Source organism: Streptomyces sp. NPDC101234, assembly GCF_044767525.1.
Classification (GTDB): domain Bacteria; phylum Actinomycetota; class Actinomycetes; order Streptomycetales; family Streptomycetaceae; genus Streptomyces; species Streptomyces sasae.
On sequence record NZ_JBIWOA010000012.1, the window covers coordinates 171572 to 228396 of the forward strand.

The following is a 56825-nucleotide window of genomic DNA, read 5'->3' on the forward strand; positions in this document are numbered from 1 at the left end:
TCCATCAGCGGGTCGTAGGCCGGCAGGATCGCGCCGCCCGGGATACCGAATACCGTGTCGGCGCCGACCTCCTCAAGGGAGCGGATGAGGGACTTCGCACCTGTGACGTGCTCGACGGGCGCGGACTGCTGTCCTCCGGAACGGGGCCGCGGCTGCGGATGGTGGGCCCCCGGGGCCTGCTCGGTCATCGGCATTCTCTTCTCGATGCTGAGGGTTTTTGCGAGGTTCGTACGGATTTTTACGTCCGTACGTCTGGTGCTGGTGCAACAAAAAACCCCTCGTGCCAAAAGGCAAGCGAGGGGAGCGCGCCGGTGTGGTCGCTGGGCTTTCCGGATCCTTCTCCGGTGGGGCCCAACTCAGCCGACGCGCTGTCCAAGTACGAGAATTCGGGTGCGCATGGGACTGACCCTCCCTCTGACGCGCACCACGTGTCAAGTGGGTGGGACGGGAGTCTCATTATGTGAGCGAAGGGCACTTCCGCCTCCGAGCACCGCGGGCACACCACCGGTGTACACCCCGGAGCGGCCGCCCGCGAACGCCGGCTCGGCCGGTGCGTGCGGAACCGGATAGTGGCCGGATCCGAGCGCCCGGCGCAGCCGGTACTCGTCCACCGGACCGGAGAACGCCATGCCCATTCCGTGGGTGCAGCCCATCGCGCGCAACGCCGCGACCTGCTCGGGCAGGTCCACGCCCTCGGCCACCGACTGGAGCCCCAGGTCACCGGCGATCCGCAGCAGCCCGCTGGTGATCTTGTGCAGCCGGGCCGACTCGACGATCCCCTCGACCAGACCGCGGTCGAGCTTGAGCACGTCGATGGGGAGCTTCCTGAGGGCCGTGATCGCCGCGTAGCCGCTGCCGAAGCCGTCCAGGGCGATCCGGACACCGTGCCGGTTGAGCACGGTCAGCCGGCGCTCCAGCTCGTCCAGCGGGATCCTCGGGTCGGTGTCGGACAGCTCCAGGACCAGTGCCCCGGAGGGCAGTCCATGCCGGGTGAGCAGGGACTCCACGGAGCCGAGCGGCGAGGACCGGTCGAGCAGCCGCCGGGCGCTCATCCGCACGGCAACCGGCACCACCAGCCCGTTGGCGGCCCGCTCGGCGGCCTGTTCGACCGCCTCCTGGAAGATCCACCGGTCCAGTTCGGCGGTCTTGTCGCTGTCCTCGGCCACCCGCAGGAACTCGGCCGGGGTGAACAGCACCCCCTGGGACGAGCGCCAGCGCGCCTGCGCGGAGACCGATTCGATCCGGCCACTCTCCAGACACACCACGGGCTGGTGCAGCAGTGCGAACTCGCCGTCGTGCAGCGCGGCCCGCAGCCGGGTGGCCAGTTCCGCCTTGCGTACGACGTCCTGCTGCATCTGTGGCTTGTACAGCTCGACGCGGCCCTTTCCGGCCGACTTGGCCCGGTACATCGCCAGGTCGGCGTTGCGCAGCAGCTCACCCGCGCCGAGGCCCGGTTCGGCGAAGGCGACGCCGATGGACGCGTTGACACGGACATCGTTGCCGTCAATGAGGTACGGCTGGGAGAGGGTCACCCTGAGGCGGTCGGCGAGCTCCAGGATGTGCCGCTCTCTGGCACTGCGGTCACGGGTGCCGTCGCCGACGATCAGCGCCGCGAACTCGTCGCCGCCCAGCCGGGAGGCGGTGTCGCCGTGGCGGACCGCGTCCTGGAGTCTGCGCGCGGCCTGCACGAGCAGTTCGTCGCCGGCCTGGTGCCCGATGGTGTCGTTGACGGCCTTGAACCCGTCCAGGTCGATGAAGAGCACCGCCGTGTTCCTGAGGGCGGGGCCCCGGTCGGAGGAGCGGCGGCCGGACAGGGCCTGCTGTACCCGCCGGGTGAACAGGGCGCGGTTGGGCAGGTCGGTGAGCGGGTCGTGCTCGGCGTTGTGCTGGAGCTGAGCCTGCAGCCGCACCCTTTCGGTGACGTCCCGGCTGTTGAAGATGAGGCCGCCGTGGTGCCGGTTGACGGTGGACTCGACATTGAGCCAGCCGCCCCCGCCGGACCGGAAGCGGCACTCGATACGGGTGGTGGGTTCCTCCTGGGGCCGGGCGGCGAGGAAGCGGCGCACCTCGTGCACCACGCAGCCCAGGTCCTCAGGGTGGATGAGGTTGGCCAGTTCCGAGCCCACCAGGTCCTCGGCGGGCCGTCCGTAGACCCCGGCGGCGGCCGGGGAGACGTACCGGAGGATGCCGTTGGGCGCGGCGATCATGATGACGTCGCTGGAGCCCTGCACCAGGGAGCGGAAGTGGTTCTCCTGCTGCGCCAGTTCCTGGGTGAGGGTGATGTTGTCGAGCAGCATGATGCCCTGGCGCACGACGAGCGCGAGGACCACACAGCCGGCGGTGATCAGGACGACATGGTCCGGACTGCGGCCGTTGAGGACGTTGTAGAGGATGCCCAGGGTGCACACGGTGGCGGCCAGATACGGGGTGAGTGCGGCCAGGGAACCGGTCAGCGGGCGACCCGCCGGGTACCGGCTGTGATCACCTCCCGGGACGGGCGCGGACGGCTGCTTGGACACCGCGGTCCGCAGTCCGGGCACGTGCTCGTGGACCACGCGCGTGTGCCCGTCGGGCTCCGGGGTGCCCTGCTGCCGGGGCGCGGCCCAGGGGGCGTACGCGAGGAGCAGCGAGCCAGCGAACCAGCCCGCGTCCAGCAGCTGACCGGAGCGGTAACTGCTGTGCAGCAGCGGCGAGGTGAACAGGGCGTCGCACATCACGGTCAGGGCGAGCGCGCCGATCGCGGTGTTCACCGCGGTGCGGTTGCCCGGCGAGCGCCGGAAGTGCAGTGCGAGCACCATGCTGACCAGGGCGATGTCCAGCAGCGGGTAGGCCAGCGAGAGCGCGGTGTGCGCGACGCTGGGCCCGTCGAACCGGGCGGCCTGGGCGAGCGCGAGGCTCCACGACAGGGTGAGCAGCGAGCCGCCGATCAGCCAGGCGTCCAGGCCCAGGCAGATCCAGCCCGCCTTCGTCACCGGCCGCTTGGCCAGCACCAGCAGGCCGACGATGGCGGGCGGCGCGAAACACAGGAAGAACAGGTCGGCGTAGCTGGGGCTGGGCACCGGCCTCTGGAGCACGACCTCGTACCACCCCCAGACCGCGTTGCCCAGAGCCGCCATCGCCGAGGAGAGCGCGAACAGCAGCCAGGCAGGTCGAAAGCGGACCCGCGGGGAGCGGGCGTAGAGGAAGCACGACACGGCGGCGGTGCCGGCGGCCGCGGTCAGACCGAAGTCACCCATGAACAGGGCGATTTGGTTCGAGCCCCAGTCGAACGCGGAACCGACGGCGTATCCCGCGCAGATCAGGGCCAGGACGAGTTGGCGGACCACGCCGGTCCCGCCGCCGACGGCCGGCGGACGGGGGTGCGGCTTCCCTGCCGGAGACTGTGCCCGCAGCGCTCCGGGGAGGGTGGTCGTCACAGAGGTCGGCGCAGTCACCGGACCCTCCCGGTCCGCGTCGCTCCCGGGTCCCAGTGCGCTGGATGAGGGTGTCGGCCGCGCCCGCTGTTCCTGCGGTGGTGGTGGTGATGGCTGGTGTGATGGCCGCGTCTGCGCGCAGCTGTGCGCCAGGGTCGCCGCCGGCGGCTCCGCCGCGTCGGATCGTTCGTCCATAGGCCGTGCATCGCCCGTCGCCCCCCTCACAAATCTGAAATGTCCATCCCCGGCGCCGAACGGTGCGCGGCGCAGCCCCTGTCGGGACGATACACCAGTCTCGTCACTCAGGGACATAGCTTCTCTACGCTCCGTGACGACCAGCGGCGATGCGTGCACGCACCGCGCCCGGAAGGTTGCGGACCGTACCGGAAGCGGATTACACGCGTGTTGCGGTGATGGTCAGTTGTCGGTGGATCCCGTCGTAAGGATCACGTTCCGCAGCGGCTCCCGGTTCATGTAGCGGTTCAACTGCTCGACGACGAGACGCTTGGCGCGCGGCAGGAAGGCCGAGGTGGGGCCGCCGACGTGGGGGCTGATCAGCACGCCGGGCGCCTGCCACAGGGGATGTCCGGCCGGCAGCGGCTCGGGGTCGGTGACGTCCAGGGCGGCGGTGAGACGGCCGCTCTCCAGTTCGGCGAGCAGCGCCTTGGTGTCCACGACGGGCCCGCGCGCGACGTTCACGAGCAGTGCGCCGTCCTTCATCCGTGCGAGGAACTCCGCGTTGACCAGGCCACGCGTGATGTCCGTGAGGGGCGTGGAGAGGATGACGACATCGGCTTCCGGAAGCAGATTCGGCAGTTCGGTGAGCGGATGCACGGGACCGCGCGCCGAGGCGCGCCCGGAGCGCGCAACGCGCGCCACCCGCGCGCACTCAAAGGGCACGAGCCGGTCCTCGACGGCCGCGCCGATGGCGCCGTAGCCGACGATGAGGACGGACTTGTCGGCGAGGGCCTGGTGGAAGCCGCTCTGCCAGTGCTCCTGCTGCTGGGCCCGGACGAACCCCGGGATACCGCGCAGGGACGCCAGGGTCAGGGCGAGCGCGAGTTCGGCGGTGCTCGCCTCGTGCACCCCGCGTGCGTTGCACAGCGGTACGCCGGGGGCGATGCGGTCGAGGGCCGCGATCATGTCGTCGACGCCGGCGGTGAGGGTCTGGATGAGTCGCACGTTCCGCATCCCCAGCAGCGGCCGCACCTTCACGTCCTGCCGCTTCATGTAGGGGACGACGTAGACGGCACAGTCCGCGGGGTCACCGGGAAACTCCTGGTCACCGTCCCAGAAGTGGTAATTGAGCCCTTCGGGCAGATCCGTGAACTCGTCGAGCGGGATGGGGAGCCAGGCGTCTTGGGTCATGGTCAGGAGGCTATGTCAGACCAATGGCGGCGAGCGGGTTAGGTTGGGGGCCGGAGAAGGAGGTTCACGGGCTGGTGGAGCGCAGGACGATCGGCGCGGGGGCGCTGGCGGTAGGGGCCGTCGGACTCGGGTGCATGCCGATGAGCTGGGCGTACAACGGGTCGCGGCAGCGGGGTGACGAGTCCGTGAGAGCGGTGCACCGGGCGCTGGACCTGGGCGTGACGCTGCTTGACACGGCGGACATGTACGGGCCGTTCACGAACGAGCTGCTGCTGGGGCGGGTGCTCAAGGAACGGCGTGCCGAGGCCTTCGTGTCCACGAAGGTGGGCCTGCTGGTGGGTGACCAGCACATCGTGGCGAACGGCCGGCCCGGGTATGTGAAGCGGGCGTGCGACGCGTCGCTGCGCCGGCTGCAGACCGATGTGATCGACCTCTACCAACTGCATCGCGCCGATCCCGAGATCCCCGTCGAGGAGACCTGGGGCGCGATGGCGGAACTGGTGCAGGCGGGGAAGGTGCGGGCGCTGGGGTTGTGCGCCGTGGGGGCGCGCGGGGGGCGCAGATCCGGCGCACGGCTCCATGACGCGACCCTCCGTCAGCTTCAGCGGGTGCAGCAGGTGTTTCCGGTGAGCGCGGTCGAGGCGGAGCTGTCGGTGTGGTCGCCGGAGGCGCTCGATGCGTTGCTGCCGTGGTGCGAGGCGCGGGGGGTGGGCTTTCTCGCGGCGATGCCGCTGGGGAACGGCTTCCTCACCGGGACGCTCACGCCGGGTGAGGGGTTCGAGCCGGACGATCTGCGGGCGCGGCATCCGCGCTTCACGGCGGAGATGATGGCGGCGAACCAGCCGATCGTGGCGGGGTTGCGGAGGGTCGCGCGCCGTCAGGGAGAGGGGGTCACCGCCGCTCAGGTGGCGCTGGCGTGGGTGCTGGCGCGGGGGCGGCATGTGGTGCCGGTGCCGGGGACCAAGCAGTGCCGGTGGGTGGCGGAGAACGCGGGCGCGGCGGACGTGCGGCTGACCGCGGAGGATCTGGCGGAACTGGGACGGCTGCCTGCGGCCCAGGGGTCGTGGGATTGAGTGGCTGAGAGAGTGCCGCGATCTGTGGTTGGTTCGGCGCGGCGCCGTCGGGGCTGGTCGCGCCCACGCGGCGGAGCCGTAAATCGATACAGCCCCGCGCCCCTTTGGGGCGCGCTGTACTACCGTCGGCAGGGAGGAGCTGTCGAAGGGACTGTGATCGTGCAACGTCGTGCGGGGACCGCCGTGTTGGCGGCGGCCGGGCTCCTGCTGGTGGTGGGGTGTTCCTCCGGTGGTGGTGGGGCGCCGCCGCTCTGGGCCGCGAGTGCGTCCGCCGGTGCCTCTTCCTCTGCTGCCGCATCCGCCGGAGCGGGCGACTCCGCCGCGCCCGCCAAGGGGTCGGTCAAGGTGTTGCGTACGGTTGCCGAGGGGCTGAAGTCGCCTTGGGGGCTTGCGCCGTTGCCGGGCGGGGCCGGGCTGCTGGTGTCCGACCGGGACGACGGGACGATCAGCAAGGTCGACGAGAAGACCGGGAAGACCACCGAGCTGGGCGTCGTCTCCGGGGTGTCCGCGGCCGGTGAGGGCGGGCTGCTGGGGATCGCCCTCTCCCCCGGCTTCGCCTCGGACCACATGATCTACGCGTACTTCACATCGGCCTCCGACAACCGCATCGTGCGCATGCTCTGGGACGAGAGCAAACCGGCCAAGGAGCAGCTGGGCGCCCCCGACACGATCTTCAAGGGCATCCCCAAGGGGCTCATCCACAACGGCGGCCGGATCGCCTTCGGCCCGGACGGCATGCTCTACGCCGGCACCGGTGAGAGCGGGCAGCGCGGTCTGGCCCAGGACAAGAACTCGCTCGGCGGGAAGATCCTGCGGCTCACGCCGGAGGGTGCACCGGCCCCGGGCAACCCGTTCCCGGACTCACCGGTCTACTCGTACGGCCACCGGAATGTGCAGGGCCTCGCCTGGGACGACAGACAGCGGCTGTTCGCCTCGGAGTTCGGGCAGGACACCTGGGACGAGCTGAACGCCATCAAGCCCGGCGGCAATTACGGCTGGCCGAACGCGGAAGGCAGGTCCGACGACCCCAAGTACGTGAACCCGATCGCCGAGTGGCACACCGACGACGCCTCCCCCAGCGGTATCGCCTATGTCGGCGGTGTGATCTGGATGGCGGCCCTCAAGGGCCAGCGGCTGTGGCGCGTCCCCCTGGACGGCACGACCGCCGCGGCCGAACCGCAGGCCTTCCTCACGGGCGAGTACGGCCGCCTCCGTACGGTCGTGGCGGCCGGCGGCGACAAGGTGTGGCTGGTGACCAGCAACACGGACGGGCGGGGGAAGCCCAAGGCGGGCGACGACAGGATCCTGGAGCTGGAGGTCGAATAGCTCCGTCGGTCCCGCCCTCGGCGCCCGGTCTCACCTCCCTGCGGCCGCGCTGCGGTCGGGCGGGAACAGCTCCAGGCGGTGCGCCACCGCCGCCGCCTCTCCCCGCCCCGAGACGCCGAGCTTGCCGAGGATGTTGGAGACGTGGACGCTCGCGGTCTTCGGGGAGATGAAGAGCTCCTCGGCTATCTGGCGGTTGGTGCGGCCGGCCGAGACCAGGCGGAGCACGTCCCGTTCCCGGCTGGTGAGGCCGAGGCTCTCCGCGGGGTCCAGGGCCCGGCGTGGGGTGGCGGCGGTGAGGGTGAGGCGGGCGCGCTGGGCGAGCAGGGCGACGGCCTCGGCGAGCGGGCGGGCGCCCAGGTGGTCGGCGACCGCCCCGGCGAGGCGGAGGAGTTCCGTCGCACGGTCGCGTTCGTCGTCGCCGGCCGCCTCTTCCAGCAGGGCCTGGGCGAGGCGGCGGCGGACCCGGGCGAGGTCGTAGGGGCGGTCCAGACACTCGAAGTCGGTGACCACTTCTGACCAGATGGCGGCCGTGTCGGTACCCCGAGCGCGGTGCAGTTCGGCACGGGCCCAGCGCTCGTACGCCTGCCAGACGGGCGCGCCGGTGGTGAGCTTGCGGACGGCTGCGCCGAGCCGGTCGAGGGCCTCGGCACGGCCCTCGACCGCCGCGGGCAGGTCGCGGGCGTCGGCCTCGGCGGTGGCGGCGGCCAGCAGCAGATGCCAGCCGTAGCGGTGGGTGCCGGGCGGGAAGCCGGTCTCCAGGGCGCGGTGCAGTTCGGTGCGGGCGTCGAGGAGGCGGCCTTCCCCGGCGGCGACGCCGATGGCGACGCGGGCCACGGGCAGCGACTGCTGGGGCATGGGGTCATGGGTGCCGAGATGGGCGCAGGCGACGGACAGCCGGCGGCCGGCCTCGGCGATGTCGCCCCGGGCGAGGGCGAGATGGGCAAGGTGCAGGGCGCCGGAGCCGCGGGGTTTGGCGCTGGCCGTGGAGCCGAGGGCCCCCGCCGCAGCCTCGGCGGCCTCGTCCCACCGGCCCATCGCGTACAGCGAGTCGGCGAGGTTGCCCCAGATCCATGCCTCCTGGTCCAGCTGCCCGAACCTGCGGGTGAAGGCCAGGCCTTCGCGCAGGAGCTCCGCGGATTCCCGGGAGCGGCCGACCGCCTCCAGTTCCGAGGGCAGGTTCACATAGGCACGGCCCGCGACATGCGCCACGCCTTCCTTGAGCGCGGCCTCCTTGACCCGGTTCATCTCCGCCAGTCCGGCCTCGACGTCGCCCGCGTCGACCATGAGTCCGCCGAGGGTGAGGCGCGCGCTGAGCTCTATCTCGCGGGCGCCCACCATCCGGGCGTACTCCACGGCCCGTTCCGCCGCGGCGAAGGCCTCGGGGCCGGGTTCGTGGAGCATGGACCAGTTGGCGGCGGTGGCCAGCACCTCGGCGTGCACCTCGGACGGCGGCAGGCCGCGCACCAGGTTCTGGGCGGTGCCGAGTTCCTGCCAGCCGTCGCCGCGGCCCAGAGCCTGGACCAGCCGGGAGCGCTGCACCCAGAACCAGGCGGCGCGCAGCAGGTCGCCCTCCTCCTCGACCAGCCGCAGCGCCTTCTTGGTGATCTTCAGGGCGCGTTCGCGTTCCCCGCAGAAGCGGCCGGCGACCGCCGCCTCCGCCATCAGGTCGAGATAGCGCAGCGGGGTGGTGGCGGGATCGCAGCCGCAGGGAGGGTAGACGTCGGTGTAGTCGACGGGGCGCAGGGCGGCGCGGATCTCCTCGGGGGCGGTGTCCCACAGCTCCATCGCCCGCTCCAGGAGCCCCAGTTGCTCGCTGTAGGCGTGCCGGCGGCGGGCCACGACGGAGGCGTCGAGGACGGCGGGCAGGGCCTTGGCGGGGTCGTGGGCCTGGTACCAGTAGCTGGCCAGGCGGGTGACGCGGGCGTCGGCCGGCACCAGGGTCGGGTCGCTCTCCAGGGCTTCGGCGTAGCGCCGGTTGAGCCGGGAGCGTTCGCCGGGGAGCAGGTCGTCGGCGACGGCCTCGCGGACCAGGGAGTGCCGGAAGCGGTAGCCGTCGCCGGCCGGAGTGGCGGTGAGGATGTTGGCGCCGACGGCCGCCCGCAGTGCCTCGATGAGGTCGTCCTCGGCGAGCTGGGCGACGGCGGCGAGGAGCCGGTAGCCGACGGTGGAGCCGCCCTCGGCGACGATCCGGACGACCCGCTGGGCGCTCTCGGGCAGTGCTTCGACCCGGACCAGGAGCAGGTCGCGCAGCGAGTCGGTGAGCCCGGTGCAGCAGCCCTCGGTGGCGGCGACGGCGAGTTCCTCGACGAAGAAGGCGTTGCCGTCGGAGCGTTCGAAGATCTCGTCGACCTGGGTGGGGTCGGGTTCGGCGGCGAGGATGCCGGCGATCTGGCGGCCGACCTCCTCGCGGTTGAAGCGGGCGAGTTCGAGACGGCGGACGGTGCGCAGCCGGTCGAGTTCGGCGAGCAGGGGGCGCAGCGGGTGGCGGCGGTGGATGTCGTCGGAGCGGTAGGTGGCGAGGACGACGAGCCGGCCGGTGCGCAGGGTGCGCAGCAGGTAGGCGAGCAGGTGGCGGGTGGAGGCGTCGGCCCAGTGCAGGTCCTCCAGGGCGACGACCACCGTGCGCTCGGCGGCGACCCGTTCCAGCAGCCGCGCGGTGAGTTCGAAGAGGCGGGCCATGCCCTGTTCGTCGTGGCGGCTGGAGGTGGCCTCGCCGAGTTCGGGCAGCAGCCGGGCCAGTTCGTCGTCCTGCCCGGCGGCGGCCGCGGTCAGCTCGTCGGGCAGGGCCGCGCGGAGTGCGCGCAGCGCGGTGGAGAAGGGGGCGAACGGCAGCCCGTCGGCGCCGATCTCCACACAGCCGCCCAGCGCGACGACCGCGCCCCGGCGGCAGGCGAGCGTGGCGAACTCCTCGACCAGCCGGGTCTTGCCCACCCCGGCCTCGCCGCCGAGCAGCAGCGCCTGCGGCTCGGCGGTCTCGGCGCGGGCGAGCGCCTCGCGCAGTGTGTCCAACTCGTCGTTGCGGCCTACGAACACGGGACTCACGGACCTGGTTTCCACAGGCCAGAGCATCGCACGCGGCTCGGATCGGACGTCAGCGGTTTTCCACAGCACCGGTGCGCTTGTCGTACGAGCTGAGGGCAGCCGCGGAGGCCGGTGGCCGACAGCCCGGCCACCGGCCTCCGTTCGCTCGACCCCCGGGTGGCCGGTGCCGCCCGGCCCCCCGTTCACGCGGTGCGCGGGAGCCGGCGCCGGCCGCGGCGGCCGGTATGGGTTTCCTCCGCGGCGGCGGCCTTGCGGGCCGCCTCCTCCCGGCGGGCGGCGCGGCGGGTGCGGACGGCCTCGCGGACGAGGCGGGCGTCGGCGGCCTCGCGGCGCAGGTCGGCGGAGCGGATCTGGTGGAGCTCGTACTCGAACATGATGAATCCCTTGTGAGACTGGGTGGTTGGGCTTCGCTTTCCGCGATGCCTCCACTTTCGTCTCCCAGGGGGGTGCGCCACATCGGGAGAGTTCCGCATCTTCGGGCGGCCGCCGGGCCCCGGACACGCGTAAGGGGCCTTAGTCCGTCCGTAAGGTGCTTACGGACGCCCTAAGGCCCCTTGTGACCTGCGCTGTCTCAGCTGGTCGACGGCAGGCCGAGGAGCGCGTCGGAGTACTTGAGGACGGCCAGCAGCAGACCGATGACGCCGAGCGCGACACCTGCCCAGGCGACCGACTTGATCCACGGGGCCTGCGTCCTGCCGGGGGCGCCGAAGGCGGGCCGGGCGAGCACCACGACACCGGTGATCAGCGCGACCAGCGCGAAGAGGCCGGCCCAGAGCGCGGTGGTCTGCCACGCGTCGCCGTACACCGCCTTGACCTGCTTGGCGACGCTCGCCGACGACGAAGTCTGGAGCTGACCGATGAGGGTCTGGCGGGCGGCGGCGATCGTGCCGATCCAGCCACCGGTGAGGGAGACCAGGCCGAGCGCGACGGAGACGATCGCACCGGCGCCCTGGCCGACGCCGGTCGGGCCCTCCGGCTCCTCGGCAAGGTCTTCCAGCTCGTCGAACTCGTCGTCGGCCGGCTCGGCGGAGTCCTCCGTCTCCGGCTCACCGGCCTCGGCGGAGGCCTTGGTGTCATCCACCGCGGTCTCCTCGGCCGCCGTCTCTTCGGCCGCCGTCTCTTCGGCCGCCTTCTCGTCGTTCTTCGCCGCGGCTCCGGCCTCGGCTCCGTCCACTGTCTTCGTTCCCATAACCTCGCACCGTACGGACGCTGTCTGAGAGGTCTCTTAATGATCGTCGGGCGCGGTTCGCGCGCGTACTGCGCGCCACTCGGGGGCGAGCACCGACCAGACCTCGGTGTCCGTGCGCACACCCCGGTGGGGATGGTTCTCCCGCAGCACGCCGTCGCGGGTCATGCCCAGCCGCCGGGCCACATTGATGCTGGCCCCGTTGGCCGGCGACGCATGCCACTCCACACGGTGCATGCCACGCTCGTCAAACGCCCAGTCCAGAAGGACCCGCATGCCGCGCGTCACCAGGCCCCGCCCGGCGGCCGCGGGCTCCAGCCAGCAGCCGGCCTCGCAGACCCCGCTGGGTGTGTCCCAGACCCGGAACAGCAGCCCTCCGACGAGCCTGCCGTCCAGCCGCACGCCGTGCAGGCTCCCGCCGTCGGCGGCGCGCTTCTCGGCGTAGGAACGCAGGTAGGCGCGGGCCCCGGCCAGGTCCTCGATCACGTCCGGCAGCCCGACGTGGCGGCCGATGAACTCCCGGCCCCGGTCGATGTGCGCGAGCAGCTCCTCGGCGTGCCAGACCTCCAGGGGCCGCAGTTCCGCGCCGTCACCCAGGGATGTCGCGTACATCGTGCCGTTGCTCCTTCTCCAGTTCCTCCACGATCCCGTCGAGCCTCTCATGGGCGGCGCGGCACTCGGGCGGCTCGATGCTGATCCTGGGCAGCCGCAGGTCCAGCCAGCGGGGCAGCCACCAGTTGGCGGCGCCGAGCAGATGCATCAGGGCGGGCACCAGCAGGGTCCGCAGGACGAAGGCGTCGATGGCGACGGCGGAGGCGAGCGCGATACCGAACATGGCGATCACCCGGTCGCCGCTGAGCACGAAGGCGAGGAAGACGGAGATCATGATGACGGCGGCGGAGTTGATCACTCGGCTGGTCTCGGCGAGTCCGACGCGTACCGCCCGCCGGTTGTCCCCGGTCTCCAGCCATTCCTCGTACATCCGGCTGACCAGGAAGACCTGGTAGTCCATGGAGAGTCCGAAGAGGACGGAGACCATGATCACCGGGAGGAAGGGCTCGATCGGGCCCGCCCGCCCCAGACCGAGTGCCTCGCTCCCCCAGCCCCACTGGAAGACCGCGACGACGATCCCGAAGGCGGCGGCGACGGCGGCGACGTTCATCGCGGCGGCCTTCAGCGGGATGCCGACCGACCGGAAGGCGAGCAGCAGCAGGACGCAGCCGAGCCCGATCACCATCCCGACGAAGAGCGGGAGTTTGCCGACGATCACACTCGCGAAGTCGTCATAGCTCGCCGTCACCCCGCCGACGAGGATGTGCAGCGAGGTGCCGCGCTCCGCGCGCGGGAGGACCTCGAAGCGCAGCCGGTCCACGAGTTCGCTGGTGCGCAGCGACTGCGGGGCGGAGTCCGGTACGACGGTGAGGTACGCGGTGCCGCCGGTGCCGGAGTAGGTCACGGGGGTCACCGAGGCGACTCCCTCGGTGGCCCGGAGGGTGCTGTCCAGGCTGTCGAGGGCGAGTTTGTCGTCTGCGCCGTCCACACGTGTCACGAGCGTGAGCGGCCCGTCGACACCGGGTCCGAAGCCCTCGGCGAGCAGGTCGTAGGCCTGCCGGGTGGTGGCGGCCGCGGGGTCGTTGCCCTGGTCGGAGGTGCCGAGGCGGAGGGCGAGGGTGGGCAGCGCGAGCACCGTGACGACCGCGAGGGCGAGGACGCCGAGCAGCTTGGGGTGGCGCTCGACGAACACGGACCAGCGGGCGGCGAGCCCGGTGGGCAGCTCGGGCTGCGGCCCGTGCTCGGCGAGCCGGCGCCGCTCCCGGCGGCTGAGGGCGCGCATACCGATGTACGAGAGCAGGGCGGGCAGCAGCGTGACGCTCGCCGCGACGGTGAGCACGACCGTCAACGAGGCGGCGATCGCCACCCCGTTGAGGAAGCCCAGCCGCAGTATGAGCATGCCCAGCAGTGCGATGCAGACGGTGGCACCCGCGAACACCACCGCGCGCCCGGTCGTCGCCACGGCGTCGGCGGCGGCCTCGGTGACGGACAGACCGCGTTTCAGGCCGCGGCGGTGCCTGGTCGCTATGAAGAGCGCGTAGTCGATGCCCACGCCGAGCCCGATCAGCATGCCGAGCATGGGCGCGAAGTCGGCGACGGTCATGGCGTGTCCGAGCAGCACGATCCCGGAGTACGCGGTGCCCACGCCGACCAGTGCGGTGCCGATCGGCAGCAGGGAGGCGGCGAGCGAGCCGAAGGCGAGGAACAGCACCACGGCGGCCACGGCCACCCCGACGGCCTCGGCGAGATGCCCGCCGCCGGACTCGGTGAGCCCGACGGCGCTGCCGCCCAGTTCCACGCGCAGCCCGTCGCCCTCGGCGGCCTCCGCGACCCGGACGACGGCCTCGGCCTGTGCCTTCTTGATGTCCTCGGCCGGCCGGTCGAAGGTGATGACGGCATACGCGGTGTGCCCGTCACGGCTGATCTGTCCGGTGCCCCGGCCGCCGTAGGGACCGGTCACGGCGGCCACGCCGGGCAGGCCGGCGATCTCGTCCAGGACACCGGTCATGGTCTGTTCGACGGGGGCGGCGCGGACGGATCCGGAGCCGGTGTGCCAGACGACGGTGTCGCTGTCGCCGCCGAGGTGGGCGAAGCCCTCGCGCAGCAACTGGGTGGCGCGGCCCGATTCGGTACCGGGGACCTCGTAGTCGTCGGAGTAGGCCGAACCGGTCACGGCAGCGGCGGCGCCGGTCCCGCCGAGGGCGAGGAGCCACAGCAGGACGACGGCCAGACGGTGCCGGACACACCAACGCGCAAGGGCTGCCAAGAACGTGCTCCCGGAGATGATTTGTAGATCTTTGACCGGGAACAGTCGTCTGCTAACCGAACAACCCGCAAAGAACGTATGAGGATTCGAGGGACACTCTTGCAGGCGGAAGCGCTCGTTCAGCGTGGTTCACGGGTCCGCTCCCGCGACTGGGAGGTATGTCACAGGACAGTAACGGCAACTCTGTCGCCCCGGCGGGGACTTCAGTCGAACTGGTCTCCGAGAGCCATCACCATGGTCCCCAGGATCATCAGCCACAGGGCCCAGCGGGTCCGGCCCCGGGCCCCCAGCGCCGACGCGCCCACGCAGACGGCGGCCCCGGAGCCGTAGGCGACCGGCACCAGTGCGCGCACCCCGCTCAGTCTCATCAGCGAGGCGGTGAGCCCCATCAGGGCCAGCAGCGCCCCGGTCACGGTGGCGGTCCAGCGGGCCCGACGGGCGTCCTCGTAGAGGTCCTCGTCGTCGTCCGCGGCCTCCACGTCGGTTATCTCGGGGTCGGCGTCGGATTCGGCGTGTGCGGTCATGGCGGGCGAGCGTAGTACCCCCGCCTGAGGAAACCGCCTGCGGACCATGTCCACGACTGCTAGCTTCCGCTGGTCAGCCTTGATCGGCCCCTCGCCGACGACCGAAGCGGGTGCATTGTTCGACATCCCGAATGAGCTCCTCTGCATCGCCATTCACTACGAAGATCACAAGGAGCCCGTTCAACGATGTTCGACGCCGCCTCCCCCACATCGTCGAAGGACGACTCTCTCACCAGCCGTGTGACCCACCCCCGTTACCCGCTCAGCGGCACCTACGACGCCCGCTGGACCGTCGAGAACCAGATGGGCCCGCACGCCCTGTGGCTGCTCGAATGGCTGGCCCCCGCCCTCGGCCTGGACGCCCTGCGCCCCTGCGCGCGCGTGCTCGACCTGGGCTGCGGCCGGGCGATGACCTCCATCTTCCTGGCCAGGGAGTTCCATGCGCAGGTCACCGCCGCCGACCTGTGGGTCAGACCCGACGACAACGCCGGTCGCATCGCCGAGGCCGGGTTCGCCGACCGGGTGCAGCCCGTGCACGCCGAGGCGCACGACCTGCCCTTCGCCGAGGGCGGCTTCGACGCGATCGTGAGCATCGACGCGTACCAGTACTTCGGCACCGACGACCTGTATCTGCCCACGCTCACCCGGCTGTTGAAGCCCGGCGGACGGATCGGCGTCGTCGTACCGGCGCTGAAGCAGGAGATCACGGGCGCCGAGCCGCCGGAGCATCTGAAGCCCTGGTGGGAGCCCGACTTCTGGTGCTTCCACTCCGCCGAGTGGTGGCACCGCCACTGGACCCGCAGCGGGGCCGTCGAGGTCGAGGCGGCCGACTGGCAGCCGGACGGCTGGCGGGACTGGCTGCGGTGGTGCGAGGTGGTCGCCGAGGAGAGCACGGACGACTTCCACGTCCGGATGGCGAGCCGGTCCGCGGAGATGCTCCGCGCGGACCAGGGGCGCACGCTCGGCTTCGTACGGGTCGTCGGGCGCCGTAAGTAGCCGCCTGCGCAACGGTACGGCCCCGGAGGCAGCGCCTCCGGGGCCGTGACCGCGCATGCTGCCGCTCAGCCCTCGCTGACGCCCAGCTTCTCCAGGATCAGCTCCTTGACGCGGGCCGCGTCGGCCTGGCCGCGGGTCGCCTTCATGACCGCGCCGACCAGGGCGCCGGCCGCGGCGACCTTGCCGCCGCGGATCTTGTCGGCGATGCCCGGGTTGCCGGCGATGGCCTCCTCGACGGCCGTGGTCAGCGCGCCCTCGTCCGAGACGACCTTCAGACCGCGCTTGTCGACGACCTCGTCCGGGGTGCCCTCGCCCGCGAGGACGCCCTCGATGGCCTGGCGGGCCAGCTTGTCGTTGAGGTCACCCTTCGAGACCAGCTCGGTGACCCGCGCGACCTGCGCCGGGGTGATCGCCAGCTCGTCGAGCGAGGTGCCCGACTCGTTGGCGCTGCGGGCCAGTTCACCCATCCACCACTTGCGGGCGGAGGCCGCGTCGGCTCCGGCGTCGATGGTGGCGACGATCAGGTCCAGCGCACCGGCGTTCAGGATCGCCTGCATCTCGGTGGCAGAGATGCCCCACTCCGCGAGGAGGCGGGTACGGCGGGCCAGCGGCATCTCCGGCAGCGCGCCGCGGATCTCCTCGACCCACTCCCGGGACGGGGCGACCGGCACCAGGTCCGGCTCCGGGAAGTACCGGTAGTCCTCGGCCTCCTCCTTCACGCGGCCCGAGGTCGTGGACCCCGTGTCCTCGTGGAAGTGCCGGGTCTCCTGGATGATCGTCCCGCCGCCGTTCAGCACGGCCGCGTGCCGCATGATCTCGAAGCGGGCCGCACGCTCAACGGACCGCAGCGAGTTCACGTTCTTCGTCTCGGAACGTGTGCCGAACTTCTCGGTGCCGTTGGGGCGCAGCGACAGGTTCACGTCGCAGCGCATCTGGCCCATCTCCATCCGGGCTTCCGACACGCCGAGCGCCCTGATGACCTCGCGCAGCTCACGGACGTACGCCCGCGCGACCTCGGGAGCACGCTCGCCCGCACCCTCGATCGGCTTGGTGACGATCTCGATGAGCGGGATGCCCGCGCGGTTGTAGTCCAGCAGCGAGTGCGAGGCGCCGTGGATACGGCCGGTCGCACCACCCACGTGGGTGGACTTGCCGGTGTCCTCCTCCATGTGGGCGCGCTCGATCTCCACGCGGAAGGACTCCCCGTCCTCCAGCTGCACGTCGAGGTAGCCGTTGAAGGCGATCGGCTCGTCGTACTGGGAGGTCTGGAAGTTCTTCGGCATGTCCGGATAGAAGTAGTTCTTCCGGGCGAAGCGGCACCACTCGGCGATCTCGCAGTTCAGCGCGAGACCGATCTTGATCGCCGACTCGATGCCGATCGCGTTGACGACCGGGAGCGCGCCGGGCAGGCCGAGGCAGGTCGGGCAGGTCTGCGAGTTGGGCTCGGCGCCCAGCTCGGTCGAACAGCCGCAGAACATCTTGGTCTTGGTGCCGAGTTCGACATGGACCTCAAGGCCCATGACGGGGTCGTACGACGCCAGCGCGTCCTCGTACGACACCAGGTCGGTCGTGGTGGTCACGGTGAAACTTCCCTCTCAGCCCAGCAGGACGTCGTCGTCGCCCAGCCGCTTCAGCTCGCGGTAGAGGATCGCGAGGCCGGTCACGATCGCCACGGCGGAGACAGTGGCGTCGATCAGCCGGAGCGTGTCGTGCTCGGACCGGGCCTTCTTGATCTGCTTGGCGACACCGACCGCACCGAACGCGGTGGTGGCCATGGACAGGTACGTACCGGACTTCGACTTCTTGAAGCCCTTGGCCTTCGACAGTGCGTTGCTCACAGCGACGGTGCCTCCTCCAGGAGCGGGTGGCCCCACTTTTCCACGAAGGCGGCCTCGACGGCGGCGCCGACCTTGTAAAGACGGTCGTCCTTCAGCGCCGGGGCGATGATCTGCAGACCCACCGGGAGGTTGTCCTCCGGGGCGAGACCGCAGGGCAGCGACATCGCCGCGTTGCCCGCGAGGTTCGTCGGGATGGTGCACAGGTCGGCCAGGTACATCGCCATCGGGTCGTCGGCACGCTCGCCGATCGCGAAGGCGGTGGTGGGCGTCGTGGGCGACACGATCACGTCGACCTGCTCGAAGGCCATCTCGAAGTCGCGCGTGATGAGCGTGCGGACCTTCTGGGCGGAGCCGTAGTACGCGTCGTAGTAGCCGGAGCTCAGGGCGTACGTACCGAGCATGATGCGGCGCTTCACCTCGGGGCCGAAGCCCGCCTCACGGGTGAGGGAGGTGACCTCCTCGGCCGAGTGGGAGCCGTCGTCGCCCGTACGCAGGCCGTAGCGCAGGCCGTCGAAGCGGGCGAGGTTGGAGGAGCACTCGGACGGCGCGATCAGGTAGTACGCCGACAGCGCCAGGTCGAAGGACGGGCAGTCCAGCTCGACGATCTCCGCGCCCAGCTCCTTGAGGAGGGCCACGGACTCGTCGAAGCGCTGGATGACACCGGGCTGGTAGCCCTCGCCGCGGAACTGCTTGACGACGCCGACGCGCATGCCCTCGACGCTGCCGTTGCGGGCGGCCTCGACGACCGGCGGGACGGGCGCGTCGATGGAGGTGGAGTCCATCGGGTCGTGCCCGGCGATGACCTCGTGCAGCAGCGCCGCGTCCAGGACCGTACGGGCACAGGGCCCGCCCTGGTCCAGGGAGGACGAGAACGCGACCATGCCGTACCGGGAGACCGCGCCGTACGTCGGCTTCACGCCGACCGTGCCGGTGACGGCGGCCGGCTGGCGGATGGAGCCGCCGGTGTCGGTGCCGATGGCGAGCGGCGCCTGGAAGGAGGCGAGCGCGGCGGAGGAACCGCCGCCCGAGCCGCCGGGGATCTTGGTGAGGTCCCACGGGTTGCCGGTCGGTCCGTACGCGCTGTTCTCGGTGCTCGACCCCATGGCGAACTCGTCCATGTTGGTCTTGCCGAGGATGACGACGTCAGCGGCCTTGAGGCGCTTGGTGAGGGTGGCGTCGTACGGCGGGATCCAGCCTTCGAGGATCTTCGAACCGACAGTGGTCGGAATGCCCTCGGTGGTGAAGATGTCCTTGAGCGCGAGCGGGACGCCGGCGAGCGGCCCGAGCTTCTCGCCCCGGGCCTTCTTCTCGTCGACGGCGCGCGCCTGCGCCAGGGCGCCCTCGCGGTCGACGTGCAGGAAGGCGTGCACCTTCTCGTCGACGGCCTCGATCCGGGCGAGGTGGGCCTCGGTGACCTGGACCGCGGTGAGCTCGCCGGAGGCGATCTTCGCGGCGGTCTCGGCGGCGGTGAGCTTGATGATGTCCGTCATCGGGATCAGTCCTCCCCCAGGATCTGCGGCACCTTGAAACGCTGCTGCTCCTGGGCCGGGGCGCCGGAGAGCGCCTGCTCGGGGGTGAGCGAGGGACGGACCTCGTCCGCGCGCATGACGTTCGTCAGCGGGAGCGGGTGCGAGGTCGGCGGTACGTCTTGGTCGGCGACCTCGCTGACGCGGGCGACCGCGCCGATGATGTCGTCGAGCTGGCCTGCGAAGTGATCGAGTTCTTCGGGCTTCAGCTCCAGACGCGCCAGCCGGGCGAGGTGGGCGACCTCCTCGCGCGTGATGCCAGGCATGCAGCGATCCTCTGGGGTGAGTGTGTGTGCTTTGGAGCCAATCCTATGGGGCGGGGCCGGGTGACCGTGCAACGGTTTCCCCGGGGCCCGGAACGTCGGTGCGTCCGCGGCTCAGTGGCGGGTGTCCCAGACCTCGCTCCGCAGGAAGTGGTTGTCGTACAGGTCCTGCACCTCCAGAAGGCTCTCCGGGGTGGCCTCGCCCAGGCGCAGGCGCTGGATGTGGCGGAAGTACTCGAAGCGCTCCACGCCCGGTGTGATGACGATCAGGATGTCCGCGGTGCTGTCGGGAACGGCGGCGAAGGCGTGCGGTTTCCCGGGCGGGACGATGACCAGGTCGCCACGCTCGGCGGTGACGACGTCGTCGCCCGAGAGCAGCTCTGCGGCGCCGTCGAGCACGTAGAACATCTCTGCGGAGTTGCGGTGCAGATGCGGCACGGCGCCGTCGGCACCCTCGCCGAGGCTCACCCGCACGGTGGACAGCGCACCGCCGCTGGCGCTGCTGTCGGCGAGCAGCCTGATCCGGCTCGGGTCGGCGCCGACCACCTCGGCGTCGGCCTCGCGCACGACCACGGAGTCATCGAACTTCGGTACGAACAACGACATTTCCAAGCCCCCTGTCGATGGATTGTGTCGTTCAGACGAGGAAGAGCAGCACGGCGCTGATCAGTACAACGATCGCGGTGGCGAAGTGGATCCCGAACGCGACGGCGCGCGCACCGCCGTGCCGCAGCACTATCAGCGTGTCACCCAGCGGCACGAGCGCCACGCAGAGCATGAACCAGGCCTCGGCGTGTGCACCGGCGAAGGCCAGCAGCGCGAGGCCCAGGACGCCGAACGTACCGTCCTTGAGCCCCTTGACGGAGAGATAGGCACCCGCGTCGCCCTTCGGGTCGGCGGCAACGCCGTATCCGGCGGCGGCCGGGCCCGGCTGGAACAGGAACCGGTAGCCGAGGAACAGGCAGAACAGGTCCAGCATGACGGCGAGGGTGTAGGCGGTGACGGTCATGGAATGCCCCCTGTTTTCTAGCAGCGCTAGGTCTAGGAGCAAAGCTAACAGATCGCCGACAGATTGGCTAGCGTTGCTAGAACCCTGGCAGTGCGCCTTGTGCCCAGATAAGGGAAAGCGCCCCGTCAGGGGCGCGGGGAACTGCGCGGGCAACCTCGACGGGCCCGAAGCCGAAAACGGTGAACGCCCCCTACGGCGGCGCCATCAACCGAACCGCCGACAGCCGCCGACGGCGCAACACCCCCATGGGAGACGTTCACCTCTCGGGGAACGGTGAACGGGTGGGCCGACGGGCCTGTGGGGTCACTCCGCGGCCGGCAGCGCCGCCCGCGGCCGCTGCCACCCCCGCGACCCCCGCGCCAGCAGCCACGCCGTCGTCTCCTCCGGCGGCATCGCGGCCGCGACCAGCCACCCCTGCACCGCGTCACACCCGAGATCCCGCAACCGCTCCCACGTCTCGTCGTCCTCGACACCTTCCGCCACGACCAGCAGCCCCAGCGAATGCGCGAGATCGACCGTGCAGCGCACGATCTCCGCGTCCTCGTTGTCCACCGCCAGCCGCGCCACGAACGACCGGTCGATCTTCAGCTCGCTCACCGGCAGCCGCCGCAGATGCACCAGCGACGAGTACCCCGTACCGAAGTCGTCGAGCGACATCTTCACGCCGTGCCCGTGCAGCCCCGCGAGGGTGTCGGCGGCCCGCTGCGGGTCCTCCAGCAGCACATGCTCGGTTATCTCCAGCTGCAGCGCCCCCGCCGGAACCCCGTGCCGGGCCAGCCGTGCCGCCACCAGGCCCGCGAACCCCGGCGTGTGGACGTCCCGCGGCGAGACGTTCACCGCCACCGGCACCCGCAGCCCCTGCGCCCGCCACCGGGCGACCTGGCCGAGCGCGGTCTCCAGCACGTACTCCGTCAGATGGGGCATCAGCCCGGAGGACTCGGCGATCGCTATGAACTCGTCCGGCGGCACCTTGCCGCGCTCGGGGTGCACCCACCGCACCAGCGCCTCGAGACCGGCCACCTGGCCGTCGAAGCGGACCTTCGGCTGGTAGTGCAACTGCACCTCGTGCGCGTCCAGGGCGCGGCGCAGATCCCCCAGCAGGCCCAGCCGGTCCGGGGTGTTGGAGTCCCGCTTGGACTCGTACACCTCGACGCCCGTACGGTCCCGCTTCGCCTGGTACATCGCCACGTCCGCCCGGCGCAGCAGCCCCTCCGCGTCGAGCGCGTGGTCGGGGAAGACGGCGACGCCCGCACTGGCCTCCAGGACGAGCGTGAGTCCGTCGAGGTCGAGCGGGGAGGAGAGCACCGTGACCAGGTTCCGGGCCACCCGGGTCGCGGAGGTCGTGGAGTCGGCGACGGGCAGTAAGACCGCGAACTCGTCACCGCCGAGCCGGGCGGCCTCCGCACCGCGCGGCAGCGCGGCCCGCAGCCGGTCGGCTATCTGCAGCAGCAGCCGGTCACCGGCGAGATGACCGAGCGTGTCGTTGACCGAACGGAACCGGTCGAGGTCGATCAGCATCAGGGCCGAGCGGGCGCCGATGCGTTCGGCGTCGTCGAGGGCGGTCCAGATCCGCTCAAGGAGCCACTGCCGGTTGGGCAGCCCGGTCAGCGGGTCGCGCAGCTGCTCCTCCGCCCGGGCCCTGGCTATCCAGAGGGTGGAGTCGAGGGCGACCAGCGGGATGGAGAACAGCGGGAGCAGCAGCGGCTGGGCGACGGCGACCACGCAGATCAGCGGGGCGATACCGAGCAGGGCGACGGCGACCAGGCCCTGCCTCATCAGCGCGGTGCGGGCGACGGTGGGCACTCCGCCGCCGCGCGGTGCGTGCAGGTACCAGAGCAGGGCACGGGTGACGGCGAGGTAGGCCACCGCGACGAGCACGACCTCGGGGGCCGTGGCGATGGTCCAACCGGCGGGGTCCCAGGGGGACTCCACGGTCGGGACGCGTCCGAACGCGCCGAGCACCAGCGCGCCGGCGCCGATGCCGAGGATGTCCACCGCGCCGTGCAGGACGCCCTGCCGCCAGCGATGGCGTCTGGCTATGCCGACCAGGACGACGACGGTGAGGCTGACCATGCCGGCGGGCACCCAGCCGTAGAGCACGAGGACGGCGAGGGTGAGGGCGGCGCCGGAGCCGGTGCCGCCCCACCAGCGGGCGCGGCCGAGCAGCACGAGATGGCCGACGATGATGCCGGTCAGCATGGCCAGCGACCAGCCGACAGTCCCGGACGGGAAGAGGGCGTGGTTGTCGCTGAACGCGCGGTAGAAGCCCGCGCCGAGGGCGAACGCGGCGGCCCCGACGACCCCGGCGGGCAGTGCGGGCCAGGACAGGTGCCGGTCGTTGTCGGTGCCGGTCAGGTCGGGCGGCGGTTCGATGGCGGCCAGCGGCAGCGGGTCACGGGCGTCGGCCGCGCCGCTCGGTACGGGCAGGCCCGGGCGCCGATCGCCCAGTACCGTCCACCGGCTCCCCCGCCACGCGCCCGGCCGGCGGCGCAGCGGCAGCCGCGCGTCCGGGGCGGCGCTCTCGGTCGGTTCCATTCCCGTCCCTCTCACAGCCGGCGGTGCCCACGCCATGCGGTCCGTGCCCTCCTGGAGCACGGGAATGCCCCGACCGCAGCTGGGCACGGCAGGCGCACACCTCAACAGTAGGCCGCAGAAGGCTTTCACGGGCAGCGGTCGCCGACGGTTGCCCGTTTGCACCCCGGCCACCCGTATGCATCTGGTATGCGCCGAACGGGTGGCCTTCAACCGCTACTCCTCGGTCGGAAGGGCGACTTCGGCCGCCGCGTCCGGTCCCTGCTCCAGAAGGACGACAAATCCGTCCTCGTTCAGAACCGGCACCTTGAGCTGCATCGCCTTGTCGTACTTCGACCCCGGGTTGTCACCCACGACCACGAACGACGTCTTCTTGGACACCGAGCCGGTCACCTTGGCCCCCCGGCTCTGCAGCGCGTCCTTGGCGCCGTCCCGGGTGAACTGCTCCAGGGTTCCGGTCACGACGACGGTGAGACCCTCCAGCGGACGCGGTCCCTCGTCCTCGCCGGTGGACTCGTCCTCCAGCGGGACTCCAGCGATCTTCCACTTTCGGATGATCTCGCGGTGCCACTCCTCGGCGAACCACTCCTTGAGCGCCCTCGCGATGATGTCGCCGACGCCGTCGATGTGGGAGAGCTCCTCCTCGGTGGCCTGCTCGATGCGTTCGATGGAGCGGAACTCGCGGGCCAGCGCCTGGGCGGCGACCGGTCCGACGTGCCGGATGGACAGGCCGTTGAGGAAGCGGGCGAGCGGGCGGGTCTTCGCCTCCTCGATGTTCTGCAGGAGCGCGAGGGTGTTCTTCTTGGGCTCGCCCTTCTGGTTGGCGAAGACCGTGACGACCTTCTCCTCGCCGGTCTTGGGGTCGCGCTTGGGCAGCCCGCTGTCCGGGTCCAGGACGTACGCCTTGATGGGCAGCAGCTTCTCCACCGTGAGGTCGAAGAGGTCGCCCTCGTCGACCAGCGCCGGGTCGGCCGGCTCCAGCGGCCGGGTGAGCGCGGCCGCGGCCACCCCGCCGAAGTGCTCGATGTCCAGGCACTCCCGGCCCGCGAGATAGCCGACACGCTCTCTCAACTGGGCCGGGCAGGTGCGGGCGTTGGGGCAGCGGAGGTCGATGTCGCCCTCCTTCATGGCCCGCAGCGGCGTCCCGCACTCGGGGCACTCGGCCGGCATCACGAACTCCCGCTCGGTGCCGTCCCGCAGGTCGACGACCGGGCCGAGGATCTCCGGGATGACGTCACCGGCCTTGCGGATGACCACCGTGTCACCGATGAGCACGCCCTTGGCCTTGACGACCTCCTGGTTGTGCAGGGTGGCGAACTCCACCTCGCTGCCCGCCACCGTGACCGGCTCGACCTGCGCGTACGGCGTGACCCGGCCGGTGCGGCCGACGCCGACCTTGATGTCGATCAGCTTGGTGTTGACCTCTTCCGGCGCGTACTTGTAGGCGATCGCCCAGCGCGGCGCACGCGCGGTCGAGCCCAGCCGTCCCTGGAGACGGATCTCGTCGAGCTTGACGACGACACCGTCGATCTCGTGCTCCACGGAGTGCCGGTTCTCGCCGTAGTACGCGATGAACTCCCGTACGCCGTCGAGGTCGTCGACCACCCTGTTGTGCGAGGAGGTCGGCAGCCCCCAGGTCTTGAGCAGCTCGTACGCCTCGGAGAGCCGGCCCAGCGCCTCGAAGCCCTCCAGGGCGCCGATGCCGTGGACGACCATGTGCAGCGGGCGGGAGGCGGTGACCCGCGGGTCCTTCTGGCGCAGTGAACCGGCGGCCGCGTTGCGCGGGTTGGCGAACGGCTTGTCACCGGCCGCGACCAGCCGTTCGTTGAGCTCGGCGAACTTCTCCATCGGGAAGTAGACCTCGCCGCGGATCTCCACGAGGTCCGGCACGTGCTCGTCGTTCAGCCGGTCCGGGATCTCCGCGATCGTACGGACGTTGGGCGTGATCTCCTCGCCGGTACGGCCGTCGCCGCGGGTCGCCGCTCGGGTCAGACGCCCGTGCTCGTAGGTGAGGTTGACGGCGAGGCCGTCGACCTTCAGCTCGCACAGGTAGTGGTAGTCGGAGGTGCCGACGTCCTTGTGGACGCGCTCGCCCCAGGCCGCCAGTTCCAGGTCGTCGAAGGCGTTGTCGAGCGAGAGCATGCGCTCGCGGTGCTCGACCGAGGTGAACTCCGTCTGGTACGCCCCCGCGACCTTCTGGGTCGGCGAGTCGGGCGTGCGCAGCTCGGAGTACTCCTCCTCCAGCGCCTCCAGGGCACGCAGGAGCCTGTCGAACTCCGCGTCGCTGACGACCGGGGCGTCCTTCACGTAGTACCGGAAGCGGTGCTCCTCGATCTGCTCAGCGAGCTGCGCGTGCTTCTCCCGTGCCTCGGCGGGCACCGTCGTCTCCGCTTGCTTGTCGCCGGCCACCGTGTTGTCCTCCCGTTACTCTGGGTTGTCCGCGAGTGATCTCGCCGCCCGGACGCAGTGGGCGAGCGCCTGCCGGGCGTACGCGGGGGAAGCGCCCGCGAGCCCGCACGACGGGGTGACCGTGACCGCCTCCGCGAGCAGCCCCGGCCGCAGCCCCAGCCTGCGCCACAGCGTCCTGACACCCATGACGCTACCGGCAGGGTCCGACAATGCCGCGTCCGTGCCGGGCACGACACCGACGAACAGCCCGGTACCGCCCTCCACGGCCTCGCCGATCGCGTCTTCGTCACGTTCGGTGAGGAGCGAGAAATCGAAGGAGACGGCGGCGGCTCCGGCTCTTCGCAGGAGGGCGAAGGGCACGTCGGGAGCGCAGGAGTGGACGGCCACGGGCCCGTCGGCGTGGACCCCGATGACCTCCCGCAGGATCGCCTCGACGATCTGGCGGTCCACGGCCCGGTGGGTGCGGTAGCCGCTGGCGGTCTTCACCTGCCCGCGCAGTACGGCGGTGAGGGACGGCTCGTCGAGCTGGAGCACGACACGGGCGCCGGGGATACGGCGCCGCACCTCGGCCAGGTGCAGCCGGAGGCCCTCGCCGAGGGAGGCGGCCAGGTCACGGCAGGCGCCGGGGTCGGAGAGGGCCGACTCGCCGTTCCTCAGCTCCAGGGCGGCGGCGAGCGTCCAGGGACCGACCGCCTGCACCTTCAGCGGGCCCGTGTGGTCCTGGGTGAACTCCTCCAGCGCGTCCAGGTCCTCGCCCAGCCAGGACCGGGCCCGCCGGGTGTCGCGGCCCGGCCGGTCGCCGATCCGCCAGCCGCTGGGCTCCACGCGCGCGTACAGCTCGACGAGCAGGCCGGCGGTGCGGCCGATCATGTCGGCGCCGGGGCCGCGGGCGGGCAGTTCGGGGAGGAACGGAAAGTCCTCGAGGCTGCCGGTCGCGGTCTTGGCGGCCTCTCGGGCGTCGGTGCCGGGGAGCGAGCCGACGCCGGTGGCGGGGCCGAAGCGGGTTTCTGCGTTCACGTGAGGAGCCTAAGCGGGGTGACCGGTGCGGTGTGCGGCGGCGGGTGGCGGCGCGAGGCCGGCCGTCTCGTTGGCGCTGATCTTGGTACGCAGTGCCCGGGCCTCCGGCAGGCCCAGTTCGTCGAACAGGTCCAGGGCCCGCCGCCAGGCGTCCAGCGCGGGGCCGGGCGCGCCCGCCACCTCGTGGGTGTCGCCCAGGTAGGTGAGGCAGATGGCCTCGCTGCGGAGGTCGCCGGTCTTGCGGAAGAGCGGGAGGGCACGGTCGTAGCACTCCACGGCCGTGGTGTGGCGGCCCAGGCGCCGGTGGATGTAGCCGAGGCTGTCCCAGGTGTGTGCCTGGCCGCTCAGGTCGCCGGTCGCCTGGACGAGCGGCAGTGCCTGCCGGCAGTGCTCCAGGGCCTCTCCCAGCTCGCCGAGTTCGGCGAGGTACCAGCCGATGTCGTTGAGGGCGACCGCCTGGCCGCCGCGGTCGTGGGCGAGCCGGAAGTGCTCCAGGCAGCGGCGCGAGTAGTGCAGTGCCTCGCGGGTCATGCCGTGTGCCCAGGCCATCTTGGCCAGGTTCTGGCAGGTGCGCGCCTGACCGGCGTGGTTGTCCAGCCGCCGGAAGAGGCCGAGCGCCCGGGTGAAGTGGTAGCGGGCACCCTGCCGGTCCCGCAGCTGGAAGCGGGCGAGGCCCAGGCCGCGGTGGGCGGCCGCCTGTCCGGCCGGGTCCTCGTGGCACTCGGCCGCGCGCAGGGCGACGGTGTGGATGTCGGTGAGGGCCTGCCAGTTGCCCTGGCGTTCGAGGAACGTGGTCAGGGTCGCGGCCAGTTGCCAGGTGTGGGCGTCGAGGCCGGGCGACGGGCGCTCCACGGCCGACAGCAGTACGGACTGTTCGGCGATCAGCCAGGCCAGCGCCTCGTCGTAGTCGGCGAGTTGGCGGGGCAGGGCACCGGGCTCGGCCGGGGCGAGGGTCATCGGGTGGCGGCGCCGGGTCAGCAGGGCGTCGGCCGCGTACGCCGTGTGCAGATAGTGGTCCAGGACGCGGCGGGACGCGGCCCGGGTCGCGCGTGCGTCGTCGTGTTCGGCGACCAGTTCGACGGCGTAGGCCCGCAACAGGTCGTGACAGGTGTAGCGGTGGCGGGAGTGCTCGATCAGCAGATGGGCGGCGGTCAGTTCCGCCAGCGGCGCGCGGACCCGCCCCACGCCCACACCGGCGAGCGCGGCGAGGGACGTCAGGTCGGCGTCGGGGCCGGGATGCAGGCCGAGGAGCCGGAAGAGCCGTGCCGCCTCCGGGCTCAGGGTCCGGTACGACCAGTCGAAGACCGTCCGTACCGCGGTGACCGGGTCGCCGGTGTCCAGCGGGTCCAGGATCCGCTCGGCGGTGCGCAGTTCGTCGGCGAAGGCGGCCAGCGGTACGGCGGGGCGGGCGGCGGCGCGGGCGGCGACGACCGCGAGGGCGAGCGGCAGCCCTGCGCAGCGCACCACGACCTCGTCGACGGCGGCGGCCTCGGCCGCGACCCGGGCGGCGCCCAGGCGGGCGGCGAGCAGGTCGCGGCACTCCTCGGCGCCGAGCAGGTCGAGCGCGAGCAGCCGGGCGCCCTCCGCGGCGGCGAGCCCGGTCAGCGGAGCCCGGCTGGTCACCAGGGCCAGACAGCCCGGCGCACCGGGCAGCAACGGCCGCACCTGGTCCGCGTCGCGGGCGTTGTCGAGGACGACCAGGACCCGGCGGCCGGACAACAGGCTCCGGTACAGGCCGACTTGCGCGTCCGGCGACTCCGGCATCCGGACGGCGGGCACCCCGAGCGCCTCCAGGAACCCGCGTAGGGCCCGGTCCGGGGGAAGCGGTGCGCCGCCCGGGTCGAAGCCGCGCAGGTTCACGTACAACTGCCCGTCGGGGAAGGCCGGACGTGCCTGCCGTGCCCAGTGCACCGCCAGCGCAGTCTTGCCCACACCGCCCATGCCGGACAGCGCGACCGCCGCCGGGCACCGCCCGACGTCGTCGAGCAGCCCATCCAGCCGGGCGAGTTCGTCGACACGCCCGGTGAAACCCGCGGAGCCCGAGGGGAGTTGGGCGGGTGCGGTGTACAGGGCACCAATGGACGCGGGGACGACAGGAAAGGCGGGGGTGACGGGGGTGACGGGCGGATCCGACGCCCTGGGCTCTTCCGGGTGCGGGTCGACGGGGGCGGCCGACCGGTCCGACGCCCCGCGCCCCGCCGGAAACCGGTCGACGGGGGCGGACTGCGGTCCCGGCGCCCCGCGCCCGTCGCGGTGTCGGTCGGCGGGGGTGGCCGGGGGCTGTCGTACGGCCGGTTGCGCGGGGGGCGTCTCGCGGCCGCGGGCGGGTGCCGTTCCGGGTTCGCGGGCGGGGTCCAGGGGGCGGTCCCGGAGGATCTGCTGGTGCAACTCCCAGAGCCGGCGCCCGGGTTCGGTGCCAAGCTCCTCCACCAGACGCTCTCTGGTCCGGGCGTAGCAGCGCAGCGCCTCGCCGCTGTCGCCGGCCGCGTGCAGGGCCCGCATGAGGGCCTCCGCCAGGGGTTCCGTCAGCGGGTACTCGCCCAGCAGATCCGCCAACTGCCCCACCACGGCCGCCGGGTCGCCGCCGTGGATCTCCAGGTCCGCGAGGCGTACGGCAGCGTCCACGCGCTGCCGACGCCAGGTCTCGCGCATCCGGGCGGGCCAGATCCCGGGCAGAGCGGCGAAGGGCTCGCCGCGCCACAGACCGAGCGCCTCGCGCAGCCGCGCGGCACGTGTGCGGTCGGACAGCGCGTCGTCGCGGGCCGCCGCGGCCAGCCGCTGGAAGCGGTGCAGGTCGACGCTGTCGGGTTCGAGGTCCAGCTGGTAGCCGCCGGCGCGGCGCAGCACCGGTAATCGCCCCTCGCCGCTGTCGTCCAGCCGTTCCGCCACCCGCCGGATACGGGCGATGTGCGCGTACAGGGCGCGGCGGGCGCCCTCCGGTGGATCGGCGCCCCACACCCGGTCGACAAGCGCCTCGACCGGCACAGGCCGTCCGACGTCCACCGCCAACGCGGCCAGCACCGCCCGGCGTTGGGGTGGCCCCAGATCCACCGGCGTCCCGCGCACCAGCAGTTCCACCGGTCCCGACAGACACAACCTCAGCATTGCGCCCACCCCCGTCCGCCCCGCATTCACAGTCTCCTCACATCCATGGGCTGGGCGACAAGCTTTCGACAAGAAATCGGCTCATACCCGGCCACCACCCTGGTCCGGGCGGTTTCGCGCCGGAACATCGGCGTGTCGCGCTCGGGACCGCACCCCGTACCGGCACCGGACGGGGCTCACACGTGAAAACGGGGGTTGACACGTGCATCGACCGGAATGGGTGACCTCGACCGTCCCGGCACCGTCACGGATCGCACCGCCGGCCTCGGCCTCTTCGGCCGGCCTCGGCGGAGCGCTGTCGGCGGCGGCCGGACGGGGTGTCCTGGAAGGGGCCTTCGCTCTGCTGAACGCGCTGCAACGGGAGCAGGACGCCGGTGTGACCGCGCTCGCCGCCGCGTGCGGCCTGCCCAAGACGACCGCGTACCGGCTGCTCGACCAACTGGTGGAACTGGGAGCAGTCGAACGCAGTGCGGGCCGGTACCGCATCGGGCCGGGCATGTTCCGGCTGGGCCAGGGCTGGCAGCCGCACCCGGGCCTGCGGTCGGCCGCGCGGAAGCCGTTGCGGCGGCTGACGGCCGTCACCGGCATGACGGTCGCGCTCGCCGTACTGCACCGGGGCCAGACGCTGGTTCTGGACTGGACGGCGGCGGCGGACGCGCCGCGCCCGCTGCCCGACGACCGGCTGGTCTGGCCCTGGTACACGGCGGCCGGCAAGGTCCTCGCCGCCTGGACCCGCCCCGGCCCGGCGCCCGGCCCACTGCCCCGGGCGTGGCCGGAGGAGGCCGGGCGGATCCGGGAGCTCGGGGCCGCCTACGACCACGAGGAGGTACTGGAGGGGGTGTGCTGCGCCGCCGTACCCGTGTACGCGGCGGACGGTGCCCCGGTGGCGGCGCTGAGCGTGCTTACCGGCCCCGACCATCACCTGGACCGCCTCGCCGACACCGCCCGCCGTGCCGCGTCGGCCATCACGGCGGGGCTGGGCCGTCGCCGGTGACACCGGGACCGGTGCCCGCCCTGCACACACGGTCCCGTCCCGCCCCGCCGTTCCGCTCATCGGCACAACGGGCGACAGGGCGGCTCCCGCTCCCCAGTCTGGGTCCGTCGGCCGAGGCGCCCCACGCCGGAGACCGGCCGACGGCGGCCCACACAGCCCCCAGCCCCAGCCCCCACCACCGTTCAGGGAGGACACCCATGACGTCGTCGCCCGCACGCCCCGGGAACGGCGAGGCCGCCCGCCGAGGCGACGCGCTGGCCCTGCTGAAGGCGGAGTTCGACGGCGGGTCCGACGTATGGCGGTCGGCGCTCGGCGGCGCGGTGTGCGTGGCCGAGCCCGAGGCGGCCCGGGCGGTGATGGGCAACCGGCACGGCGCCGTCGCGGACACCTCCGACTTCTACCACCACCGGCACGGTGTCTTCGGGCCGCGTTCCGCGCAGCTCGCCATCGGCCGAGCCGCCCGCACCCTGATACAGCGACACCTCCAGGAGCGTCGAGACGACCTGCCCCGGCTGGTGGCCGAGCGGCTCGCACCGCGCAGCGAGTGGCCGGACGCCGGGAACCTGCTCGTCCTGGAGCATCTGCGCGATGTGCTGCTGCACCCGGACGCCCCGCCCCACCTGCACGCGACCGTGGAGGCGATCGTCGCCCGCTCGGTGCTGGCGGGTGCGCGGCGGCGCCACCCGGCGCCGTCCCGGCTGCTGTTCCGCCGCCGTGCGCTGCGCACCCTGTACCTGGAGATGCGCGCCCGGCAGCGGGCGGCACGGCCGCTCGACCACCCTTCGGGGCCGCGCGACCTCGTCGACGTCGTCGTCGGCGGGGGCGGCCCGGAGGCGGACCCGCGGGACCTCGTCGAGGTCTATCTGTCCTTCCTGTTCGCCACGGCCGGCTCGATCGGCTTCGCGCTGGGCTGGTCGGTCCGGCTGCTGGGCACGCACCCTGAGCACACCGCGGCGGAACCGAGCTGGACCGTGCGCGAGGCGCTGCGGCTGTGGCCGGTGGCGTGGCTGTTCGCCCGCACCCCCGACCGGGTGCAGGAGCTGGGCGGGGTGCGGGTCACGCCCCGGGACCGGCTCATGGTGTGCAGCTATCTGGTGCACCGGCACCCCGGGCACTGGGAGCGGCCCGAAGAGTTCGTCCCGCAGCGCTGGGCAGAGGGCACTCCGGACACGGCCGCCTACCTGCCGTTCGGCCTCGGCGCGCACACCTGTGCCGGCGCGACCGTCACCGTACGGCTGCTGGAGGACCTGGTCGGCCTCCTGACCCGTGACTGGCGTCTGTCGGTCACCCCTGACGGCGACGGGCCCCAGGTGGGTCCGGCGCTGGCTCCGCCGCGGTTCACCGCGACGCTGAGCCGTCCCGACCGCTGTCCCGAGAGGAGGTGAACCAGCATGCGCGCGCTGTACCTCAAGACGAAGTCGGTCCTCAACGTCCGCCGTTCGTACGGGCAGTTCTGGTACCTGTACCACCACATCTGACCGGCCCCGCGCGGGGAGGCGGCACCACCAGTCGGCTCCCCGCGCCCCCAGGAGGGGAACGCTCACGATGACCACCCCGCAGCACCCCGAGGACTTCCTGAGTTCCATGCGGCTGCGCAGCGCCCAGGAGGACGGCATCTTCTGGGTCGACGACCAGCGGCTCGGGGTCTTCGAGCCGGAGGCGGCGCGCCACGTCAGCGCCACGAACTGGCACCGGTTCGTCATGCAGGACCGCCTGGTCGACCTGGTGCGCCGGCGGCGCAGCCCCGAGATGCGGTGGAGCCGGATCCGTTCCACGTGGCTGACCCGGTTGCACGCCCTCGCCACGGCCGAGCAGCACGGTCTGCTGATCGAGCGCATGGAGCGGGTGCTGGACGCGAGCACCGGGCACGACACCGACCTGACCATGCTGATGCAGGACGTGGTGCTGCGTTCGCTGCTGCCCGTCGCGCTCGGCGGGCTCACCGCCGCCGAGGCCGATCTGGTGCGCCGGGACCTGGAGATGAAGCTGTCGCGGCTGGTGTCGCCCACGCCGGGCGGCGTCCTGCACCACCTCCGTCATGTCGCCGTGCAGATCCGCGCGGGGCTGGTGGTGCGCCGGGTCCTGCGGGAGCGCGCCCGTGGTCGGCGCGGGCGCGAACCCGACCTCGCCGACCCGTTCGTGGACCTGCTGCCGGAACTCGGCATGGACCGCGCCCTGGACGTGGTGACCACCGTCCTGACCGCCATCGGGGGCCCGCCCGGCACCGCCGCCGCGAGCCTGCTGTACGAGTTCGTCCGGCACCCCGAATGGCAGGACAGGCTGGAGGCCGAACTGAGCACGGTGGACCCGGTGGAGTTCCGCACGGCCCCCACCAGGGCGGCCCCGGTGACCCACCGGTTCGTGAAGGAGACGCTGCGGATGTGGAGTCCGCCGCTGCTGCTGGTACGCCGCTCGTCGTTCGCGTTCGACCTGGGGAAGACCCGGCTGGAGCCGGGGCAGTGGTATCTGCTGAGCCCGCATCTGATCCATCGCGACGAGCGGGTCTGGGAGCGGCCCGATGTCTTCGACCCGGACCGTTTCCTCCCCGGCGCCGGGCACGGTCCGGCGGACCGCGCCTGTTATGTGCCGTTCGGCTGGGCGCCGAAGAAATGCGTCGGCGCGAACCTCGCCGTCGTCCAGCTGATGGCCCTGTGCCATCTGATGTGCACCCGCTACCGGCTGACGGTGGAGCGGCCGGAGGCGGTCACGATGGCGCTCCGGTTCGCGCCGGTGCCGGAGGACTTCCGCGGCCGGCTGACGCTGCGCTGAGCAGCGCCCCGAAGGGGCGCTGGGGGTACCCCCGGCCGAAGGCTGGGGGAGGAACTGCGCGACCAGCCACGACGCACCCGCAGTCGACACACGGCTTGTCGCGGCGTTTCCAGGGGAGGAACTGCGCGACCAGCCACGACGCACCCGCAGTCGACACACGGCTTGTCGCGGCGTTTCCAGCGGAGCGCCTAGCCCCGCACCGGGCCGGGGCGCACGGTGACGTCGTTGATCTCCGCGTCCCTCGGGAGGTCCAGGGCCGTGAGGATCGTGGTGGCCACCGACTCCGGGTCGATCCACCTCGCCGGGTCGTACTCCTTGCCCTCCTGCTGGTGGACCTTGGCCTGCATCGGGCTCGCCGTGCGGCCCGGGTAGACCGAGGTGACCCTGATGCCGTTGCCGCCCTCCTCGTGACGGAGGGAGTCGGCGAGGGCCTTCAGGCCGTGCTTGGACGCCGCGTACGCCGACCAGCCCGCGTGGGCGTTGAGTCCCGCGCCCGAGTTCACGAACAGCACATGGCCTCGGGCGGCGCGGAGTTGGGGCAGGAAGTGCCGGGTCAGCTCGGCCGGTGCGACCAGGTTGACGTTGAGCTGGTGGCGCCAGGACTTCGGGGTCAGCTCGCCGACCTCGCCCAGGTCGACCACGCCCGCGATGTGCAGCAGCGAATCGATCCGCTCCGGGAGCGTCTGGTGGGAGAACGCCCAGGACAGCTTGTCCGGGTCCGCCAGGTCGCCGACCAGGGTGCGGGCGCCGGGGAATTCCGCCGCCAGTTCCTTCGCGCGGCCCGCGTCGCGCGCGTGCAGGACGAGTTCGTCCCCGCGCGCGTGCAGCCGGCGGGCCACGGCGGCGCCGATACCGGAACCGGCGCCGGTGATCACATGAGTTGCCATGAGGGCCATGCTCGCATCAGCCGGTGCTCCGGTTCGCCTCCAGGTGGGCGAGCGCGTCGGCGGGCTCGGCGGCGAAGTGCATCAGCTCCGACAGGGGGCGGGGCAGGAAGCCCTCCGCCTCCATGCGGCGGAACTGTTCCTCCAGGCCGTCGTAGAAGCCGGCGGTGTTCAGCAGGACGACCGGCTTGTCCGTGCGGCCGTGCTTCTTCAGTTCCAGGATCTCGGTGGCCTCGTCGAGGGTGCCGGTGCCGCCGACCATGATGACCACGGCGTCGGCCTTCTCCAGCAGGAGCCGCTTGCGCTCCGCGAGGTCGGCCGCGACGACCATCTCGTCGGCGCCGGGGCGGGCCTTGTTCGCGAGAAAGTCGACGGAGACGCCGATCAGCTTGCCGCCGGCTTCCTGGACTCCGTCCGCGACGACCTTCATGAGGCCGACGTTGGAGCCTCCCCAGACGAGGGCGTGGCCGGCTTTGCCGATCAGTTCCGCAAATTCCCGGGCGGGACGGGTGTAGCGGTCGTCGAGGTCGGCGGCGGAGAGGAAGACACAGATTCGCATGGGGTCAGGGTAAGCATTGCGCTTCGGCGGCTGCGGGTGCGTTGTGGCTGGTCGCGCCCACGCGGCGGAGCCGCAAATCGATACAGCCCCGCGCCCCTGTCGGGGCGCTCCACCGGGCGTCGGGAACAAGTGGGCCCCGATCCGCGTCACCTCTACATGGCCTCAGGACACACGATCACCATCGAAGACAGTGACCAGCACGTGCGTGTGACGCACGGCGATCTGGTTCTCGCCGAGAGCGACCGGGCCCTCGTCCTGCACGAGACCGGTTGTCCCCCGCGTTACTACATCCCCGCCGACGACGTGCGGCTCGATCTGCTCGCGCCCTCCGAGTCGCACACCGTCTGTCCCTTCAAGGGCACCGCCTCGTACTGGTCCCGGCCGGACGCGCCGGACCTGGTCTGGGCGTACCCGGAGCCCAAGGCCGACGTCGCCCGGATCAAGGACCACCTCTGCTTCTACGAGGTCGAGGTCACCGGCTGACGCCGTACCGTCGTCGCGATGGTCGCCGAGCCGACGACGCGCGTGCCGTCGTACAGGACGATCGCCTGGCCGGGGGCGACGCCGCGGACCGGCTCCGTGAACGTGACGTGCAGCTCGCCGTCGGCCGGCTCCGCGCTCACCTCGGTCTCGCCGCCGTGGGCGCGGAGCTGGGCGGTGTAGACCCCGGGGCCGGTGGGGGCGGCGCCGCACCAGCGGGGCTTGATCGCGGTGAGGCCGGTCACGTCGAGGGCGTCGGCCGGGCCGACCGTCACCGTGTTGTCCACCGGTGAGATGTCCAGGACGTAGCGCGGCTTGCCGTCGGCGGCCGGGGTGCCGATGCGCAGGCCCTTGCGCTGGCCGATGGTGAAGCCGTACGCGCCCTCGTGGGTGCCGAGCTTCTCCCCGGACTCGTCGACGATGTCGCCCTCGGCCTTGCCGAGCCGCTGGGCGAGGAAGCCCTGGGTGTCGCCGTCGGCGATGAAGCAGATGTCGTGCGAGTCGGGCTTCTTCGCGACCGCAAGCCCCCGGCGCTCGGCCTCGGCGCGGATCTCGTCCTTGGTGGTGACGGTGTCGCCGAGCGGGAAGAGCGCGTGGGCGAGCTGCTTCTCGTCGAGGACGCCGAGGACGTACGACTGGTCCTTGGCCATGTCGGAGGCGCGGTGCAGTTCGCGGGAGCCGTCGGGACCGGTCACGACCTGCGCGTAGTGGCCGGTGCAGACGGCGTCGAAGCCGAGCGCGAGGGCCTTGTCCAGCAGCGCGGCGAACTTGATCTTCTCGTTGCAGCGCAGGCACGGGTTGGGGGTGCGGCCGGCCTCGTACTCGGCGATGAAGTCCTCGACGACGTCCTCGCGGAAGCGGTCGGCGAGGTCCCAGACGTAGAACGGGATGCCGATGACGTCGGCGGCGCGGCGGGCGTCGCGGGAGTCCTCGATGGTGCAACAGCCCCGCGCGCCGGTGCGGAAGGATTGGGGGTTCGCGGAGAGCGCGAGATGGACGCCGGTGACGTCGTGGCCCGCTTCGGCCGCGCGGGCGGCGGCGACGGCGGAGTCCACGCCGCCCGACATGGCGGCGAGGACGCGGAGGGGGCGGGTGCGCTGCGGGGTGTCAGTCATAACCCCTCCAGGGTACGGGGGCGCGGGAACCGGGGCCCGCGAGTATCCGTTGGAGATCACACGGGGGTGCACATGGGGGTGGATCGGACAGTGGCGGGTGATCAGGACCGGCGGATCGGGCGGCGGGCGCTGCTGGTCGGCGGGGCGGCGGCCGCGGTGGGTACGGCGGCGCTGACCAGGGACGAGCTGGCGCGGCTGTACTGGCGGCTGCCGGGGGTGCGCAAGGCCCGGGTGGCGGGCGCGGTGGACTTCAGGGGTGCGCGCTGGGTGGCCGCCTCGCCCGCGAACTACCGGACGGCGAACCGGCCGGACGACTATCCGGTGGACCGGGTGGTCATCCATGTCACCCAGGGCGGTTACGCGAGCGCGGTGAAGGCCTTCCAGGACCCGGCGCACGAGGCGGCGGCGCACTACATCGTGCGCAAGGACGGACGGATCACGCAGCTGGTCCGCGAGCTGGACGTGGCGTTCCACGCGGGGAACCGGTCGTACAACGAGCGCAGTGTCGGGATCGAGCACGAGGGGTTCGTGGACCGGCCGCAGGACTTCACGGACGCGATGTACGCGGCGTCGGCCCGGCTGACGGCCGCGATATGCCGGCGGTACGGCATGACCGTGGACCGCGAGCATGTGATCGGGCATGTGGAGGTGCCGGGGACGGATCACACCGACCCGGGGAAGCACTGGGACTGGGATCGCTACATGGGGCTTGTGCGGCGGGTCGGACAGACCTGAACCCCAGTTCCACCTGTGACTTAATCGTTATCTTGTGCTTATCCTGCGCACTGCTTGTGTCCGTTGCGTCCCACACCCGGGGCGCTAGCTGCGCCTGATCAACTCGCCCTCCCCTCAAGGGAGTTAAGCATTATCAGCGTCCATGGCCGCTTCACAGTCCCTCGGGTTGCCTCCTAAGTTCGCCTCAGATTTCACACAGTCCCCAGGTCAAACATCCGGGGCCATGAGCCACACCACGGATCCCGCCTTCGGGGCGGACGGAAGCGAAGACCAGGAAACCCGCGGCCGGCGACGTCGTGCCAAGGGTGCGGAGCACTCCAAGCCGGAGCACTCCAAGGCGGAGCGCGTCACCGACGCCGAGCACACCAAGGACGCGACGGCCAAGCGCGGCAAGGGCGTTCACCGGCGGAAGTTCCTCGGCGGCATGGCCGGTGTCGGTCTGGGCGCCGTCGCCGCGGGCGGCGCGACCTTCGCCCTGCTGACCGACGCGAACGGCAACAAGGCCGGGGCGGCGACCAACACGGCCACCCTGTCCATCCCGGACCTCCTGGAGGGCACCACCTCCGACAGCACCACCACCTTCACGCTGGAGGCGGAGACCGGCACCACCGAGATCCTCAGCGGTGTCAGCAGCACCACCGCCGGCTACAACCAGTCGTTCCTCGGCCCGACCATGAAGTGGACCAAGGGCAACACCAACGTCCTCAACATCACCAACAGCCTGGGCGAGGACACCACGGTCCACTTCCACGGCGCGCACGTCCCGGCCAAGATGGACGGCGGTCCCCAGGTCGCCTTCTCCGACGGAGACACCTGGTCCCCGACCTTCACGGTCAAGGACGAGCCCATGACGCTCTGGTACCACCCGCACGCGCTGGGCACCACGGCGAAGCAGGCCGTGCACGGCCTGGCCGGCATGATCATCGTCGACGACAGCGACAACACCACCAGCTCCGCACTGCCCACCACCTACGGCACCGACGACATCCCGCTGATCTTCCAGTGCCTGGCCGTGGACTCCTCCGGCGACATCAAGTACGACCTGAGCGGTTACCTCACCAGCGGCCTCACCTTCCCGCTGCTGGTCAACGGCACCAACGTCGACGACACCACCCTCACCTTCACCGCCACCAAGACCCGGACCCGGTTCCGGCTGCTCAACGCCTCGCCGTCGGACATCATCACCATCCAGCGCAGCGACGGCGGCACGATGACCCAGATCGCCACCGACCAGGGCTACCTGGCCTCCTCGGCCGATGTGACGGAGATCCGGCTGGTGGCCGGTGCCCGCGCCGAGATGGTCATGGACCTCTCGGCCGACGTCACCCTCCAGGCGGTCGTCACCACCGGCTGGGTGCGCGGCGGCAGCGGCACGTACGACTTCCTCGCCGTCACCGCGAGCGGTTCCGACACCGTGTCCGACCTGCCCAGCTCGCTCCGGACGATCGACCGGTACGACACCAGCGACTTCACCGCCCGCACCATCACCCTCGGCCAGTCCGGCACGAAGATGATGATCAACGGCTCGGTCGGCACCAGCATGAGCTCGATGGCCATGATCAGCACGACCGTCGGGTCGAAGGAGATCTGGACGATCAAGAACTCCACGCAGCTGGAGCACTCGTTCCATCTGCACGACGTGCCGTATCAGCTGATCTCCATCAACGGCGACGATCCCACCGGCGTCGAACTCGGCTGGTACGACACGTACGAGGTGGTCGGCGGCGGCTCGATCGAGATCGCCATGGAGTTCACGGACTTCTCCGACTCCACGTACATGTACATGCTGCATTGTCATCTTCTGCAGCACGAGGACGAGGGAATGATGGCGTCCCTCATGGTCACGGACAGCTAGGTCAGGGACATCCAGTCGTCTCTGGGGCCTCTTGCGGAGGCTGCCGCCGGCAGTGGAAGTGCCGGCGGCAGCCGCTCTTGAGGTTCCGGTCACCGGCAGGTCCCCCGGAACACATCGACCTGGCCGCCCGTGCTGTCCGCCACCACGAGGTCGCGGACGCCGTCGCCGTCCAGGTCGGCCGCCGTCGCGTCGTAGGCGCCGGTGGCCGGTACGTCGGTCAGCTGGGTGAGGGTGCCGTTGGTGGCGCCCTCGTACGGCGTGACCGAGTTGCCGCGCAGGGAGGAGACCAGCAGATCCGTGGTGCCGTCCCCGTCGAGGTCGGCGGCGCCCACGGCGACCGGCAGCGCGGGCGTGCTGTAGGTGGTGGCCGCACCGAAGGTGCCGTCCCCGTTGCCCAGCAGCACGTCCAGGGTGTCGGCGCCGTTGCTCACCGTGGCCAGGTCGGGGCTGCCGTCTCCGTTGAAGTCGCCCTCGGCGAGGGAGTAGAGGCGGGAGGTGGTGGCGTAGCCGGTGGCGGCGCCCAGGGCTCCGGTGCCGTCGCCGAGCAGCACGCTCACCCCGGCGCTGCCGACGCTCGCCGTGGCCACGTCGGCATGGCCGTCGCCGTCGAAGTCCCCGACGACGACACCGTGCGGCTGGCTTCCGGTGGCGGTCTGGCCGGCGTCGGTGAAGGTGCCGTCCCCGTTGCCGAGCAGCACCCGTACGGTGCTGGTCTGCTGCTCGGCGACCACCAGATCGGCCAGGCCGTCGCCGTTGAGGTCGCCCGTGGCGAGCGCCCGTGGCGACCCGGAGACGTCGATCGCCGTGGCCGTGCCGAAGGTGCCGTCGCCGGAGTTGAGCTCCACGCTCACCTGGGCGCCGCCGAAGTCGGCGGTCGCGAGGTCCGGATGCCCGTCGCCGTCGAAGTCGGCGACCACGGTCTGGTACGGCCGGGTCCCCACCGCGTAGGTGCTGCCCGCCGCGAACGTCCAGTCCTCCTCGCCCAGCAGCACGGTCACCGAGTCGGCGTCGAGATTGGCCGCGACCACGTCCGCCACTCCGTCGCCGTTCAGGTCGGCGGTGACGACATGGCGGGTGTTGGTGCCGGCGGCGGCGGAGCCGGTCAGGGTGTACGACGGGGCGCAGCCGCCGTCGGCGGCCACCGCGGGGAGCGCGGGGAGCGTGCCGGCGAGGAGCAGCCCGCCGGTCACGGCGATCCGCAGACAGATGTGCCGGGTCATGCCGTACTGCCTCTCATCTCAAGGGACTTGACTGATTTCAGGGGCCGCATCGCTCAGCTCTGACCGACGGCGACGCGCGAGCCCACCGCCGGGTGGCCACCGCTGCCGTCCCGGCCCTCGCCCCGGTGGTGGGCGGTGCGGCCGCGACGGGCCGCGTACCGGGCGTCGGTGACCTCGTGAGCCCCCGGCCTGCCGGGCGGGCCGACCGGCGAGGCCTCGCCCGCAGTGCCGGACGGGTCGGCCGTGCGAACGAAGTCCGGGCCCGCGGGGGCGGACACCAGGGCCCGTCCGGTGACGGAGGCCGCATCCGCGACGGCGCCGGAGGCCGAGTCCACCGAGACGACGGCCGAAGCCGCGCCGAGCGGTGCCGCCGTGACTCCCGCGCCGGCGATCCGGATCGGCATCCTCAGCGTGCTGCCCGGCAGCTCTTGGTGCGTTGGTACGACGGTCATGGGGCGGCCCTCCGTCGACTCGATGGCTGGGGAGGCCGGTCACGCGGTATCCAGGGGGGCAGCGCACCGCGTGACCGGCCGTTCAACGGAACGTAAAGTGCGCGCCTTTGCTGTGGCCCTTGTCGGGCTGTGACTTTTCTGGACGCCCACACACAGGTTCCGCACCGGCTGCGCGGCCTTCCCGCTGAACCCGCAGTGTGCCCTAAGAACCGGCACAGTGTCGACACATCGCACTGTGAAAGACTCAGGACCCCTTGACCAAGCCTTACTGTCGACACTAGACACTTAGCGGAGGACCTTTCCACACGACGAGGAGAACGTCATGACCGATCCCCGGCTCGGACAACGCCTGTTGGGCAAGGTCGCCCTCGTCACCGGCGCGGGCGCGGGCATCGGCCAGGGCTGCGCGCTGCTCTTCGCCGAGCAGGGCGCCACCGTGGTCGGCTGCGACATCGACGCGGCCGCGGCCGACCGCACCCGTGAACTCGCCGCCGAGCGGGGGGTGAAGGTGGACGTCATGGCTCCGCTGGACATGACGGTCCCGGCGGACGCCCGGTGTTACGCGGACTCGGCGTACGAGCGGTACGGCCGGATCGACGTGCTGGTGACGGCGGGCGCGATCGCCCCGCACATGGCGAGCGCGGCGGAGATGGACTTCGAGGCGCAGTGGACGCCGACCATGCGCGGTGAGGTCGACGTGGTCTTCCTGCCGGTGCAGGCGGCCTGGCCGCACCTGGTGGCCTCCGGCGGCGGCTCGATCGTCAACTTCGCCTCGGTGAACGCCTTCCGGGGCAGCGGCACCTTCGGCATGGTCGCGCACTGCGCCGGCAAGTCGGCGGTGCTCGGCCTGACCCGCCAGCTCGCCGTGGAGGGCGGCCCGGCGGGGATCCGGGCCAACACCATCTCCCCCGGCATGGTCCGCACGCCGGCCACCGAGTCGGCCGGCGCACACGAGGGCGCCGCCCAGGCGGCCCTGCTGGCCCGTATCCCGCTGGGCCGGGTCGGCAGGCCGGAGGACATCGCCTGGTGCGCCGTCTATCTGGCGTCCGACGAGTCCACGTGGGTCACCGGCGGCAACTTCCCGGTGGACGGCGGGGTGCTGGCGAAGTGAACGGGCGGGCTCTGCGGCCCGCCCCGGGAAACTCGCGGGCCGTCACGTCGACGGGGTGCGCCGTCGACGTGACGGCTTGCGGCCGGTCTCCTGCTCCTGGATCTGCTCCTCCACCGAACGCAGCGCCCGCACCGTCGCCCCCGCGATCAGCGCGGACGCCAGCTCGCCGTCACGCTCCTCGCAGGCCTGCATCAGCCGTTCCTGGTCGTCGACGCTGTAGGCGAGGCGGCCGGGCCGGGTCAGGCTGAGGTGGCGGAGCATCAGGGTGCGCAGCGCCAGGGAGTCGAGGATCTGCTTGAGGGTGGCGTTGCCGACGATCTCGGTCATCCGCTCCTGGAGCTGCACATGACCCCAGAAGTACGCGTCCACGTCGCCCTCGTCGGCGAGTCCGCGCATCTTCTCGACGCGGCCGCGCAGTTCGGCGATCTCGTCGTCGGTGGCCCGCTCGACCAGCAGGGCGGCGAGCATCGACAGGAGCTGCCGCCGGACCTGGTAGATGTCCCGGATGTCCTGGAGGGAGGGCGCGGCGACCCGGGGCCGGCGGCGCGCCTTCATCTCGACCAGGCCCTCCTGTTCGAGGACCATCAGGGCCTCGCGCACGGGGGTGCGGCTGGTGTCGAACCGGCGTGACAGGTCGACGCTGTTGAGGTCCTGGCCGGCCGCGAGCCGGCCCTCGATGATCCCGGCGCCCACCCACTCGGCGATCTGCGCGACCAACGGCTCCCGCCGGTCCCGCAGCCGCAGCAGACGGGCGAGCACGACATGCGTGTCCTGATCGGTCATCGGGTGCCCTCCCTGGTCCGTGTCCGGGCCCGGTTCCGGGTTCACAGCGGACACAACGGTGTCGACACTATCGCACTCTCGTACCGTCCCGTACTACGGTCACCCCCACTGTAACCCACCGTCTGTCGACAGTCACCGAGTGCACTCCAGGAGGCGCGATGCACACCGGCGAACCGCCCCCGCGGACACCCCGGCGTCCGGTACCGGTCCCCGCGCAGGTACCGGTGACGGAGTATCACATCCCCGTCTCCGGCGGCGGCAGTCTGTGGTGCTGGGACACCGGCGGTCCCGGCGGCGCCGTGATCCTGCTGCATCCGCACTCCGGGAGCGGCGAGAGCTGGCCGTACCAGCAGCCGGTGCTGGCCGCCGCGGGCCACCGGGTCATCGGCTACTCACGGCGCGGCGCCCGCGGCTCGCTCACCGGCACCGCCGGAGCCGGCGAGGTGGCCGACCTGAACGCGCTCGCCGACCACCTGGGCCTGGGCGCCTTCCATCTCGTCGGTGCCGCGGCCGGCGGCCGGATCGCGCTCGCCCACGCCCTCGCGCACGGCAACCGGCTGCTCGGACTCACCCTCTCGGGCAGCGCCCTGGACCTCCCGGCCCCGGCCCATCTCGACGCGCTGCCGGCCGAGTTCCGGGAACTGGGGCCGGTGTACCGGGCCGAGGACCCGGACGGCGTCGCCGCCTGGCGCGCGCTCCACGAACGGGCCGGCACCGCCACCGGTTCCCCGCCGCCCCTCCCGCGGACGGCCCTGTACCCCCTCACCGTCCCGGTGCAGCTGATCACCGGCGACGCCGACCCCTACTGCCCGCCGTCCCGACTGCGCCGTCTCGCCCGCCGCTTCGGATCCCCGGAGCCGCTCGTCGTCGCCTGCGCCGACCACAACCCGCACTGGGAGCGGCCGGAGACCTGGAACGGACTGCTGCTCCGCTTTCTGAACCGCTAGTCGTGCACCTCCAGGGCGACCAGGAAGCGGGACACCATGTTGTAGACCGCCACCGTCGCCGTCAGCTCCACCAGTTCCGTCTCGTCGAAGTCCGTCCGCAGGGCGTCGAACAACGCGTCGGGCACCCGGACCTCCCGGGTCATCGCGTCGGCGTAGGCGACGACCCGCGCGGTGCGCCCCTCGAACTCCGGCTTCTCCTTGCGGACTTCGTCCAGTTCCCGGTCCCCGAGCCCGGCCTTCCGGGCGTCCGGCTCATGCGCCTGCCATTCGTAGGGTGCCCGGTTGAGGACCGCGATCCGCAGGATGACCAGCTCCCGGAGGTCGGCGGGCAGCGACATCCGCTGCCGTACGGCGCCGAGCAGGCTGTTCCAGCCGTCGGCCACCGGCGGGCTGTGCAGCAGCATCCGGTCGAGCGGGTGCAGGCTGCCGCCGCGCCGGGCGCGGACGCGGTCGGCGACCTCGCCGCTGCCCTCGGTGTCGGGGAGTCGTGCCATGGGGGGCCTTCCGTTCGGTCGGGCGTCAGTCGAGCAGGGGGCGGGATACCCGGTCCAACAGCCGCATGGCGTCGAGCCGTCGGACCGGTCCGAGCTCCGGTGTGTCACCGCCGAACACCATCGCCTTCTCCCCCGTGAACTCCGGCCAGCCGGGCAGCGGACCGCCGCCCGGATCGTGGTCCGTCACGAATCGCGCCCAGGTGTCGGCCATGGTGCGGGCCAGCTCACGGTCCGCGTCGGTCCAGGGCCAAGCGCGCGCCGTCAATGTGTCGAGGGTGTAGGGCAGTTCGGCGGTGTGGTGGACGCCGTAGCCGGGGAGGCCGTCCCGGGGCGGGGCCAGGGGGAGGCCGGGGGGCAGGGGAGGGGTCCGGGTGAAGCGGTACAGCCAGGTGGGCGCGACCGGCGCATGGGTCCGCGCCCAGTGCCACACCGGGTAGACGAACCGGCTCTCGCCGGTGAACTCCCGTGCTGTACGGCGGACTTCGTCGCCGTCCCGCAACGGGTACACCTCGTCCGTGCCGGGCTCGACGGGCAGCCGGCGCAGGATGTCCAGCGAGGCGTACACCGAGCCCTCGTCGTCGTTGGTCCCGACGAGCAGGGGTACGGGGTGCTGGTGGCCGGAGCCGAAGACGTCGTCGCTCGGTTCGGTGAGGACACGGCCGTCGACGACCGGCCCGAAATGGCCCTTGAGGACGAGTTCGACACCGTCCAGGCGGCGCAGGACGCCGAGGTCACGGTTGTCCGCCCAGCGCAGCCCCTGCTTCTTCGCAATGGACTGGTCCGGGAGGGTGCCCTCGGCCCGGCCGACACCGGAGGCGCTCTGGCCGATCGCGGCGTGGAAGAGGTGCCGGGCTGCCGGTGCGGCCATGAGGTGGCAGATATGGGCGGCGCCCGCCGAGTTTCCGGCCAGGGTGACCCGGTCGGGGTCGCCGCCGAAGGCCGTGATGTTCTCCCGCACCCAGGTGAGGGCGGCGACGATGTCCAGCACCCCGTAGTTGCCGGACGCGCCCAGGTCGTCCTCGGCGGCGAGTTCGGGGTGAGCGAGGAAGCCGAGGGCGCCGAGCCGGTGGTTGAGGGTGACGACGACCAGACCGCGCCGGGCCATCGAGCGGCCGTGGTGGATCTCCTGGCCGCCGTGGCCGTAGCGGTTGCCGCCGCCGTGCACCCAGACCATCACCGGCAGCCGGGTGCCCGGGGCCGGATCCGGGGTCCAGACGTTCAGGTAGAGGCAGTCCTCGCTCATCACCAGCGCCCGCCGGTCGGCGAAGTTGGTGTGGTACATGATCGAGTCGCGGGGCGGCTGGGGCTGCAGCGGGGCCGGGCCGAAGGTGTCGGCCCGGCGTTCGCCGTCCCAGGGCGGAGCGGGTCGCGGTGGCCGCCAGCGAAGAGGGCCGACGGGGGGTTCGGCGAACGGGATGCCCTGGAAGACGGCGATCTCACCGTCGTACTCCCCCGCCAGACGGCCGTTCTCGGTGCGGGTCCTGATCACCCGGCCGCCTTGTGCAGCACGCCGTCCTTCATGATGACCCGGAGCCGGTCGCGGTCCTGGAGAAGCCGGATGTCGGCCAGCGGGTCGCCGTCCACCAGCACCAGGTCCGCGAGATACCCCTCCCGGACCAGCCCGAGCTCCTCGCCCATCCCCATGAGCTGGCCGCCGTACTCCGTCGCCGCGCGCAGCGCCTCGGCCGGGGTGAAGCCGAACCAGTCCACGAACAGCTCCAGATCCCGCAGGTTGCGGCCGACCGGGTTCCAGGCGAAGCCGTAGTCGCCGCCGGGGACGACCCGGATGCCCCGGGCCACGAGTTCGGGTACAACCGCACGGACCGCGTCCCGGGTGTCCTCGACCTCCATGCCGGGCTCGGGTTCGCTGTCGGCCTCGTGCAGGTTGGCGTGGATGATGCCCGGGGTCGGCGCGACGAAGATCCGGTCGCGAGCGGCCTGGAGGAGGTCGAGGGCCTCCTCGTCGGCGAAGGTGCAGTGGTAGACGGCCCGGATGCCGTGCCGTACGGCCATCTTGATCGACTCGGCCGCGTGCGCGTGCGCGGTGAGCCAGACGCCGTGCTTCTCGGCGGTGTACGCGGCGGCGGCCACCTCCTCGTCGGTGAACTGCACGATCCGCGAGGTCCCCTGTACGACGGCGCTCTCGCCGGAGAGGGACAACTTGACGATGTCGACGCCGAGTTCGGCCATGCCGGAGACGAACCGGGCGACCGACTCCGGGTCGGAGGCGCGGTGGTCGATGCCGGGGAAGTCGTAGACGCCTGGCTCGACCATGCCCGCGCTGCCCTCCCAGGAGGCGGCCTTGAGGCGCGGTCCTGGCATCCAGCCCTCGGCGAACGCCTTGCGGGCGGCGACCTCCGTGCCGGGCAGCCGGTTGCCGCCGGAGTAGGCGCTGGTGATGCCGTGGTCGAGGAGGACCCGGCCCGCGTGCGCGACGAGCAGGGCCTTCTCCTCGGCGGGTTCGTCGCGGCGCCGGGAGAGGTGCTCGACGGTGGAGCCGAAGCCGAGGTGGGTGTGGGCGTCGACGAGTCCGGGGAGCAGGGTGCCGCCGCCTCCGTCGACGACCCGGGCCTCGGCGGCCAGGTCGCGCGGGACGCGCTCGGCGACCGCGGTGATGCGGTTGCCCTCGACCAGGACCTGCGCGGGGTACGGGTCGTGCCCGGTGCCGTCGAAGACGTGGACGTCGGTGAAGAGCGTGCTGGTCATGGGGTCCTCGGCCTCCAGAAGCGGTGGCGCATCTCGCCGACTCCCCCGATCCGGCTGACCAGTTCGTCCTCGGGGGTCAGGAAGCGCTGCGGGACCCGGCGGTTGCCGACGCCCGCCGGGGTGCCGGTGAAGATCAGGTCGCCGGGGAGGAGGGTGCAGAACCGGCTGAGGTGGGCGACGAGCCGGGGGATCGGGAAGATCATGTTGGCGGTGCGGTCGTGCTGGACGGTCTCGCCGTTCAGCTCGCAGGTCAGCTCCAGGTCGTCGGGGTCGTCGATCTCGTCGAGGCTGACGAGTGCGGGTCCGACGGGGCCGAAGCCCGGGTAGGACTTGCCGAGCGAGAACTGGGCGGGCCTGCCCGCGAGTTGGCTGATCCGCTCGGAGAGGTCCTGGCCGACGGTGAGCGCGACGACCGGGTCCCAGCCCTTCTCCACGGGCACCCGGTGGGCCTCGCGGCCGATGACGGCCACCAGTTCCAGCTCCCAGTCGACATGGCCGGGCGGGAGCGTGATCGTGGTGTTCGGGCCGGTGAGGCAGGTGGCGAACTTGGTGAAGACCAGCGGGACTTCGGGTTCCTCGTAGCCCGCCTCGACTGTGTGGGGGCGGTAGTTGAGGGCGACGGCGAAGATCTGGCGGGGAGCAGGTACCGGGGGCTCCAGCTCGGACTCGTCGTACGGACGGGCGCCGGTCGCCGCGGCGGACCAGCGGCGCAGGTCGTCCCAGCGGGCGAAGAGGTCGGCGCCGAGGGAGGCCGGTATGTCGATGGCGCCCTCGGGGGTCAGCAGGACGGGGCGGCCGGCGAGTTGTGCGATGCGCATGTCCCGATCACACCCTCCCCCAGAGAGGGTGCCCCCACTCGGCCGGCGGCTCGTCCTCGCCGTAGGCCTCGCGCCAGGACACCACCGGGTTGCGCAGCACGCCCAGGCCCTCGATCTCGGCCTCCACGACGTCCCCGGGCCTGAGATAGTTGGCGAACGGGTCCTCGGTGCTCGCGGCCACACCCGCGATGGTGCCGGTGGTGATCAGGTCGCCCGGGCTGTAGGTCTGCGGGGAGTGGTAGGCGACCAGCTGCGGGATGGAGACCGACATCCGGCCGGTGTTGGACTTCTGGCGGACGTCGCCGTTGACCCTGAGCTCCATGTCCAGGGCGTGCGGGTCGTCGATCTCGTCGGCGGTGACGATGTACGGGCCGATCGGGCAGAACGTCTCGATCGCCTTGGAGAAGGAGAAGACCCCGGACTCCATCTCCTTGCGCTGGATGTCCCGCGCGGTGATGTCGTTGAAGATCACATAGCCGGCGATGTGCTCGACGGCCTGCTCGGCGGAGAAGAAGCGGCCCGGCTTGCCGATGACGATGGCGAGCTCGAGTTCGTAGTCGAGTTCCCGGGTGAGGTTCGCCGGGTACACGATCGGCTCGTCCGGGCCGACGATCGCGTCGACGTTCTGGAAGAACACGATCCCCTTGTTGACCGGGTGGGACCAGTCCACACGGACCAGGTCCTCGTGGTGTTCCCGGAAGTTGCCCGCGGTGTGGAAGAACTTCTTCGGCACGATCGGGGCGCGGAGGCGGACGTCGGCGAGCGCGAACGTCCGCCCCGTCTCGCCCACTTGACCCTCGCGCTCGAAGTAGGCGCGGGTGGAGGGCACTTCCAGTTCCACGACGGTGTCTGCGTCGAGCCGGCCCACCAGTCCGTAGTCCGGGCCGCCGTCGAACGTCACCAGCTTCATCAGACCTCCCTAAACTGTCGACAGACAGCCTCTCTTGAGCCCGCCCGATCGTCAATAGGCGCGCAAAGTGTGGACACATATCGGTGCGGTGACCTACCGTCCGAACTATGCGGACGACATGGGACTTCACGGGGGCGAGGGCGCTGGTCGCCGGGGCCGGCGGGATCGGAGCGGTGGTCGCGGGCGAGCTCGCCCGCGCGGGCGCCGCGGTGGTCGTGCTGGACGTCGACGAGGGAAAGCTGTCCGAGGCGGCAGCGGCCGCCGGTCCCGATTCCGGTTCCGGCTCCGTCAAGGGCCTGTGTGCGGACCTCACTTCGGCCGACGACTGCCGGGCGGCCGTCGGCGACGCCGCCGAACTGCTGGGCGGCATCGATGTGTTCGTGCACGCGGTGGGGACCAATGACCGGCGGCCGGTGCTCGACACCCCGGACGAGGTGTGGGAGCGGATCACCGCGGTCAACCTCGACAGCGCGTTCTGGCTGGGACGGGCCGTGGGCGGGGTGATGGTGCCGGCCGGATACGGGCGGATCGTCTATCTGTCGTCCGTGTCCGGGCTGTTGGCCCATACGAACCACGCGCCGTACGCCGCGACCAAGGGGGGCGTCGACCAGCTGATGCGGGTCATGGCCCGGGAGTGGGCGGCGAGCGGGGTCACCGTCAATGCGGTCGCGCCCGGCTACACCGAGACCGATCTGACCCGTGAGTACCTCGCGGCGCCCGGGGTCCGGGCGTCCCTGGAGTCCCTCGTCCCCGCGGGCCGGCTGGGCCGGCCGTCGGACCTGACCGGGCCGGTGCTCTTCCTCGCGTCCGACGCCGCCGCCTTCGTCACGGGGCAGGTGTTGTACGTCGACGGCGGCCGGACGCTCGTCTGACATTCCCGTCCACGATGACCGTGGAGCATCCACGATGACCTTGGAGGCCGTATGACCGCCGTGTTCGAACGTTTCGCCGGGAAGACCGTGCTCGTCACCGGCGCCGGTACCGGATTCGGTGCGGAGATCGCCGTGCGGGCGGCGCGGGAGGGGGCCGATGTCGCCGTCCACTACCGCGGTTCCCGCGAGGGGGCCGAGGCGACCGCGGAGCGGGTGACCGCGCTCGGCCGCAAGGCGCTCGTCGTGCAGGCCGACATCTCCGAGCACGCACAGATCACGCGGCTCGCGGAGGAGGTGTGGGCGCACTTCGGACGGCTGGACGTGGCGGTCAACAACGTGGGGGACGTCGCCCGGGAGCAGATGTCCTGGCGGGACATCACGGAGGAGTCCATCGACCATGTGCTCGCCGTCGACATCAAGGGCACATTGCTGTGCACGCACGAGTTCGGGGCGCGGATGCTGGAGCAGGAGGGGGGTGGGGCGATCGTGAACATCGGGTCGACGGTGGTGGTGCGGGGCAGTGCGCGGGCGCCGCAGTACGCGGCCGCGAAGTACGGGATCATCGGGCTGACCAAGTCGTATGCGCACGCGTTCGCGCCGAAGGTGCGGGTGAACGTCTTCGCGCCGGGGTTCATCGAGACGGCGGCGACGCTGGGGCGCGAGGACTGGAAGAACGGGCGCGGGGATGTGCTGCGGGCGAACACGCCCATGGGGCGGATTCCGGGGCCGGAGGAACTGGCCGGCGCCGCGCTGTTCCTGGCGACCGAGGATGCCGGGCACATCACAGGAGGTTTCTTGGTGGCTGATGGGGGATTCAACATGATCGGGGCGTAAGGAAAAGGTAGGAACGCTTCTCCTCCCTTGAAAAGCTCCGGCCCCCGGGATTCGGTTCGCATCCATCCCCGGGGGCCGGTTCTCTTCTGTCGGTCTTCTTACGACACCGTCAGGGTCAGCGCGCCCGTGTAGCTCTTGCCCGCTGTGATGGTCGTCGCCGTGCCGTTCACCGTCAGGGTCACCGTCTTGCCGCTCGGTGCGGCCACCGACGCCGTCGACGCCAGGGTCAGGGCGCTCAGGTACGACGTTCCGGTGACCGTCCAGGTCGAGCCGGCGCCCAGCGTCACCAGGACGCCGTTGTTGACCACCGCGCTCGGCGTGTTGGTGACCTCGCTGATCTGGCGGTACTCGGTCTGCGTGATGGTCGAGACGGTGTGCTTGGCCGTGCTCGCCGAGATCACGCCCTCGACGGTGCTGCCGGTGAAGGAGAGGCTGAGGTTCTGGCCCTGGAGGCTCGCGTTGCCGCCGCCCCAGACCGAGTTGTAGAAGTCGCCGGTCAGGGCGATGTTCGTGAAGGTGCCCTTCGCGTCGGTGGACTGGGAGCTGGTGGTGGTCCAGCTGGACGACTTGGTCGGGGAGCCGGTCGGCTCGGTGTAGGTGCCGATCGTCTCGCTCGACCAGGGGTAACCGGACACCGTGACGCTGCTCGGGCGGTCGGTGTCCATGAGCTGGAAGATGACGCCGTTGCCGGAGTTGATCGCGGCGCCGTCGGAGCCGTCCACGGTGACCGTGCCGGCGACCGCCTTGCACATGAACGTGGTCTCACCGGTGTTGACCTGGGTGCCGCCGTCGATGGCGACCGAGCCCGCCGCGTACCACATGACCATGAAGCGGCCCGCGTCGATGGTGGTCGACTGCACCGGGAGGTCGTCGAGTTCGGCCGAGGTCAGGCCGAGGGAGAGGGAGGTGTTGAGGGCGGAGACCGCGCTCTTGGTGCTGTCGCCGTAGTGCGCCGACGCGCCCCAGTGGATGAGGGCGTAGTCGCCGACGTCGAAGGTGCAGCCGAGGAAGTGCTCGGTGACGTTGCCGATGGCGTAGCTGCCGTAGCCCTCGCCGCCGGTGTTGGCGATGGTGCTGTTGATCGCGGTGAGGGTGCAGTAGCTGCCGCCGTCGACCGAGAGCGCGCCCCACTTCTCCGAGGAGATCTTGGAGTTGATGTACGACGCCTTGGTGCTGGCGCCGAGCAGGTTGGTGGCGCGGACGTTGCCGGAGATGCCCAGCATCCACGGCACGGTGATCATGTAGCGGGTGTCGCCGGTGCCGGACGCCGGGTATTCGTCGGGGACGACTCCGTCGGCGCAGTGGATGGTGGAGTTCTTGACGATCACATTGGCGGTGGCGTCGGCGATGACCGCCGTACGGACCACGCCGACGTTGCTGATGTTCGCGCCGTCGAGGACGAGGGTGGTGCCCGAACCGGTGCCGACGACGGAGGCGCCGTAGCCGATGAAGTCGCAGCGGCCGTTGCCGTCGAAGGCGATCTTCGGGTTGGTGAGGGTGTAGCTGCCGCCTCCGGTGACGTAGAGGCCGTTGAAGGCCTCGCCGTTGGAGAGCAGGGTGATGTCCGAGGCCGCGGTGTCGGTGACGGTGCCGCCCACGACGTCGGAGGGGACCGACTTGGACTCGTCCACGCCGTCGGCGTCCACGTAGATGGCCTGGCGGAACGGGAAGGTGAGGGTGGAGTAGGTGAGGTCGTTGGCCTCGGCGACGGTCAGGACGATGGTGCCGGTGTAGGTGCCGGCCGCGATCGCCGTGGTGGCACCGCCCTCGCCGTCGGTGAGCGCGGCGAGTTCGCTGCCGGTCTCGACCCCGTTGACGGTGAGGGAGAGGCTGTAGCCGTCGGGGACGGCGATGGTGCCGCCCTCCTCGATGGTCAGGCAGGTCGCGGTGGTGGTCTCGGTGAGGGTCAGGGTCTCGTCCGAGCCGACGGTGATGCAGGTGTCGGCCTTGGCGCCCTTGCCCTTCTTCCGGCCGGCGGCCTGCGCGGTGGCGGGGGCCAGCACGGGGGCGAAGGCGGCGGCCACCGCGACGATGAGGGCGCGGGGGCGGGCCCGGTTGGGGATGGGACGGTCGAGCAGGTCGGTCACGGACGAGGTCTCTTCGTTGTCCGTCCTGTTGGTGGGCAGCACTGTGAACTCCTTTGTCTTCCAGTGTTTTCGGGCAGGGGGTGTCGCCGGTCGGCGACACGGGGAGGTGCGGGCAGGGGTGAGCCACGCGCGGCGCCGTGGCGTACGCGCCCCCTACTTCCTTGAGCGGCGGGTCAGTTGTGGGCCGGCTCGGCGTCCTGGTCGAGGCGTTCGCCCCGGATCCGGGCCAGCACCCTGGTGCGCAGTTCCGCGAAGCGCGGGTCGGCGCGGGTGGTGAGCTGGTCGCGGTCGGTGCCGAAGGGCACGGTCAGGGTGTCGAGTACGGCCGTGGGGCGGCCGCCGAGGACGATGACGCGGTCGCCGAGGTAGACGGACTCGTCGATGTCGTGGGTGACCACGACGACGGTGATGCCGAGCCCGCGGCGCAGTTGCAGGGTCAGGTCCTCCAGGTCGAACCGGGACTGGGCGTCCACCGAGCCGAACGGCTCGTCCATGAGCAGCACCGGTGCGTCGTAGGCGAGGCCACGCGCGATGGCGACGCGCTGCTGCATACCGCCGGAGAGCTGCCAGGGGTACTTGTCGCCGACGTCCGCGAGCCCGACGGCGTCCAGGCACTCCAGCGCGGTCGCCTTGCGGGCGGCCTTCTTCACGCCCCTCCCCTGGAGCGGGAAGGCGACGTTGTCCCACACCCGCATCCACGGCAGCAGCGAGCCGCGGTAGTCCTGGGAGACCACGGCGATGTCGGCGTGCGGCCCGGTGAGCCGCTGGTCGCCGTAGCGGACCGTGCCGGAGGTGGGCGGGGTGAGCCCGGCCAGGCAGCGCAGCAGGGTGGTCTTGCCGGCGCCGGAGGGGCCGACGATGCACACGGATTCCCCCGGGTCCACCCGCAGACCGAGCCCGGCGAGCACCCGGTGCTCCTGCGGGCCCTGGCCGAAGGTCATGCAGAGGTCCTCGACGCGGAGGGCGGATCCGCGGGTCATACGACCACTCCGTTGCTCTTCTTCTCGATGGACTCGATGGTCTCGGTCTTGTCGGTCCCGGCGCGTGCGCGGGGTGACCTGGGGGCGCGCTGGTGGTACCAGCCCAGGAGGGCGTGCTCGCAGAGCAGGAGCAGCACGCTCAGGCCGTAGCCGAGGACGCCGATGAGGAGGGTGCCGGCCCAGGTGTCGGCGACATGGAAGCTGGATCCGCTCTGCAGGATGAAGTTGCCGAGGCCGATGGGCGAGCCGTAGATCTCGCTGACGACCATGAGGACGACGGCGATGGACAGGGCGACCCGGATGCCCGCGAAGATCTGCGGGAGGGCGCCCGGGAGGACCACCCGGCGCAGTTGGAGGTGCCAGGGGACGCGGTAGCTGCGTGAGGTCTCGTGCACGGCGGGGTTGATCTGGCCCACCCCGGCGATGGTGTTGAGCAGGATCGGCCAGACGGAGCCGAGGAAGATCAGGAAGACCTTGGGGCCCGAGCCGATGCCCAGAGTGAGGATGATGACCGGCACGAAGCCCACGGTCGGGGTGGCCCGGGCGAAGTCCAGGAGCGGGCCGAGCGCCAGGCGCAGGGTGCGGACCTCGCCGATCACCAGGCCCGCGCCGACGCCGACGACGGTGGCCAGGAGCAGGCCGAGGACGATGTTGCGGAGGCTGAACCAGAGGTCGTCGAGGAGGCCGCCGCCCGCGAGTTGGTCCCACAGGGTGTGCAGGACCGTGGTCAGGGGCGGGAAGTAGAAGCTGGTGCTGCCCGCGGTCGAGACCAGGAGGATCACGAACACCAGCGTGGGCAGCCAGAGTTGGCGCAGCACGCGGCCGGTCATGTCGCCTCCCCCGCCCGGACCGGGGGCCGCCAGCGCAGCAGCCGGTGTTCCGCGTACTGGGCGAGCAGGGTGATCGAGTAGCCGATCGTGCCGGCCGTCAGGATGTAGGCGTACGCCCGGTCCGAGGCGCCGGCCTGCTGCGACTCCATGATCATGTGGCCGATGCCGGGGAGCGTGGTGAGCACCTCGACGCCGATGGCGACCAGCACGGAGGTGGTCGCGGCCAGGCGCAGGCCGGTCATCACCGACGGGACGGCTCCGGGCAGGATCACCCGGCGGAAGCGCAGCAGGCGCGGGATGCGGTAGGTCCGTACGGTCTCGTGGACCGACGGGGTGACGCTGCGGGCGCCGTACTGGGACTGGAGCAGGATCGGGAAGACGCAGGCGATGAAGACGACCGTGGCCTTCATGCCCGGGGTCGAGCCGAGGACCAGCAGGAACACCGGGAGCAGGGCGATCACCGGGAAGGAGCGCAGGATCTCCACCAGCAGCCGCGAGGACTCCTCGGCCGCCGCGTACACCCCGGTGACCAGGCCGACCGGGATGCCGACGGCGACGGCCGCCAGGAGCCCGATGACCGCGCCGTCCAGGGTGTCGCCGATGGCCTGCCAGTACGTCCCGCTGCCGAGCAGGCCACCGAGCGCGCCGGCGACGGCGGCGGGGCCGGGCAGCGCGGTCGGACTCACCACGCCCACCGCCGCGACCAGCTCCCACAGCGCCAGCACACCGGCGACCGCGCCGAGTTGGAGGAGACGGACCTTCACTGTGTCACCACGGGTGCCTGGTCCCAGTACACGTCGGCGTCCTTGGGCTCCGTGTCGAGCAGCCCGAACTCGTGCATCTTGGTGATCACCGTGCGCATCATCGTCCTGTTGAGGTTCTTGTCGTAGTAGCTGATGTCGTGGGCGTCGATGAAGGAGGCGTCGACCTGGGTGTACTTCTTGTCGATCGCCTTGACGGCCGCGGGGTGCGCGTCGGCGTAGGTGATGGCCCTGGCGACGGCGTCGGTGAACTTCTTGGCGGTGTCGCTGTTGGCCGACAGGTACTTCTGGCTGGCGAAGAGCAGGCCCTGGACCATGCCGGGCAGGTCGTTCATGCCGTTGCCGATGGAGCGCAGTCCGCTGTCCTTGGCGGCGAAGTAGAACGGGCCGAAGGAGAACACCGCGTCCGTCTTCCCGGACTTGGCGGCGTCGGTGAGCGAAGTCGTGGGCAGCGCGACGAACTTGATCTTCGAGGGGTCGCCGCCGGCCTTCTGGGTCAGGTACTCGCAGATGAACTGGATGGTGCCGCCGAGCGCGGAGATGCCGACGGTCTTGCCCTCCAGGTCCTTGAAGGACGTGATCTTGCTGTCCTTCTTCACCAGCAGGCCGTCGGTGGGGTCGGTCTTCGTGGTCGCGGACTGCAGGCCGGTGACGATCCGGATGCCCATGCCCGAGGCCGCGCCCTTGAGGAAGCCCGAGCTGTCGGTCATGGCGAACTGGGCCTCGCCGTTGAGGACGGACGGCGCGTTCTGCGAGGTGTCCTGGGCACCGGCCTTGATGGTGACGTCGAGGCCCGCGTCCTTGAAGTAGCCCTGCTGCTCGGCTATGTAGAGCGGCTCGAAGATGGCGCCGTTGGAGCGCAGGACGGTGATCTTCGCCTTGCCGTCGGCGGTCTGGGTGCCCGCGGCCGAGTCGCCGCCGCAGGCGGTGGCGGTCAGCGACAGGGTGGCGGCCAGGGCGGTGAGCAGGACGAGGGTGCGGCGCCGCGGGTTTCTCGAAGTCTCCATGGAACGGCTCTCCTTCAGAACGAGCGTCGGTGCGTCCGCGCGGGGCCCGCGGCGGCGTAGGCGGTGGTGGATTCGGCGGGGGTCATATAGGTGCGGAACAGGCCGTCGGGGTCGTACACGGCTCGGATCTCCTCCAGGCGGCCCGCGTTGGCCGGGCTGAGCCCGTGGTCGAAGCGGTCCGCGACGTTGTTGTCGGAGAACTGCAGCCCCGTGGACAGGTGCTGGATCGCGGCGAGTTCACCGTGCGCCCACCGCTCGTGGAGCAGGTCCTCGGCGGGGTCCGTCCAGCCCGCGTTGGGCGAGAGGTAGAGCTTGGCCTGGCTGGACCAGCAGGCGTCGGCGCGCTCCGGGAAGCCGCCCCACAGCATCCACAGGACGTGGCTGGTGGTGTCCGGCGCGGAGTCGAACAGCGGCCGGGCCGCGTCCAGCACCTTGTCGACCGGCTCGTCGGTCCAGATGCCGTCGAGGGCCCAGCGCATCCCGGCCGGGGTCATCCGGTCGGCGTGCGAGTACAGCTCGGCCATCGTGGTCCGGGCGCTCACGACCTCCCGCAGCGCCCGGTCCCGGAAGGGCGCGGTCTCCAGCAGGGCGAGCGGTTCGGAGTCCTCGTCCCGGGCGAAGGCGGTCGCGGTGACCGACACGGTGTGCCGGTCGAGGCCCTCGACGAAGCCGACCTTGGCCGAGAACTCGACCTCCGGCGGCAGCAGTTCGAGCGTGTCGTACGTCCAGGCCAGCACCTCGTCCCGGAGTTCGAGCGGGTAGCTGTGCAGGGTGCGCAGCAGCCGCTTCGGCGCCGGGTGCAGGGCGAGGTGGAAGCGGGTGACGACGCCGAAGAAGCCGGGGCCGCTGCCCCGCGCCGCCCACAGCAGGGCGGGGTGGTTGGCGTCGGTGGCGTGCACCAGGGTGCCGTCGGCGAGGACGGCGTCCACGGCCTGGATGCCGAGGCAGGCCGGGCCCAGGTGGCGGGAGTCCCAGCCGTAGCCGCCGCCGAGGAGGAATCCGCCGAGTCCGACGGTGGGGGCGTGGCCGGTGGGGAAGAACAGACCGTGTGGGGCGGCGGCTTGGAGCAGGGCGGGTCCGGTGGCCGCCGGCTGTGCGGTCGCCGTCCGGGTCGCCGGGTCGACGGTCACCTCCGTCAGGCGCGAGAGGTCGAGCAGCATTCCGCCGTCGCGGACGC

The 56825-nt window shown here is 71.6% G+C and carries 49 protein-coding genes (2 of these 49 running past the window's edge); 13 read left to right on the plus strand and 36 right to left on the minus strand.

The genetic code is table 11. The features are described from left to right. From ACIRR9_RS23060 to ACIRR9_RS23070, 3 genes are all read right to left on the minus strand, one after another. A protein-coding gene (locus ACIRR9_RS23060; RefSeq protein ID WP_403754768.1) for an acetolactate synthase large subunit crosses the window boundary here: on the minus strand, nt 1-188 show its beginning. It extends 1663 nt beyond the left edge of the window; the window shows 188 of its 1851 coding nt (coding positions 1-188); the start codon lies at nt 186-188; its stop codon lies beyond the left edge, outside the window. 243 nt (nt 189-431) lie between these two features. Then, complete coding sequence (locus ACIRR9_RS23065) at nt 432-3434, minus strand: putative bifunctional diguanylate cyclase/phosphodiesterase (RefSeq protein ID WP_403754771.1); 3003 nt, start codon at nt 3432-3434, stop codon at nt 432-434. A 396-nt stretch (nt 3435-3830) separates the two neighbouring features. Further along, nucleotides 3831-4781, minus strand: coding sequence for a 2-hydroxyacid dehydrogenase (locus ACIRR9_RS23070; RefSeq protein WP_403754774.1), 951 nt, complete (start codon nt 4779-4781; stop codon nt 3831-3833). Between the two features lie 74 nt (nt 4782-4855). Here ACIRR9_RS23070 and ACIRR9_RS23075 point away from each other — a divergent pair, with 74 nt between their 5' ends. Together ACIRR9_RS23075 and ACIRR9_RS23080 are read left to right on the plus strand one after the other, a co-directional pair. Then, a complete protein-coding gene (locus tag ACIRR9_RS23075) occupies nt 4856-5854 on the plus strand; it encodes an aldo/keto reductase (protein WP_365344697.1) in 999 nt (332 codons plus the stop codon). A gap of 153 nt (nt 5855-6007) precedes the next feature. Next, complete coding sequence (locus ACIRR9_RS23080) at nt 6008-7180, plus strand: PQQ-dependent sugar dehydrogenase (RefSeq protein WP_403754777.1); 1173 nt, start codon at nt 6008-6010, stop codon at nt 7178-7180. A 30-nt stretch (nt 7181-7210) separates the two neighbouring features. Here the strand turns inward: ACIRR9_RS23080 and ACIRR9_RS23085 are convergent, their stop codons facing one another. The 6 genes from ACIRR9_RS23085 to ACIRR9_RS23110 form a co-directional block, all read right to left on the minus strand. Further along, a complete protein-coding gene (locus tag ACIRR9_RS23085) occupies nt 7211-10249 on the minus strand; it encodes an AAA family ATPase (protein ID WP_403754780.1) in 3039 nt (1012 codons plus the stop codon). A 155-nt stretch (nt 10250-10404) separates the two neighbouring features. Further along, nucleotides 10405-10596, minus strand: coding sequence for a hypothetical protein (locus tag ACIRR9_RS23090; protein ID WP_384556222.1), 192 nt, complete (start codon nt 10594-10596; stop codon nt 10405-10407). Between the two features lie 197 nt (nt 10597-10793). Beyond that, a complete protein-coding gene (locus ACIRR9_RS23095) occupies nt 10794-11411 on the minus strand; it encodes a hypothetical protein (protein ID WP_403754783.1) in 618 nt (205 codons plus the stop codon). 36 nt (nt 11412-11447) lie between these two features. Further along, a complete protein-coding gene (locus ACIRR9_RS23100) occupies nt 11448-12020 on the minus strand; it encodes a GNAT family protein (protein ID WP_365342850.1) in 573 nt (190 codons plus the stop codon). Then, nucleotides 11998-14226 carry an MMPL family transporter gene (locus ACIRR9_RS23105; protein ID WP_403754787.1) on the minus strand — a complete coding sequence of 743 codons (2229 nt, stop codon included), beginning with the start codon at nt 14224-14226 and terminating at the stop codon, nt 11998-12000. Before ACIRR9_RS23105 ends, ACIRR9_RS23100 begins: the two co-directional genes overlap by 23 nt. A gap of 203 nt (nt 14227-14429) precedes the next feature. Continuing rightward, nucleotides 14430-14750, minus strand: coding sequence for a hypothetical protein (locus ACIRR9_RS23110; RefSeq protein WP_365342854.1), 321 nt, complete (start codon nt 14748-14750; stop codon nt 14430-14432). A 186-nt stretch (nt 14751-14936) separates the two neighbouring features. Here ACIRR9_RS23110 and ACIRR9_RS23115 point away from each other — a divergent pair, with 186 nt between their 5' ends. Further along, on the plus strand, nt 14937-15746 hold the full coding sequence (locus tag ACIRR9_RS23115) for an SAM-dependent methyltransferase (RefSeq protein ID WP_403754791.1): 810 nt from the start codon (nt 14937-14939) through the stop codon (nt 15744-15746). A 65-nt stretch (nt 15747-15811) separates the two neighbouring features. On the opposite strand, the gene gatB is transcribed toward ACIRR9_RS23115, so the two are convergent. The 10 genes from gatB to ACIRR9_RS23165 form a co-directional block, all read right to left on the minus strand. After that, complete coding sequence (gatB, locus tag ACIRR9_RS23120; protein ID WP_403754794.1) at nt 15812-17326, minus strand: Asp-tRNA(Asn)/Glu-tRNA(Gln) amidotransferase subunit GatB; 1515 nt, start codon at nt 17324-17326, stop codon at nt 15812-15814. Nucleotides 17327-17341: 15 nt separating this feature from the next. Continuing rightward, entirely contained in the window at nt 17342-17584 is a 243-nt protein-coding gene (locus tag ACIRR9_RS23125; RefSeq protein WP_365342860.1) for a hypothetical protein, read from the minus strand. Further along, nucleotides 17581-19074, minus strand: a complete 1494-nt coding sequence (gatA, locus tag ACIRR9_RS23130) for an Asp-tRNA(Asn)/Glu-tRNA(Gln) amidotransferase subunit GatA (RefSeq protein WP_403754798.1) — start codon at nt 19072-19074, stop codon at nt 17581-17583. Before gatA ends, ACIRR9_RS23125 begins: the two co-directional genes overlap by 4 nt. Nucleotides 19075-19079: 5 nt before the next feature. Further along, complete coding sequence (gatC, locus tag ACIRR9_RS23135) at nt 19080-19376, minus strand: Asp-tRNA(Asn)/Glu-tRNA(Gln) amidotransferase subunit GatC (protein WP_018531282.1); 297 nt, start codon at nt 19374-19376, stop codon at nt 19080-19082. A 111-nt stretch (nt 19377-19487) separates the two neighbouring features. Then, the gene (locus ACIRR9_RS23140; RefSeq protein ID WP_403754801.1) at nt 19488-19979 is read right to left on the minus strand and encodes a cupin domain-containing protein; all 492 of its coding nucleotides are present in this window, start codon (nt 19977-19979) and stop codon (nt 19488-19490) included. 31 nt (nt 19980-20010) lie between these two features. Beyond that, nucleotides 20011-20382, minus strand: a complete 372-nt coding sequence (locus ACIRR9_RS23145) for a DUF4267 domain-containing protein (RefSeq protein ID WP_403754804.1) — start codon at nt 20380-20382, stop codon at nt 20011-20013. A 303-nt stretch (nt 20383-20685) separates the two neighbouring features. Next, nucleotides 20686-22917, minus strand: coding sequence for a putative bifunctional diguanylate cyclase/phosphodiesterase (locus ACIRR9_RS23150; protein ID WP_403754807.1), 2232 nt, complete (start codon nt 22915-22917; stop codon nt 20686-20688). 213 nt (nt 22918-23130) lie between these two features. Then, complete coding sequence (gene ligA, locus ACIRR9_RS23155) at nt 23131-25323, minus strand: NAD-dependent DNA ligase LigA (protein WP_403754810.1); 2193 nt, start codon at nt 25321-25323, stop codon at nt 23131-23133. Between the two features lie 15 nt (nt 25324-25338). Then, a complete protein-coding gene (locus ACIRR9_RS23160) occupies nt 25339-26340 on the minus strand; it encodes a methionine synthase (protein WP_403754813.1) in 1002 nt (333 codons plus the stop codon). 9 nt (nt 26341-26349) lie between these two features. Continuing rightward, nucleotides 26350-29445, minus strand: a complete 3096-nt coding sequence (locus ACIRR9_RS23165; RefSeq protein ID WP_403754816.1) for an AfsR/SARP family transcriptional regulator — start codon at nt 29443-29445, stop codon at nt 26350-26352. A gap of 220 nt (nt 29446-29665) precedes the next feature. On the opposite strand from ACIRR9_RS23165, the gene ACIRR9_RS23170 reads away from it, so the two are divergent. The 3 genes from ACIRR9_RS23170 to ACIRR9_RS23180 all read left to right on the plus strand — a co-directional run bounded on the left by ACIRR9_RS23170 (nt 29666) and on the right by ACIRR9_RS23180 (nt 33208). Next, complete coding sequence (locus ACIRR9_RS23170) at nt 29666-30439, plus strand: IclR family transcriptional regulator (RefSeq protein WP_403754819.1); 774 nt, start codon at nt 29666-29668, stop codon at nt 30437-30439. A 197-nt stretch (nt 30440-30636) separates the two neighbouring features. Continuing rightward, nucleotides 30637-31824 carry a cytochrome P450 gene (locus tag ACIRR9_RS23175; protein WP_403754822.1) on the plus strand — a complete coding sequence of 396 codons (1188 nt, stop codon included), beginning with the start codon at nt 30637-30639 and terminating at the stop codon, nt 31822-31824. Between the two features lie 160 nt (nt 31825-31984). After that, nucleotides 31985-33208 (plus strand): cytochrome P450, encoded by a 1224-nt coding sequence (locus ACIRR9_RS23180; RefSeq protein ID WP_403754825.1) that lies wholly within the window; start codon nt 31985-31987, stop codon nt 33206-33208. A 188-nt stretch (nt 33209-33396) separates the two neighbouring features. Here ACIRR9_RS23180 and ACIRR9_RS23185 read toward each other — a convergent pair whose 3' ends face one another. Together ACIRR9_RS23185 and ACIRR9_RS23190 are read right to left on the minus strand one after the other, a co-directional pair. Then, nucleotides 33397-34104, minus strand: a complete 708-nt coding sequence (locus tag ACIRR9_RS23185) for an SDR family oxidoreductase (protein ID WP_365342881.1) — start codon at nt 34102-34104, stop codon at nt 33397-33399. Between the two features lie 7 nt (nt 34105-34111). Further along, a complete protein-coding gene (locus ACIRR9_RS23190; RefSeq protein WP_403754828.1) occupies nt 34112-34651 on the minus strand; it encodes a TIGR00730 family Rossman fold protein in 540 nt (179 codons plus the stop codon). A 156-nt stretch (nt 34652-34807) separates the two neighbouring features. Between ACIRR9_RS23190 and ACIRR9_RS23195 the strand changes: the two genes are divergently transcribed. Beyond that, entirely contained in the window at nt 34808-35134 is a 327-nt protein-coding gene (locus tag ACIRR9_RS23195; RefSeq protein WP_403754831.1) for a DUF427 domain-containing protein, read from the plus strand. On the opposite strand, the gene mnmA is transcribed toward ACIRR9_RS23195, so the two are convergent. After that, nucleotides 35110-36246: a tRNA 2-thiouridine(34) synthase MnmA gene (gene mnmA, locus ACIRR9_RS23200; RefSeq protein WP_403754834.1), complete on the minus strand. Its 1137-nt coding sequence runs from the start codon at nt 36244-36246 to the stop codon at nt 35110-35112. The two genes, ACIRR9_RS23195 and mnmA, sit on opposite strands and share 25 nt — an antisense overlap. 72 nt (nt 36247-36318) lie before the next feature. Between mnmA and ACIRR9_RS23205 the strand changes: the two genes are divergently transcribed. Together ACIRR9_RS23205 and ACIRR9_RS23210 are read left to right on the plus strand one after the other, a co-directional pair. Beyond that, complete coding sequence (locus ACIRR9_RS23205) at nt 36319-36981, plus strand: N-acetylmuramoyl-L-alanine amidase (RefSeq protein WP_403754837.1); 663 nt, start codon at nt 36319-36321, stop codon at nt 36979-36981. 223 nt (nt 36982-37204) lie between these two features. Next, nucleotides 37205-38836 (plus strand): multicopper oxidase family protein, encoded by a 1632-nt coding sequence (locus ACIRR9_RS23210; RefSeq protein WP_403754840.1) that lies wholly within the window; start codon nt 37205-37207, stop codon nt 38834-38836. A gap of 89 nt (nt 38837-38925) precedes the next feature. Here the strand turns inward: ACIRR9_RS23210 and ACIRR9_RS23215 are convergent, their stop codons facing one another. Together ACIRR9_RS23215 and ACIRR9_RS23220 are read right to left on the minus strand one after the other, a co-directional pair. Beyond that, the gene (locus ACIRR9_RS23215) at nt 38926-40056 is read right to left on the minus strand and encodes an FG-GAP repeat domain-containing protein (protein ID WP_403754843.1); all 1131 of its coding nucleotides are present in this window, start codon (nt 40054-40056) and stop codon (nt 38926-38928) included. Between the two features lie 53 nt (nt 40057-40109). Beyond that, the gene (locus ACIRR9_RS23220) at nt 40110-40508 is read right to left on the minus strand and encodes a hypothetical protein (protein WP_403754846.1); all 399 of its coding nucleotides are present in this window, start codon (nt 40506-40508) and stop codon (nt 40110-40112) included. A gap of 322 nt (nt 40509-40830) precedes the next feature. Here ACIRR9_RS23220 and ACIRR9_RS23225 point away from each other — a divergent pair, with 322 nt between their 5' ends. Further along, entirely contained in the window at nt 40831-41619 is a 789-nt protein-coding gene (locus tag ACIRR9_RS23225; protein ID WP_403754848.1) for an SDR family NAD(P)-dependent oxidoreductase, read from the plus strand. A 42-nt stretch (nt 41620-41661) separates the two neighbouring features. On the opposite strand, the gene ACIRR9_RS23230 is transcribed toward ACIRR9_RS23225, so the two are convergent. Continuing rightward, entirely contained in the window at nt 41662-42402 is a 741-nt protein-coding gene (locus ACIRR9_RS23230) for a GntR family transcriptional regulator (protein ID WP_403754851.1), read from the minus strand. A 224-nt stretch (nt 42403-42626) separates the two neighbouring features. Between ACIRR9_RS23230 and ACIRR9_RS23235 the strand changes: the two genes are divergently transcribed. Then, entirely contained in the window at nt 42627-43349 is a 723-nt protein-coding gene (locus ACIRR9_RS23235) for an alpha/beta fold hydrolase (protein ID WP_403754854.1), read from the plus strand. On the opposite strand, the gene ACIRR9_RS23240 is transcribed toward ACIRR9_RS23235, so the two are convergent. The 5 genes from ACIRR9_RS23240 to ACIRR9_RS23260 are packed head-to-tail and all read right to left on the minus strand — an operon-like array spanning nt 43346 to nt 48277. Continuing rightward, nucleotides 43346-43843, minus strand: coding sequence for a carboxymuconolactone decarboxylase family protein (locus tag ACIRR9_RS23240; protein WP_403754857.1), 498 nt, complete (start codon nt 43841-43843; stop codon nt 43346-43348). The genes ACIRR9_RS23235 and ACIRR9_RS23240 overlap by 4 nt on opposite strands. Before the next feature lie 25 nt (nt 43844-43868). Then, nucleotides 43869-45332, minus strand: a complete 1464-nt coding sequence (locus tag ACIRR9_RS23245) for a carboxylesterase/lipase family protein (protein WP_403754860.1) — start codon at nt 45330-45332, stop codon at nt 43869-43871. Next, entirely contained in the window at nt 45329-46549 is a 1221-nt protein-coding gene (locus tag ACIRR9_RS23250) for an amidohydrolase family protein (RefSeq protein ID WP_403754863.1), read from the minus strand. Before ACIRR9_RS23250 ends, ACIRR9_RS23245 begins: the two co-directional genes overlap by 4 nt. After that, nucleotides 46546-47367: a fumarylacetoacetate hydrolase family protein gene (locus ACIRR9_RS23255; RefSeq protein WP_403754866.1), complete on the minus strand. Its 822-nt coding sequence runs from the start codon at nt 47365-47367 to the stop codon at nt 46546-46548. Before ACIRR9_RS23255 ends, ACIRR9_RS23250 begins: the two co-directional genes overlap by 4 nt. Nucleotides 47368-47374: 7 nt before the next feature. Next, nucleotides 47375-48277, minus strand: a complete 903-nt coding sequence (locus tag ACIRR9_RS23260; protein WP_403754869.1) for a fumarylacetoacetate hydrolase family protein — start codon at nt 48275-48277, stop codon at nt 47375-47377. A 107-nt stretch (nt 48278-48384) separates the two neighbouring features. On the opposite strand from ACIRR9_RS23260, the gene ACIRR9_RS23265 reads away from it, so the two are divergent. Beyond that, nucleotides 48385-49149 carry an SDR family NAD(P)-dependent oxidoreductase gene (locus ACIRR9_RS23265; RefSeq protein ID WP_403754872.1) on the plus strand — a complete coding sequence of 255 codons (765 nt, stop codon included), beginning with the start codon at nt 48385-48387 and terminating at the stop codon, nt 49147-49149. A 51-nt stretch (nt 49150-49200) separates the two neighbouring features. Beyond that, nucleotides 49201-49983 carry an SDR family NAD(P)-dependent oxidoreductase gene (locus ACIRR9_RS23270; RefSeq protein ID WP_403754875.1) on the plus strand — a complete coding sequence of 261 codons (783 nt, stop codon included), beginning with the start codon at nt 49201-49203 and terminating at the stop codon, nt 49981-49983. 98 nt (nt 49984-50081) lie between these two features. On the opposite strand, the gene ACIRR9_RS23275 is transcribed toward ACIRR9_RS23270, so the two are convergent. From ACIRR9_RS23275 to ACIRR9_RS23300, 6 genes are all read right to left on the minus strand, one after another. Then, complete coding sequence (locus tag ACIRR9_RS23275; RefSeq protein WP_403754878.1) at nt 50082-52112, minus strand: hypothetical protein; 2031 nt, start codon at nt 52110-52112, stop codon at nt 50082-50084. A 131-nt stretch (nt 52113-52243) separates the two neighbouring features. Then, nucleotides 52244-53050: an ABC transporter ATP-binding protein gene (locus ACIRR9_RS23280; RefSeq protein WP_403754881.1), complete on the minus strand. Its 807-nt coding sequence runs from the start codon at nt 53048-53050 to the stop codon at nt 52244-52246. Next, nucleotides 53047-53880 (minus strand): ABC transporter permease, encoded by an 834-nt coding sequence (locus ACIRR9_RS23285; RefSeq protein ID WP_403754884.1) that lies wholly within the window; start codon nt 53878-53880, stop codon nt 53047-53049. The genes ACIRR9_RS23280 and ACIRR9_RS23285 overlap by 4 nt, the downstream gene beginning before the upstream one ends. After that, the gene (locus tag ACIRR9_RS23290) at nt 53877-54644 is read right to left on the minus strand and encodes an ABC transporter permease (protein ID WP_403754887.1); all 768 of its coding nucleotides are present in this window, start codon (nt 54642-54644) and stop codon (nt 53877-53879) included. The genes ACIRR9_RS23285 and ACIRR9_RS23290 overlap by 4 nt, the downstream gene beginning before the upstream one ends. Continuing rightward, nucleotides 54641-55648, minus strand: coding sequence for an ABC transporter substrate-binding protein (locus tag ACIRR9_RS23295; RefSeq protein WP_403754890.1), 1008 nt, complete (start codon nt 55646-55648; stop codon nt 54641-54643). Before ACIRR9_RS23295 ends, ACIRR9_RS23290 begins: the two co-directional genes overlap by 4 nt. Nucleotides 55649-55662: 14 nt before the next feature. Beyond that, nucleotides 55663-56825, minus strand: partial view of an FAD-binding oxidoreductase gene (locus ACIRR9_RS23300; RefSeq protein ID WP_403754893.1) — the 3' portion only. 220 nt of this gene lie beyond the right edge of the window; only the last 1163 of its 1383 coding nucleotides appear in the window; its start codon lies off the right edge, out of view — the gene reads right to left on this strand; the stop codon is at nt 55663-55665.

Bases quoted from the DNA above. Each gene is read 5' to 3' on its own strand.
- ACIRR9_RS23295 (WP_403754890.1), bottom strand. From the start codon at position 55,648: ATGGAGACTTCGAGAAACCCGCGGCGCCGCACCCTCGTCCTGCTCACC.
- ACIRR9_RS23190 (WP_403754828.1), bottom strand. From the start codon at position 34,651: ATGCGAATCTGTGTCTTCCTCTCCGCCGCCGACCTCGACGACCGCTAC.
- ACIRR9_RS23240 (WP_403754857.1), bottom strand. From the start codon at position 43,843: ATGGCACGACTCCCCGACACCGAGGGCAGCGGCGAGGTCGCCGACCGC.
- ACIRR9_RS23285 (WP_403754884.1), bottom strand. From the start codon at position 53,880: ATGACCGGCCGCGTGCTGCGCCAACTCTGGCTGCCCACGCTGGTGTTC.
- ACIRR9_RS23100 (WP_365342850.1), bottom strand. From the start codon at position 12,020: ATGTACGCGACATCCCTGGGTGACGGCGCGGAACTGCGGCCCCTGGAG.
- ACIRR9_RS23070 (WP_403754774.1), bottom strand. From the start codon at position 4,781: ATGACCCAAGACGCCTGGCTCCCCATCCCGCTCGACGAGTTCACGGAT.
- ACIRR9_RS23195 (WP_403754831.1), top strand. From the start codon at position 34,808: ATGGCCTCAGGACACACGATCACCATCGAAGACAGTGACCAGCACGTG.
- ACIRR9_RS23115 (WP_403754791.1), top strand. From the start codon at position 14,937: ATGTTCGACGCCGCCTCCCCCACATCGTCGAAGGACGACTCTCTCACC.
- ACIRR9_RS23185 (WP_365342881.1), bottom strand. From the start codon at position 34,104: ATGGCCCTCATGGCAACTCATGTGATCACCGGCGCCGGTTCCGGTATC.
- ACIRR9_RS23225 (WP_403754848.1), top strand. From the start codon at position 40,831: ATGACCGATCCCCGGCTCGGACAACGCCTGTTGGGCAAGGTCGCCCTC.
- ACIRR9_RS23230 (WP_403754851.1), bottom strand. From the start codon at position 42,402: ATGACCGATCAGGACACGCATGTCGTGCTCGCCCGTCTGCTGCGGCTG.
- ACIRR9_RS23180 (WP_403754825.1), top strand. From the start codon at position 31,985: ATGACCACCCCGCAGCACCCCGAGGACTTCCTGAGTTCCATGCGGCTG.
- ACIRR9_RS23260 (WP_403754869.1), bottom strand. From the start codon at position 48,277: ATGAAGCTGGTGACGTTCGACGGCGGCCCGGACTACGGACTGGTGGGC.
- gatA (WP_403754798.1), bottom strand. From the start codon at position 19,074: ATGACGGACATCATCAAGCTCACCGCCGCCGAGACCGCCGCGAAGATC.
- ACIRR9_RS23090 (WP_384556222.1), bottom strand. From the start codon at position 10,596: ATGTTCGAGTACGAGCTCCACCAGATCCGCTCCGCCGACCTGCGCCGC.
- ACIRR9_RS23255 (WP_403754866.1), bottom strand. From the start codon at position 47,367: ATGCGCATCGCACAACTCGCCGGCCGCCCCGTCCTGCTGACCCCCGAG.
- ACIRR9_RS23280 (WP_403754881.1), bottom strand. From the start codon at position 53,050: ATGACCCGCGGATCCGCCCTCCGCGTCGAGGACCTCTGCATGACCTTC.
- ACIRR9_RS23150 (WP_403754807.1), bottom strand. From the start codon at position 22,917: ATGGAACCGACCGAGAGCGCCGCCCCGGACGCGCGGCTGCCGCTGCGC.
- ACIRR9_RS23215 (WP_403754843.1), bottom strand. From the start codon at position 40,056: ATGACCCGGCACATCTGTCTGCGGATCGCCGTGACCGGCGGGCTGCTC.
- ACIRR9_RS23250 (WP_403754863.1), bottom strand. From the start codon at position 46,549: ATGACCAGCACGCTCTTCACCGACGTCCACGTCTTCGACGGCACCGGG.
- ACIRR9_RS23270 (WP_403754875.1), top strand. From the start codon at position 49,201: ATGACCGCCGTGTTCGAACGTTTCGCCGGGAAGACCGTGCTCGTCACC.
- ACIRR9_RS23210 (WP_403754840.1), top strand. From the start codon at position 37,205: ATGAGCCACACCACGGATCCCGCCTTCGGGGCGGACGGAAGCGAAGAC.
- ACIRR9_RS23220 (WP_403754846.1), bottom strand. From the start codon at position 40,508: ATGACCGTCGTACCAACGCACCAAGAGCTGCCGGGCAGCACGCTGAGG.
- ACIRR9_RS23085 (WP_403754780.1), bottom strand. From the start codon at position 10,249: ATGCTCTGGCCTGTGGAAACCAGGTCCGTGAGTCCCGTGTTCGTAGGC.
- ACIRR9_RS23110 (WP_365342854.1), bottom strand. From the start codon at position 14,750: ATGACCGCACACGCCGAATCCGACGCCGACCCCGAGATAACCGACGTG.
- mnmA (WP_403754834.1), bottom strand. From the start codon at position 36,246: ATGACTGACACCCCGCAGCGCACCCGCCCCCTCCGCGTCCTCGCCGCC.
- ACIRR9_RS23165 (WP_403754816.1), bottom strand. From the start codon at position 29,445: ATGCTGAGGTTGTGTCTGTCGGGACCGGTGGAACTGCTGGTGCGCGGG.
- ACIRR9_RS23265 (WP_403754872.1), top strand. From the start codon at position 48,385: ATGCGGACGACATGGGACTTCACGGGGGCGAGGGCGCTGGTCGCCGGG.
- ACIRR9_RS23140 (WP_403754801.1), bottom strand. From the start codon at position 19,979: ATGTCGTTGTTCGTACCGAAGTTCGATGACTCCGTGGTCGTGCGCGAG.
- ACIRR9_RS23145 (WP_403754804.1), bottom strand. From the start codon at position 20,382: ATGACCGTCACCGCCTACACCCTCGCCGTCATGCTGGACCTGTTCTGC.
- gatC (WP_018531282.1), bottom strand. From the start codon at position 19,376: ATGCCTGGCATCACGCGCGAGGAGGTCGCCCACCTCGCCCGGCTGGCG.
- ACIRR9_RS23175 (WP_403754822.1), top strand. From the start codon at position 30,637: ATGACGTCGTCGCCCGCACGCCCCGGGAACGGCGAGGCCGCCCGCCGA.
- ACIRR9_RS23095 (WP_403754783.1), bottom strand. From the start codon at position 11,411: ATGGGAACGAAGACAGTGGACGGAGCCGAGGCCGGAGCCGCGGCGAAG.
- ACIRR9_RS23205 (WP_403754837.1), top strand. From the start codon at position 36,319: ATGGGGGTGGATCGGACAGTGGCGGGTGATCAGGACCGGCGGATCGGG.